The organism is Methanobrevibacter sp. UBA212 (assembly GCF_905233225.1).
Classification (GTDB): domain Archaea; phylum Methanobacteriota; class Methanobacteria; order Methanobacteriales; family Methanobacteriaceae; genus Methanocatella.
Genome location: NZ_CAJODJ010000006.1, coordinates 57,672 through 115,342, shown reverse-complemented (window position 1 = coordinate 115,342; position 57,671 = coordinate 57,672). Strand labels below are relative to the sequence as shown.

Annotated in this window: 59 protein-coding genes and 1 pseudogene (2 of these 60 cut by a window edge); 51 read left to right on the top strand and 9 right to left on the bottom strand. The window is 38.3% G+C overall.

Annotated elements, in window-relative coordinates:
* The 9 genes and pseudogenes from QZ138_RS02165 to QZ138_RS02125 form a co-directional block, all read left to right on the top strand.
* Positions 1-608, top strand: partial view of a (5-formylfuran-3-yl)methyl phosphate synthase gene (locus QZ138_RS02165; RefSeq protein ID WP_292885680.1) — the 3' portion only. The gene continues 106 nt to the left of window position 1, outside the view; the window shows 608 of its 714 coding nt (coding positions 107-714); its start codon lies off the left edge, out of view; its stop codon occupies positions 606-608.
* Positions 609-621: 13 nt separating this feature from the next.
* The gene (gene guaB, locus QZ138_RS02160; protein ID WP_292603108.1) at positions 622-2,106 is read left to right on the top strand and encodes an IMP dehydrogenase; all 1,485 of its coding nucleotides are present in this window, start codon (positions 622-624) and stop codon (positions 2,104-2,106) included.
* A gap of 212 nt (positions 2,107-2,318) precedes the next feature.
* A pseudogene (gene rpl37A / locus QZ138_RS02155) lies at positions 2,319-2,585 on the top strand (50S ribosomal protein L37Ae); the annotation flags it as partial.
* Positions 2,586-2,588: 3 nt separating this feature from the next.
* Positions 2,589-2,720, top strand: coding sequence for a DNA-directed RNA polymerase subunit P (locus tag QZ138_RS02150; protein WP_082706360.1), 132 nt, complete (start codon positions 2,589-2,591; stop codon positions 2,718-2,720).
* Between the two features lie 41 nt (positions 2,721-2,761).
* The gene (locus QZ138_RS02145; protein WP_292885677.1) at positions 2,762-3,247 is read left to right on the top strand and encodes a Brix domain-containing protein; all 486 of its coding nucleotides are present in this window, start codon (positions 2,762-2,764) and stop codon (positions 3,245-3,247) included.
* Entirely contained in the window at positions 3,240-3,506 is a 267-nt protein-coding gene (locus QZ138_RS02140; protein ID WP_292885675.1) for a KEOPS complex subunit Pcc1, read from the top strand. Before QZ138_RS02145 ends, QZ138_RS02140 begins: the two co-directional genes overlap by 8 nt.
* Before the next feature lie 28 nt (positions 3,507-3,534).
* On the top strand, positions 3,535-3,882 hold the full coding sequence (locus QZ138_RS02135) for a prefoldin subunit beta (RefSeq protein WP_292885673.1): 348 nt from the start codon (positions 3,535-3,537) through the stop codon (positions 3,880-3,882).
* Between the two features lie 36 nt (positions 3,883-3,918).
* Positions 3,919-4,203 (top strand): DUF3194 domain-containing protein, encoded by a 285-nt coding sequence (locus QZ138_RS02130; protein ID WP_292885670.1) that lies wholly within the window; start codon positions 3,919-3,921, stop codon positions 4,201-4,203.
* Between the two features lie 576 nt (positions 4,204-4,779).
* Positions 4,780-5,469 carry a HisA/HisF family protein gene (locus QZ138_RS02125; RefSeq protein WP_292885667.1) on the top strand — a complete coding sequence of 230 codons (690 nt, stop codon included), beginning with the start codon at positions 4,780-4,782 and terminating at the stop codon, positions 5,467-5,469.
* On the opposite strand, the gene QZ138_RS02120 is transcribed toward QZ138_RS02125, so the two are convergent.
* Positions 5,461-5,640 carry a hypothetical protein gene (locus QZ138_RS02120; protein ID WP_292885664.1) on the bottom strand — a complete coding sequence of 60 codons (180 nt, stop codon included), beginning with the start codon at positions 5,638-5,640 and terminating at the stop codon, positions 5,461-5,463. The genes QZ138_RS02125 and QZ138_RS02120 overlap by 9 nt on opposite strands.
* Before the next feature lie 110 nt (positions 5,641-5,750).
* On the opposite strand from QZ138_RS02120, the gene QZ138_RS02115 reads away from it, so the two are divergent.
* The 6 genes from QZ138_RS02115 to QZ138_RS02090 all read left to right on the top strand — a co-directional run bounded on the left by QZ138_RS02115 (position 5,751) and on the right by QZ138_RS02090 (position 17,188).
* Positions 5,751-6,599 carry a cation diffusion facilitator family transporter gene (locus QZ138_RS02115; RefSeq protein ID WP_292885661.1) on the top strand — a complete coding sequence of 283 codons (849 nt, stop codon included), beginning with the start codon at positions 5,751-5,753 and terminating at the stop codon, positions 6,597-6,599.
* 15 nt (positions 6,600-6,614) lie between these two features.
* A complete protein-coding gene (locus QZ138_RS02110) occupies positions 6,615-7,436 on the top strand; it encodes a PfkB family carbohydrate kinase (protein WP_292885658.1) in 822 nt (273 codons plus the stop codon).
* A gap of 161 nt (positions 7,437-7,597) precedes the next feature.
* Positions 7,598-13,027: a DUF4011 domain-containing protein gene (locus QZ138_RS02105; protein ID WP_292885655.1), complete on the top strand. Its 5,430-nt coding sequence runs from the start codon at positions 7,598-7,600 to the stop codon at positions 13,025-13,027.
* Positions 13,028-13,053: 26 nt separating this feature from the next.
* Positions 13,054-14,784, top strand: coding sequence for a DUF3320 domain-containing protein (locus QZ138_RS02100; protein ID WP_292885652.1), 1,731 nt, complete (start codon positions 13,054-13,056; stop codon positions 14,782-14,784).
* A gap of 8 nt (positions 14,785-14,792) precedes the next feature.
* Complete coding sequence (gene uvrC / locus QZ138_RS02095) at positions 14,793-16,544, top strand: excinuclease ABC subunit UvrC (protein WP_292885649.1); 1,752 nt, start codon at positions 14,793-14,795, stop codon at positions 16,542-16,544.
* A gap of 230 nt (positions 16,545-16,774) precedes the next feature.
* Complete coding sequence (locus tag QZ138_RS02090; RefSeq protein ID WP_292885646.1) at positions 16,775-17,188, top strand: hypothetical protein; 414 nt, start codon at positions 16,775-16,777, stop codon at positions 17,186-17,188.
* Here the strand turns inward: QZ138_RS02090 and QZ138_RS02085 are convergent.
* A complete protein-coding gene (locus QZ138_RS02085) occupies positions 17,182-17,481 on the bottom strand; it encodes a hypothetical protein (RefSeq protein WP_292885798.1) in 300 nt (99 codons plus the stop codon). The genes QZ138_RS02090 and QZ138_RS02085 overlap by 7 nt on opposite strands.
* An 84-nt stretch (positions 17,482-17,565) precedes the next feature.
* Here QZ138_RS02085 and QZ138_RS02080 point away from each other — a divergent pair, with 84 nt between their 5' ends.
* The 11 genes from QZ138_RS02080 to QZ138_RS02030 all read left to right on the top strand — a co-directional run bounded on the left by QZ138_RS02080 (position 17,566) and on the right by QZ138_RS02030 (position 27,588).
* Positions 17,566-19,269: an ATP-binding cassette domain-containing protein gene (locus tag QZ138_RS02080; protein WP_292885644.1), complete on the top strand. Its 1,704-nt coding sequence runs from the start codon at positions 17,566-17,568 to the stop codon at positions 19,267-19,269.
* A 3-nt stretch (positions 19,270-19,272) separates the two neighbouring features.
* Positions 19,273-19,698 carry a universal stress protein gene (locus QZ138_RS02075; RefSeq protein ID WP_292885641.1) on the top strand — a complete coding sequence of 142 codons (426 nt, stop codon included), beginning with the start codon at positions 19,273-19,275 and terminating at the stop codon, positions 19,696-19,698.
* Positions 19,699-19,820: 122 nt separating this feature from the next.
* A complete protein-coding gene (locus QZ138_RS02070; protein WP_292885638.1) occupies positions 19,821-19,988 on the top strand; it encodes a 4Fe-4S binding protein in 168 nt (55 codons plus the stop codon).
* Between the two features lie 4 nt (positions 19,989-19,992).
* Positions 19,993-21,171, top strand: coding sequence for an NAD(P)/FAD-dependent oxidoreductase (locus tag QZ138_RS02065; protein ID WP_292885635.1), 1,179 nt, complete (start codon positions 19,993-19,995; stop codon positions 21,169-21,171).
* A 10-nt stretch (positions 21,172-21,181) separates the two neighbouring features.
* Complete coding sequence (galE, locus tag QZ138_RS02060) at positions 21,182-22,153, top strand: UDP-glucose 4-epimerase GalE (RefSeq protein ID WP_292885632.1); 972 nt, start codon at positions 21,182-21,184, stop codon at positions 22,151-22,153.
* Between the two features lie 5 nt (positions 22,154-22,158).
* On the top strand, positions 22,159-23,052 hold the full coding sequence (locus QZ138_RS02055) for a hypothetical protein (RefSeq protein WP_292885629.1): 894 nt from the start codon (positions 22,159-22,161) through the stop codon (positions 23,050-23,052).
* Between the two features lie 65 nt (positions 23,053-23,117).
* Positions 23,118-24,539, top strand: a complete 1,422-nt coding sequence (gene purF / locus QZ138_RS02050; RefSeq protein WP_292885626.1) for an amidophosphoribosyltransferase — start codon at positions 23,118-23,120, stop codon at positions 24,537-24,539.
* A 6-nt stretch (positions 24,540-24,545) separates the two neighbouring features.
* The gene (locus QZ138_RS02045) at positions 24,546-25,793 is read left to right on the top strand and encodes a peptidase U32 family protein (RefSeq protein WP_292885623.1); all 1,248 of its coding nucleotides are present in this window, start codon (positions 24,546-24,548) and stop codon (positions 25,791-25,793) included.
* Positions 25,786-26,580: a Ni-sirohydrochlorin a,c-diamide reductive cyclase ATP-dependent reductase subunit gene (cfbC, locus tag QZ138_RS02040; protein ID WP_292885620.1), complete on the top strand. Its 795-nt coding sequence runs from the start codon at positions 25,786-25,788 to the stop codon at positions 26,578-26,580. Before QZ138_RS02045 ends, cfbC begins: the two co-directional genes overlap by 8 nt.
* Positions 26,581-26,582: 2 nt before the next feature.
* Positions 26,583-27,065, top strand: a complete 483-nt coding sequence (locus tag QZ138_RS02035; protein ID WP_292885617.1) for a methylated-DNA--[protein]-cysteine S-methyltransferase — start codon at positions 26,583-26,585, stop codon at positions 27,063-27,065.
* Between the two features lies 1 nt (position 27,066).
* Positions 27,067-27,588, top strand: coding sequence for a YgjV family protein (locus QZ138_RS02030; protein WP_292885614.1), 522 nt, complete (start codon positions 27,067-27,069; stop codon positions 27,586-27,588).
* On the opposite strand, the gene QZ138_RS02025 is transcribed toward QZ138_RS02030, so the two are convergent.
* Positions 27,580-28,284, bottom strand: a complete 705-nt coding sequence (locus tag QZ138_RS02025; RefSeq protein WP_292885611.1) for an alpha/beta hydrolase — start codon at positions 28,282-28,284, stop codon at positions 27,580-27,582. The genes QZ138_RS02030 and QZ138_RS02025 overlap by 9 nt on opposite strands.
* Positions 28,285-28,340: 56 nt before the next feature.
* Between QZ138_RS02025 and QZ138_RS02020 the strand changes: the two genes are divergently transcribed.
* Together QZ138_RS02020 and QZ138_RS02015 are read left to right on the top strand one after the other, a co-directional pair.
* Positions 28,341-28,985 carry an HAD family hydrolase gene (locus QZ138_RS02020; protein WP_292885608.1) on the top strand — a complete coding sequence of 215 codons (645 nt, stop codon included), beginning with the start codon at positions 28,341-28,343 and terminating at the stop codon, positions 28,983-28,985.
* 21 nt (positions 28,986-29,006) lie between these two features.
* Positions 29,007-29,357, top strand: a complete 351-nt coding sequence (locus QZ138_RS02015) for an arsenate reductase family protein (protein WP_292885605.1) — start codon at positions 29,007-29,009, stop codon at positions 29,355-29,357.
* A gap of 6 nt (positions 29,358-29,363) precedes the next feature.
* Here the strand turns inward: QZ138_RS02015 and QZ138_RS02010 are convergent, their stop codons facing one another.
* Positions 29,364-30,209 carry a pyridoxamine kinase gene (locus QZ138_RS02010; RefSeq protein WP_292885602.1) on the bottom strand — a complete coding sequence of 282 codons (846 nt, stop codon included), beginning with the start codon at positions 30,207-30,209 and terminating at the stop codon, positions 29,364-29,366.
* Between the two features lie 494 nt (positions 30,210-30,703).
* On the opposite strand from QZ138_RS02010, the gene QZ138_RS02005 reads away from it, so the two are divergent.
* From QZ138_RS02005 to QZ138_RS01965, 9 genes are all read left to right on the top strand, one after another.
* A complete protein-coding gene (locus QZ138_RS02005; RefSeq protein WP_292885599.1) occupies positions 30,704-31,075 on the top strand; it encodes a helix-turn-helix domain-containing protein in 372 nt (123 codons plus the stop codon).
* A gap of 119 nt (positions 31,076-31,194) precedes the next feature.
* The gene (gene serS, locus QZ138_RS02000; RefSeq protein ID WP_292885596.1) at positions 31,195-32,472 is read left to right on the top strand and encodes a serine--tRNA ligase; all 1,278 of its coding nucleotides are present in this window, start codon (positions 31,195-31,197) and stop codon (positions 32,470-32,472) included.
* A gap of 125 nt (positions 32,473-32,597) precedes the next feature.
* On the top strand, positions 32,598-33,401 hold the full coding sequence (locus tag QZ138_RS01995; RefSeq protein ID WP_292885593.1) for a DUF169 domain-containing protein: 804 nt from the start codon (positions 32,598-32,600) through the stop codon (positions 33,399-33,401).
* A 14-nt stretch (positions 33,402-33,415) separates the two neighbouring features.
* Complete coding sequence (locus QZ138_RS01990) at positions 33,416-34,048, top strand: flavodoxin family protein (protein WP_292885590.1); 633 nt, start codon at positions 33,416-33,418, stop codon at positions 34,046-34,048.
* A 161-nt stretch (positions 34,049-34,209) separates the two neighbouring features.
* Entirely contained in the window at positions 34,210-34,866 is a 657-nt protein-coding gene (locus tag QZ138_RS01985) for a hypothetical protein (RefSeq protein ID WP_292885588.1), read from the top strand.
* Entirely contained in the window at positions 34,856-35,059 is a 204-nt protein-coding gene (locus QZ138_RS01980) for a hypothetical protein (protein ID WP_292885585.1), read from the top strand. The genes QZ138_RS01985 and QZ138_RS01980 overlap by 11 nt, the downstream gene beginning before the upstream one ends.
* A gap of 11 nt (positions 35,060-35,070) precedes the next feature.
* The gene (locus QZ138_RS01975) at positions 35,071-35,703 is read left to right on the top strand and encodes a flavodoxin family protein (RefSeq protein ID WP_292885582.1); all 633 of its coding nucleotides are present in this window, start codon (positions 35,071-35,073) and stop codon (positions 35,701-35,703) included.
* A complete protein-coding gene (locus QZ138_RS01970) occupies positions 35,700-36,305 on the top strand; it encodes a flavodoxin family protein (RefSeq protein WP_292885579.1) in 606 nt (201 codons plus the stop codon). Before QZ138_RS01975 ends, QZ138_RS01970 begins: the two co-directional genes overlap by 4 nt.
* A 124-nt stretch (positions 36,306-36,429) precedes the next feature.
* The gene (locus tag QZ138_RS01965; protein WP_292885576.1) at positions 36,430-37,203 is read left to right on the top strand and encodes a hypothetical protein; all 774 of its coding nucleotides are present in this window, start codon (positions 36,430-36,432) and stop codon (positions 37,201-37,203) included.
* 128 nt (positions 37,204-37,331) lie between these two features.
* Here the strand turns inward: QZ138_RS01965 and QZ138_RS01960 are convergent, their stop codons facing one another.
* A complete protein-coding gene (locus QZ138_RS01960) occupies positions 37,332-37,823 on the bottom strand; it encodes a DUF308 domain-containing protein (protein ID WP_292885574.1) in 492 nt (163 codons plus the stop codon).
* A gap of 50 nt (positions 37,824-37,873) precedes the next feature.
* Here QZ138_RS01960 and QZ138_RS01955 point away from each other — a divergent pair, with 50 nt between their 5' ends.
* The 7 genes from QZ138_RS01955 (at position 37,874) to QZ138_RS01925 (ending at position 47,536) form a co-directional block, all read left to right on the top strand.
* Positions 37,874-38,392 carry a nitroreductase family protein gene (locus QZ138_RS01955; RefSeq protein ID WP_292885571.1) on the top strand — a complete coding sequence of 173 codons (519 nt, stop codon included), beginning with the start codon at positions 37,874-37,876 and terminating at the stop codon, positions 38,390-38,392.
* Entirely contained in the window at positions 38,379-39,554 is a 1,176-nt protein-coding gene (locus QZ138_RS01950; protein WP_292885568.1) for a MalY/PatB family protein, read from the top strand. The genes QZ138_RS01955 and QZ138_RS01950 overlap by 14 nt, the downstream gene beginning before the upstream one ends.
* Positions 39,555-39,573: 19 nt before the next feature.
* The gene (locus QZ138_RS01945; protein WP_292885565.1) at positions 39,574-39,711 is read left to right on the top strand and encodes a hypothetical protein; all 138 of its coding nucleotides are present in this window, start codon (positions 39,574-39,576) and stop codon (positions 39,709-39,711) included.
* A 177-nt stretch (positions 39,712-39,888) separates the two neighbouring features.
* Positions 39,889-40,494, top strand: coding sequence for a type IV pilin (locus tag QZ138_RS01940; protein ID WP_292885562.1), 606 nt, complete (start codon positions 39,889-39,891; stop codon positions 40,492-40,494).
* Between the two features lie 11 nt (positions 40,495-40,505).
* Complete coding sequence (locus QZ138_RS01935) at positions 40,506-41,045, top strand: hypothetical protein (RefSeq protein WP_292885559.1); 540 nt, start codon at positions 40,506-40,508, stop codon at positions 41,043-41,045.
* Positions 41,046-41,263: 218 nt separating this feature from the next.
* Positions 41,264-41,803: a hypothetical protein gene (locus QZ138_RS01930; RefSeq protein ID WP_292885556.1), complete on the top strand. Its 540-nt coding sequence runs from the start codon at positions 41,264-41,266 to the stop codon at positions 41,801-41,803.
* Positions 41,804-41,974: 171 nt separating this feature from the next.
* The gene (locus QZ138_RS01925) at positions 41,975-47,536 is read left to right on the top strand and encodes an Ig-like domain repeat protein (protein WP_292885553.1); all 5,562 of its coding nucleotides are present in this window, start codon (positions 41,975-41,977) and stop codon (positions 47,534-47,536) included.
* Between the two features lie 29 nt (positions 47,537-47,565).
* On the opposite strand, the gene nudC is transcribed toward QZ138_RS01925, so the two are convergent.
* Positions 47,566-48,360, bottom strand: coding sequence for an NAD(+) diphosphatase (gene nudC, locus QZ138_RS01920; protein ID WP_292885550.1), 795 nt, complete (start codon positions 48,358-48,360; stop codon positions 47,566-47,568).
* A 107-nt stretch (positions 48,361-48,467) separates the two neighbouring features.
* Between nudC and QZ138_RS01915 the strand changes: the two genes are divergently transcribed.
* The 5 genes from QZ138_RS01915 (at position 48,468) to QZ138_RS01895 (ending at position 52,511) form a co-directional block, all read left to right on the top strand.
* A complete protein-coding gene (locus tag QZ138_RS01915; RefSeq protein WP_292885547.1) occupies positions 48,468-48,968 on the top strand; it encodes a ferritin in 501 nt (166 codons plus the stop codon).
* A gap of 38 nt (positions 48,969-49,006) precedes the next feature.
* The gene (locus QZ138_RS01910; RefSeq protein WP_292885544.1) at positions 49,007-49,654 is read left to right on the top strand and encodes an adhesin; all 648 of its coding nucleotides are present in this window, start codon (positions 49,007-49,009) and stop codon (positions 49,652-49,654) included.
* A 37-nt stretch (positions 49,655-49,691) separates the two neighbouring features.
* Entirely contained in the window at positions 49,692-50,396 is a 705-nt protein-coding gene (locus QZ138_RS01905) for a potassium channel family protein (protein WP_292885541.1), read from the top strand.
* A gap of 70 nt (positions 50,397-50,466) precedes the next feature.
* Positions 50,467-51,450, top strand: coding sequence for a beta-ribofuranosylaminobenzene 5'-phosphate synthase (locus tag QZ138_RS01900; protein WP_292885538.1), 984 nt, complete (start codon positions 50,467-50,469; stop codon positions 51,448-51,450).
* Positions 51,451-51,479: 29 nt separating this feature from the next.
* A complete protein-coding gene (locus QZ138_RS01895) occupies positions 51,480-52,511 on the top strand; it encodes a LytS/YhcK type 5TM receptor domain-containing protein (protein ID WP_292885535.1) in 1,032 nt (343 codons plus the stop codon).
* Between the two features lie 54 nt (positions 52,512-52,565).
* Here QZ138_RS01895 and QZ138_RS01890 read toward each other — a convergent pair whose 3' ends face one another.
* From QZ138_RS01890 to QZ138_RS01880, 3 genes are all read right to left on the bottom strand, one after another.
* Complete coding sequence (locus QZ138_RS01890; RefSeq protein WP_292603209.1) at positions 52,566-53,309, bottom strand: SDR family NAD(P)-dependent oxidoreductase; 744 nt, start codon at positions 53,307-53,309, stop codon at positions 52,566-52,568.
* Positions 53,310-53,444: 135 nt separating this feature from the next.
* Complete coding sequence (locus QZ138_RS01885; protein WP_292885533.1) at positions 53,445-53,876, bottom strand: acetolactate synthase; 432 nt, start codon at positions 53,874-53,876, stop codon at positions 53,445-53,447.
* Positions 53,877-53,884: 8 nt separating this feature from the next.
* A complete protein-coding gene (locus QZ138_RS01880; RefSeq protein WP_292885530.1) occupies positions 53,885-55,186 on the bottom strand; it encodes a phenylacetate--CoA ligase family protein in 1,302 nt (433 codons plus the stop codon).
* 214 nt (positions 55,187-55,400) lie between these two features.
* Here QZ138_RS01880 and QZ138_RS01875 point away from each other — a divergent pair, with 214 nt between their 5' ends.
* Positions 55,401-56,957, top strand: coding sequence for a hypothetical protein (locus QZ138_RS01875; RefSeq protein ID WP_292885527.1), 1,557 nt, complete (start codon positions 55,401-55,403; stop codon positions 56,955-56,957).
* 185 nt (positions 56,958-57,142) lie between these two features.
* Positions 57,143-57,671 carry the 5' portion of a DUF2162 domain-containing protein gene (locus tag QZ138_RS01870; protein ID WP_292603215.1) on the top strand. It continues 182 nt past the right edge of the window, so only the first 529 of its 711 coding nucleotides appear in the window; the start codon lies at positions 57,143-57,145; its stop codon lies off the right edge, out of view.

The window sequence follows — 57,671 nt, the reverse complement described above, 5'->3', positions numbered from 1 at the left end:
CCAATTTCCCATGGGTTATTAAAGAGATTAGGGAATTGACTCCTGAAGACAAGCTTGTCAGTGCCACTTTAGGTGATGTGCCTTACAAACCGGGTACAGTTTCACTTGCGGCAATGGGCGCTCACGTGTCAGGGGCAGATTATATTAAAGTTGGATTATATGGAACAAAAGACCATGATGAAGCTGTTGAAGTCATGGAAAATGTTGTAAAAACTGTAAAAGATGTTAGTGAAGATACAATTATCGTGGCAGCAGGTTATGCTGATGCTCACCGTGTAGGTGCGGTTGATCCTATGGAAATACCAAAAGTTGCAAAGGATGCTGGATGCGACCTCGCAATGCTTGACACTGCTGTTAAAGACGGTCATACATTATTTGATTATTTAGATTTAGACAAGTTGAAAGAATTTGTCGAAGAAGCTCACGGCTATGGTTTACTGACTGCGCTTGCAGGATCCGTTAAAAAAGACCAGCTGAAACCGTTACACGATATCGGTTGCGATGTTGTTGGTATCAGGGGAGCTGCATGTGTTGGCGGTGACAGAAACACTGGAAAAATACATCATACCGCAGTTGCTGAGCTTAAAGAATTATTGGATTCATTTTAATTAGGTGTTAATCATGTCATTTTCAAAAAAAGTACAAGAAGCAAGGATGTCTTATACCTTTGACGATTTCCTTTTGACCCCTAACGCAAGTTATGTTGAACCAAAGGACATTGATACTAAAATTGAATTGGGCAAAGGAATCAAATTGAATATTCCGGTTTTGAGTGCGGCTATGGATACCGTTACAGAAGCGGATCTCGCAGTAGCCATGGCACAGGAAGGTGGAGTGGGCGTAATCCACAGAAACATCACACTGGAAAGGCAAGTCGAGGAAGTTAGAAAAGTTAAAAATGCTGAAGATTTAACCATACGTGATGTAATCACCATTTCTCCAGGGTCAACTGTCAGTGAAGCTGAAGAGACAATGCGCAATGAGCTCATCAGCGGTTTGCCTGTTGTTGACGGCGACAAGATTCTTGGAATTATTTCAAAAAGGGATATCAGACCATTCTTAAAATCTGAACCTTCCACTGAAATCAAGGATATCATGACTTCAGATGTCGTTACCGTAGAGGAAGGCGTTTCAGCTGAAGAGGCTTTAAACATTGCATACGACAATAAGGTTGAAAGGCTTCCTGTTGTTCGTGACGGCAAACTGGTTGGAATCATTACTATTAAAGATATTTTGAATCAATCACAATATCCTAATGCTGCAAGGGATAAGGACGGCAACTTTCTGGTTGCTGCTGCATGCGGTCCTTTTGATTTGGACAGGGCTATGGCACTTGACCAGGCCGGTGCAGACATCATCTCAATTGACTGCGCTCACGCTCACAACATGAATGTGGTCAAATTCACCGAAACCATTAAGGACAATATTGATGCTGAGCTCTGTGTCGGTAACATTGCAACTGCCGAAGCTGCAGAAGACCTGATTTCAATGGGTGTCGATGCGCTTAAAGTCGGTATCGGTCCAGGTTCAATGTGTACCACCCGTATCGTAGCCGGTGTCGGTGTGCCACAATTGACAGCAATCTCTGATGTTGCAGATGCAGCAGCCGATTCAGGAATTCCTGTTATTGCCGACGGTGGTATCAGATACTCCGGTGATGTTGCAAAGGCTATCGGTGCTGGTGCAGATGCAGTAATGCTCGGTAACTTGCTTGCAGCTTCTTTGGAAGCTCCTGGTGACATTGTCATCATGCACGGTAAGCAATACAAGAAATACCGTGGAATGGGATCCATGGGTGCAATGACCAGTGAATTTGACGGCGGAGCAGACAGATACTTCCAAGGTCAAAAAAGTAAGATGAACCACACTAAATATGTGCCTGAAGGAATTGAAGGTGCTGTACCATACAAGGGAACAGTTGCTGAAATATTGTTCCAGTTAGTCGGTGGTTTGAAATCATCTATGGGTTATTGCGGTGCTGAAAATATCAAAGCAATGCAGCAGAAAGCAAACTTCGTTAGGATTACAAGCAGCGGTATTAAGGAATCTCACCCTCATGACTTGTTGATTACTAATGAAAGTCCAAATTATCCAACTCTTGACTAGTTGGATATTATTTTAAATTTTTTTGATGGGAATTCAGAAATTGGCGGAATGATTTATAGGAATTATTTTTTCTCATCAAAAAGTAATTTTTTTCTTAAAATACTTATTTTAAGCAAACCTTTAAATATTAGTTAATATAATATTATCATATTAGATAATTTTATGGTTATTTTATATAATCAATTTATTTTAAATTTTAATTATTATGGAGGGCAAGAACTAAAAAAGTGGGTATTACAGGTAGGTTCGGTGCAAGATACGGAAGAAAAGCAAAAAGATCTGTTAAAATCATTGAAGAAAACATGAAAAAGAATCATGTTTGTCCTAAATGTGATAGACCATACGTTAAAAGACAAGCTGCTGGAATTTGGAAATGCAAAAAATGTGGTGCAGTATTTACCGGTGGGGCATACGTTCCACAAACTCCTATGGCAAGATCTGCAGCACGCAGTATCAGAGACATTGAAGTGGAGGAATAAGCCTTGTACAGGTGTCCACGTTGTGGAGCAGAAGTAGACCATAAAAGCTACATGGAAAATAAATGTCCTAAATGCAGATATAGGATTTTATTTAAGAATGTTCCAGAAACCACTAGAATTATAAAAGCAAGATAAAATCTTTGCTTTTACTAAATTTTTTACTATTTTTGATTTAAATGTTAATTTCAACTTCTAGAAAACCTTCTCAAAAAACTAGAAAGTTCTGTAAGAATTTAGCACGCGTTACTGATTCAACATCAGTCAACAGGGGCAAAATGAACTTTAGGGAGTTACTGTTAAAGGCACTTGAAGTTGATGAATACAATGTGGCTGTTGTTAATGAAATTAAGGGAAATCCCAGCAGGATTTCTTTTTTCTCTAACAAGGGCGAATTGTTGATTACAATTCTTATTGGAGTGACATTGGATAATGAAAAGACAAACTTCGCTCCGTCCCAATTGAAAATAGTATCTGAAGTTAAAGAGCTCGATGTCCTAAGCGACATTTTGGATTTGGATTTAGTGGATAATGCTGAAGAAAACTATATCCTGATTTCCAAAAGCGATGATTCAATAGCCAGAATTTATTTTGTAAATAAATTTGGAGATAAGTTAAAATTCCAAATCAATGTCAAAAAGATTTTAGAGGTCACAAATGATTGATGAAAGCCCTCTAGAAAGAGTTAAAAGCAATATTGCTGTTGAATTTGAAAGCGGTGACCAGGCTAAAATCATTTATGATGCGATAATTTTGGAGTTTGAAACCGCTCCCGATTTCAGATCATCCATGACCATCGAATTGGAGGGGTCAAATATCATGATTGATATCGATGCACAGGATTCCACTTCCTTTAGGGCTTCCGTTAACTCAGCAATCAAGTGGATTAAATTGGCATTAGAAATAAATAACTTAACAAATTAATACTTATATAATTAATTAAGGTGATAAAATGGAGATTCCTGAAAATATTCAAGAACAATTAAATCAGTTTCAACAATTACAACAACAAGCTCAAGCTGTAAGCATGCAAGTTCAGAATGTTGAAGTACAAATTCAAGAAACTGAAAAGGCATTAGAAGAACTTAAAAAATCTGATGAAAATACTGAAGTATTCAAACAAGCTGGTACTTTACTCATTAAGGTTGAATACAGTGACGCTTTAGCTGACATGGAAGACAAGTTAGAAACTCTTCAGTTAAGAAAACAGACCATGGCTCGTCAAGAAGAAAGGGTCATCAAAAAACTTGAAGAAATGCAATCCACTATCCAGGCAGCTATGAAAGGTATGGGCCAATAGGCTTAAACCTTTTATTTTTTCTTTTTTTAGATTTTCATGTCAAAACTTAAAGTATTATCCCAGGATGATTTGGCAACAATTTCAGATGATTTCGGCGAAATTTTAGAAAGTGAAATTTCAAAGGCTTTGCCTGCAAAGGAAATCGAGGATCTGGATTTAGATATAGTTTTAACCTACGAAAACAATCAGTTGGATGTTGATGTTGATGTTGGAGTTATCTTTGATGAGCTGTCCGAAATCAACCAGGAACAGATTGCCAAAGCGATTGATGAAGCTTATTTGAGATTCGATTCTTATATTGATGAGAATTTCAGAGCTTAATTATTTTTTTTGAATTTTTGTGTAATACTTTTTATATATTTTATATTAATTCAAGTAATACTTTTTTATCAAAAAGTATTTATATTATTAAGTATAATCTTTAAATAAGTTTGAAGTAATCTCAATAGCTTAGCAATATTAAGGACAAACACATATACTATCTTTCAAATTCCCTCTTAATTACTTCAAACTTCATTAACCATTAATTTTTTCAACTTGACTTTATCAACCAGATTTTATAACTTTTTTGTATTTTAGGTTACTCTAAAATTTCGAGTTTTACATTTTCTGAATGATTATATATTTGTGTAAAGATTTCTATTAAAATAATTATAATTTGTTTATTTTTTATAATATATTTTATAAATTATATATTCAATTTTACTTTAATTTTTCTAAATTATAGTAACATTTATATATGATGTAGATTAACTTATTTAATAGAGGTTCATAACATAACCGTTATTTGCCTTTATGAATTGATCATTATTTTTTATTCTCGAGAGGGGCTGAAAAACACTTCAGTTTCTCTCTCCTCCTTAAGTTTTTAATACTAGTTTTTTCTAATTTTATAATATGATTAAAAAAATTCCAGTAATAGATTTAAAACAGCACCAGGCCGTAAGCGGCAAATCAGGAATGAGGGATACCTATCAGCCATTGAACACGGTCTTTGCACACTCATCCAATCCTGTTGAAATTGCCCAGGGCTTGAAACTGAACGGGGCGGATGAAATGTATATCGCCGATTTGGATTTGATAGAATCTCGGGGCCACAACATCAACGACGTGAAAATGGTCAACACCATTATTCCGGTCATGTTCGACGGCGGAGTTAAGAATTGCGAGTCATTTGAGTTTTTCCTTGACTATGCATTTAAGGTGATTGTCCCAACCGAAACCCTTGAAAGCATTGATGAGATGGAAAAGATATTCGAAAAGTATCCGAAGGAAAGAATTGTGGTCAGCATCGATACGAAAAACGGCGAACTGCTTTCAAAGCACCTTGACATGACATTGTCTGAATTAAAAGAGATTTTGATAAAATTAAATCCAAATGAAATCATCCTTCTGGATATCACAGGTGTCGGCACTGAAAAGGGATACAATAAAAAGCTGTTGGATGAATTCGGTGAACTTAAGGACAAACTGATAATTGCCGGCGGATTGAATAAGGATTCTTTAGCTGAACTGGAATCATGGGGTATAAAAAAAGTATTGATAGGAACTAGTCTTCATTCAGGTGATGTGAAAATTCTAGACTAGAACGCTTAAAACCACATATGGGAATGCACAAGCCATAATGAATAATACGATTCCTAAAGCTAATTTAGTTTTGCTTTCTTCTAGGGATCCGGAGATAATCATCACTATCGCTAGAAATCCAAAAACTACTGGAAGAATATGAGAAAAAATTGTAGTTCCAACTATTGCCATTTTAAATCACTACTATAATTTTACCTTTTTAGTTATATAAATTTAACTTTAAAATTAATTGTTTTGAAATTAAATAAACTTTTTATATTAATTTTTTTAAATATTAGTCTATGAGAGTGGATAGGCATCACCATCACAAAAAAGCGGGTGAAAATTTAGCGGTTGTCTTTTTTCTAAACCTGGCGTTTAATGTCATTGTTGTTATAGGGGCACTTGCTACAAACAGTATGGCCATATTGAGTGATTTCATTCATGACATGTCAGACACCATTTCAATCGCTTTGGCATGGTTTTTGGAACATGTTGCTCAAAGGGATTCATCTGAAAACTATTCTTACGGCTATCAGCGTTTTTCAATTCTTGGGGCTGTCATAATATCCGTTTTTGTTATTGTGATGGCATTTGTGATTTTATCAGAAGCGATTCCTCGGCTGTTTGCTCCTGAAGGTGTTGATGCCGGAGGAATGCTTGTTATTGCAGTTATAGGTTTGATATTCAAATCCCTGTCAGTTTACAGGCTTCACAGAGGAGAGACATTTAATGAAAAGGCGATTCTGTTCCATCAGCTTGGAGACGTATTTGAATGGGTCGCAATATTGGTTTTAAGTCTGGTGCTTATGTTTTGGGAGGGTGCTGCATATCTTGATCCATTTGTTTCCATTGGTATTGCATTATGGCTGATATTCAATCTTGGCCGCAACCTGGTCAAATCGGTTCAGATTTTGCTTCAAAAGACTCCAAGCAATTTTGACGTTGATGAATTCAAGGCATCAATCACATCCATCGAAGGCGTAAATGCCATCGATGATTTTCATGTCTGGTCACTTGACGGCATCGATTCCGTTCTGACAGTTAAGGTTTCAATCGGCAACTGGGAAATGCAAGAGGATATCAAGAACGAGATTTATGATATTGCTTCAAGATATCATATTGTTGACATTACTATTGAATTCGATTAATTTTGAGGATAATTTATGACTTTGGTGGTTATTGGGCCTGTAACACATGATTTGGTTGTTATTGGCGATGAGGAATCTCATAAGATTGGTGGAGCGACCTATTTTCAAAGCTTTGTTTTCGAGGAGTTTCACAATGATTATCTGGCTATCGTCAACTGTAGTGATGAGAAGTTGATTGAGGAATTCCCTTCAAAGGATAAGGTTAAGGCAATAATGAAGGAAAACACCCATTTTTTTATAAATGAATATTCCTCCAGGGAGGATTTGAATACCAGAGTGCAGTTGAGCAATTTTGCCAACATTCCGATATTGCCGGAGGATTTGGAGGAAATATTGCCTTCTCAAATCGACGGTTTTGTTTTAAATCCCTTGAACCGTTATGATTTTCCAGCCGAAACCGTTGAATATCTGAAAGGTTTTGACGTTCCAATATTCCTGTCAATTCAAGGTTTTTTGAGACTTCCTGGTGTTCAAGTAAATGAAAATTTCACCATAAAATTATCTGACTTTGATGAGCTGGCATCTATTTTATCAGGTGTTGATGTTATATTTTTAGATGAGTCAGAAAAAAACATGATTGGAACAGGGTATGATGTAGGTGAGATGGTCATAACTAACGGTTCCCACGGTTCGAGAATAATTTCGGATTCGGAGATTAAAATCGATGCAGTTCCCTGTGTCAATCTTGTGGATACCACCGGCTGCGGAGATACTTACATGGCGGCATATGTCTCACAAAGATTATTGCTTAAATCTCCCGAAACCGCCGGAAAGTTTGCCTCAAGGATTGCCAGTGAAAAAATAGAAAATTTTGGGCCTTATAATTTTAACAAATAATTGACATTATTTAGATTTATAAAAATTATTTTTAACGGTCATCATTTCTTATTTTTAATACTTTTCATTTGAATTTTCATTGTTTAGAAAACTTTATTAATTAATAGGATTATAATTATATATGCATTTTTGAATTTTTTTTACACTTTTAAAGGGTCATCATGTTAAACAAATCAACAAATATAATCGAAAGGGAATTTAAGAATTTACGTAAGGAGCTATTGGACTTAACTTTAAGGAATCAACTTCTTAATTTTAAATCAAGGGCTAAGACTATCACTATAGTAAATCAATCTCCTATAAATCTTTATCAGACATTGGTCCTGCAGGAAAACAAGATGTATTTTGTGGCCAATAAGAAAGATAAGAAGGAAGATAAATCTTCAGTTTGGGACCACATTCCATTTGATTTTTCAAAGTTTTCAGAGGGAGATAAGAAATTAGCCACTGATTTGACTCCAAAGGAGCTTCAGAAAAGATTATATTACATCAATAACCAGGCTAAAACAATGCTCCAGGAGCAGGGTTATAACATTTTGTATTTGGCAATCGGCTTTTTGGAGTGGAAAGACAAGTCAAAGCCGAGACAAAAGAACAAGGCGCCGCTGGTGCTGATTCCTGTTTCAATGGAGAGGAAAAAGGTTGGTGAATCATTCAACCTCGAATGGACTGGTGAGGATATTCAAACCAACATATCACTTAAGGCCAAACTTCTAGAAGCGGGAATTGAGTTTCCCGATTTTGAATTTAAAAGGTATGGTGAAGTCGTAGACCATTATATCGCAAGCGTCAAGCGTGCCGTTTCACGTATGGACGGATGGGATGTCAACAATGAGGTGGCATTGGGATTCTTCAGTTTCACCAAATTTGTAATGTATAACGATTTGAACCCTGAAGCGTGGGAAGACAATGTTGATCTGACTAAAAATGAATTGATTCAGGCAATATTCAACCCCGCCAAAAACGATCAGGAATCATTCAGGGAAGAGGAAATCGATTCAAGGCTCGAATATCAAAACATGTATCAGGTTCTTGATGCCGATTCGTCCCAGATTGCAGCCATTCAGGATGTTAAGGCAGGCCGCAATCTTGTGGTGGAAGGACCTCCGGGAACCGGTAAGTCACAGACTATTGTGAACCTGATTGCAGAGCTTCTGGCCGAAGGCAAATCAGTTTTATTCGTATCGGAAAAGATGGCGGCACTGGATGTTGTAAAGGACAGGTTGACAGGTGTCGGTCTGGGCAAGTTTGTCCTGGAATTGCATTCCCACAAGACAAGACGCAAGAAATTCCTTAAGGACCTGCAGAAGGCCACAAACGTAAGGGCTCAGGAACCTTTAAACATCGACCAGACAATTCGCAAGCTCGAAACTCTTCGTCGCCAATTAGATGATTATTCTCAGATTATTCACATGCCTGCTTTTGCAGTCAATTTATCCCCGTTCCAATTATATGGAATGAAGGAATCTGCTGATGACCATTTTGCCCGCAAAGACGCATTGATGCCATTGGTAAGGTTCGAAAACCCTGAAACAGTTACTTTAAAAGACTTGGATGATATGAAAATCGCCCTTGAAAACCTGGCGGAGCTTTATCAAACCATTTCAAAGGAAAATCCGTGGAGTAAATGCGCACCGAAAAGCCTTCTGCCGGCGGATTTGAGGGAAATTGAAATGCTTATCAACGATACCTTGCATGCCCTGGATAATTTCCTTGTGGAGCGCGGTAGGGTTTATGACATTTACGGAATCAAACAGCCGGACACATTAAACGAATTCCAGAATTCATTGTCCGCATTTGAAATAATCAAATCTCAGAATGCCGAGCTTATTGACGCAAGCATACTTAAGTCAGGCGCATGGGACAGCAACAATGATGATGCGTTCCTGCTGATTAGGGAACTTGAAAAATATCAGAGGTATGCAGGGGCACTGACTAAGTTCAACCAGAGCATTTTCCAGGTTGATATTGACAGGCTGATTTATGAACTGCAGCATCTCTCAACCAAAAGGTTCAGGTTCTTCAGCAACAAGCAATATATAGAACTTGTCGAGAGGTATTATGCGGTGCCGGTTCCTGACAGCATTGATGAAATTATCAGGGATTTGCAACAGGCAAAAGCAGTTATCCACATTAGAAAAACCCTTGAGGCAAACAATGCATTAGGTCAGAAGTATTTCGGTGGATATTGGCATCTTAATGCAAATCCTAATGATTTGAAAGCAATTGCCCGCTGGATGAATGAATTCACCGCATTGGTTCGTGAAGGGACATTTTCACAAAATACTATTGATTTGATGAGCAAGGATCTGTTTGATATCAATCCGGAAAGGGATCTTGCCGATTATATCGATTCCGGTGAGGAATTCGTAAGGGTGCTTTCAAGACTTAAGGACAAACTGAATCCGAGAAGCAAGCTAATCTTTAAAAGGGAAACAGGCGATGTTCCATTTGAGGCATGGAAAGAACAGTTGTATAATTGGAGAGGACAGCTTTCAAGCCTTCATTTATGGTCACAATACCTGAATACCAAAAATGCGCTCAAGTCATCAAATGCAAAAATGTTTGTTGATTCAATCGAAAAAAGAAACATTAAGAAATATGATATCGAGGCGCTGGTTGAAGGAAACTTTGCGGATTCCCTATTGAATATTCTCTTTGTCGAAAACCAGGAATTGGCAACATTTGTTGGGGAATTGCATGAAAACCGTATTCGCGAATTCCAGGACCTGGATAAAAAGATCTTGACATTGAACCGTAAAAGAATCTACCATAAGCTGAACAGCAACATTCCGAAAATCTTCGGAGGCACAGAAAACCCTCAGGCAAAAATATTGGCCGGGGAATTCACAAGAAAAAGCGGACACATGCCTGTAAGAAAACTTCTGGAAAAGGCAGGCGGAATGATAAAGCAAATCAAGCCATGCTTTATGATGTCTCCATTGTCAATTGCACAGTATCTGGATCCTACAAATGAGGAATTGCAGTTTGATGTCGTTATTTTCGATGAGGCAAGTCAGGTAAAACCTGAAGATGCATTGGGAGCATTCATGAGAGGAAAAACTGCAGTCGTTATGGGAGATACCCAGCAGCTGCCTCCTACATCTTTCTTTGACCAGATGTCAGATGCCGACAGCGATGAAGAGGAAGCGACATCACTGGATATGGAAAGCATATTGCATTTATGTAAATTATCATTCCCTGTAAAAATGCTGAAATGGCATTACCGTTCACGCCATGAATCACTGATTACAGTATCAAACAGGGAATTTTACGACGATGACCTGCTGGTTTATCCTTCACCTTCACATTCAGACCCTGAACTTGGTTTGAAATTCCATTATAATCCGAACACTCAATATCTTAGAGGGGCTTCATCCAAAAATCCACTGGAAGCAAAGGATGTTGTCGATGAGATATTCAATCATTTCGAAAAGTACGGAGATACAAAAAGTTTGGGTGTCGGAACATTTTCCGTTGCACAGAAAAACGCAATCCTCGAGGAACTGGAGGTAAGGCGTAAGGAACATCCCGAATATGAACCGTTATTCTCAGATAACAAGGAAGAGCGCTTCTTTGTCAAGAACCTTGAAACCATTCAGGGAGACGAAAGGGATGTTATCCTAATCAGTGTAGGGTACGGTTTTGACCAGGACGGCAAGATGTCACTTAACTTCGGTCCGCTGAATCAGGATGGTGGTGAGCGAAGGTTAAACGTATTGATTACCCGTGCAAGAGAGAAATGTGTGGTATTTTCAAACTTTAAAGCTTATGACATGAATTTAACAGCCAATCCTCCGTATGGTGTAAAATCCCTGAAGGAATTCTTGGAATATGCCGAAAACCTGACACTTGGAACACATAGCGTTGATGAGCTGTCAAAAGAACCGTTTGAAGATGCAATTGCAAGCTTTCTGCAGGAAAACGGTTACATGGTTGACAAGCACATCGGATGTGCAGGTTTCAGAGTGGATTTGGCTATTGTTGATGATGAAAATCCAGGAAAATACATACTGGGTATTACAACTGACGGAAAAATGTATGCCTCAAGCAAAGTGGCACGTGACAGGGACAGACTCCGTGAACAGGTATTGACAGGACTTGGATGGAAATTATACCATTTATGGTCTACAGACTGGTACAGGAACCGTGATTTGGGACGTAAAAAACTCCTGGAATTTGTTGAAAAATCCATCCGTGAAACTCGCGAAGAGGAAAAGCGCAAATCCGAAGAAGAAAAAAGATTGGCTGAAAAGAGAAGATTGGAAGCTGAAAAGAAAGCTGAAGAATTGCGCATTGCCCGTGAAAAAGAGGAAGCTGAAAGAAAGGCTAAAGAAGAAGCTGAAAACGATGAAATTAATGCGGAAGATATCGGTCCTGCAGACTTTGTTGAAGTTGAAAAGGCTGATGATGGAGATTTCCTTGAAAAACCTATTGATGTGGGTGAACTTGACCCTGAAGAATTCTTTAAAGATGTTGATGCAGAAGAGGTCAAGTCCCCTAAAGCAATGAATGAGGATGCACCATCACAAGCCAAATCTGAATTTGTTGAGGTTGAGGATTCCGGTGATGTTAAGGATTATTCCGAGTATGCTGGTGAGTCCGAGTTTATTGGAGGAGCCGATGAAGCGGAAGAATCTGCTAAAACCGACTCTGTATCAAATAAAGATGATCAGGATGTCTCTTTGGAAACTCCTAAAAATGATGATGCTGAAATTTGGGAGTCAGAAGATGAAGAATCTTCAAACAAAAATGATGATGCTGAAGTCTGGGAAGATGATGAAGGTGTCTCTCCTAAAGACAATGCCGAAGTCTGGGAAGATGATAAGGATTATTCAGAAAAAGAAAAACCAAAATCAGTTAAAGATAAACTAAAATCAATATTCGGCCACAGTCATCTGCAGGAAGACAGTGAAAAAGACGGTGAAGAAGGCGGTGCCTCTTCAGTATTGGCGGGCCTTAAATTCACAAAAGATTTGGGTAAGGATTCAGAATTGGAACAAGACTTGCCTGATGATAATGATAAAGCCGAACCTGAGGATATAGTTGATTTGGGTTCTGATGATGATTACATTTATGTTGACCACAGCAATGATGATGTGAGCGAAGAAGAGGATTCTCACATTAAATTTGATAAAAAGATTGATGAACCTATTGAGGACATTGTTGAAGAGCCTGTTAAAGAATCTGAGGACATCCCTGTAAAGGAACCTGTTGATGAGCCTGTTCGTGAAGAGGTTATTGAGGAACCTGATGATATTCCTGTTGAGGAGCCTGTTCGTGAAGAGGTTATTGAGGGACCTGCTGATGTTCCTGTTAATGAGCCTGTTCGTGAAGAGGTTGTCAAAAAAGTAAGGGATGAACCTATTTATGAGGAACCTGAGGATATTCCTGTTGATGAGCCTGTTCGTGCGGAAGCTGTAGAGGATTCCATTGATGATAAAGTTGATTTGGGTTCTGATGATGATTACATTTATGTTGACCACAGCAATGATGAGCCTGTTCGTGAAGAGGTCGTTAAAGAAGTAAATGATGAGCCTGTTGATGAGCCGATTTATGAGGAACCTGAGGATATTCCTGTTAAGCTGTAGAGGATTCCATTGATGATAAAGTTGATTTGGGTTCTGATGATGATTACATTTATGTTGACCACAGCAATGACGACAATGATAATGAGCCTCAAGTCAGTGATGAGAGGAATAGTGACAATGAAATATCAAACGAGCCAGTCGAGACCCATCATGGGCTAAATAGAAACACTTTCGTAAAATCAAGAATCTCTGATGTGGTTATGGGCGAGTCAAAATTGAAACCTCAGGAAGTTAAACGCGTCAAAGGAGAGTTCATCGAAGATGATGAGTTGCCGTTGCATAAACCTGCTCCAAAGGATGAATTTGTAGTTGATGCGGAAATTGTTAATGATGATGACTTGAATGCATTGAATGATGACTTGCATGATTGGAATCAGGATGATGAGGAATTGAACATTTTCAATGATAATTTGCCTGATTGGAATAATAATGATGATTCCAATGATGTTTCAGACATCGTAAACGATGCCAAAAACGGTTATATTGATGAAACATTTGATGATATTGAAATTGATGGCGATGAGAAAGTCTTTGATTTGGAAGACGATGAGGATTACACACAAACCTCCGCTTATGATTCAAACGTTGAAAGAGAAACTCCTGTTGCGGATAATCGGGATAGCGTTGAGGACAGTGAAAGTTTCGATGCCATCGAAGATGATGACAATCAGGAATCTGATGATGGAGTTACCTACTATCAGGGTTCCAATGATGTTACAAGCAAACTGAGAAAAAACAATTTGTATTATGATGATGAAAAGCCTAGGTCCGTTAAAGATTCCATCATAGGATTTAAAAATGACATGAAATACATTAACAAATCATTGAAGGAAATTGAAAATCCAACCAAAATCGATTATGTTTCTGTGGTTGACAGGACAGAGGAATATGACCCTGCAGATTACCTGAATATGCCAAGTGATGATGATTCCGATAAAATCATTCAAAGGGAAGAGGAATTGACTTTTGCAGAAAAAGAAGAGATGAGAATTGAGAGGGAAATGAAAATGGAATCTCTTCAAAAAGAAATTGAAAGCGATGAAAATGTCATTGTTCCAGTTCATCAGCAGCACAGAAGGGAAGAGCTGAAAGATCAGGCATTGGAGGACATCATCCAATCCGCTGATGAGGACTATAAGGAAATCGAAAAGGAAAGGCGCAAGCAGGATAATCAGCTTAAGGCATTCGACAATCACAAGCTGCCCGGCAAAAAGAAACTTGAGGACAATATCGTAGATTATGTTGAATCAGCAGACATAGGCCTTAGCTCATCTGATGATTTGTATAAAAAGCCGATATCTGATGTTGCAGATTCAGTTAAACTTATTGTGGATATTGAAGGCCCTATTCATGTAAATGAAGTCACAAAAAGAATCAAGAACAGCTGTCATATCAAACGTGCAGGAGCCAATTTGAAAAAGACAGTCAATGCCGCCATTGAAACTTCAGAAAACTCAGGCGATATCATTAGGATTGGGGACTTTTTATATGATGCGTCAAATAATAATGTGCTTATCAGAAGAAGAAACAAGCCTAATATAGAATTGATTTCAGATGAAGAGATATCCAAAAGCATTGAGCTTGTATTAACTTATAATCCTCATATCTCAACAAAGCAAGTTGCCAAGGAAACCTCACGTAATTTCGGATTCAAGTCCACATCCAAAAAGACTGCAACAAGAATAAACGGAGTACTTGATTTGATGATTGCAAACAATAGAGTTAAAATCGACAATGATTATGTTGAGCTTAAATAGTGTTTTTTATGTCAACCAAACTTAAATCTCCCGATAATCTGCCGAATAAGCCCGGTGTCTATATAATGCGCGATTCTTCCGACACAATTATATACGTCGGCAAGGCGAAAAACCTCATCAAAAGGGTCAAATCCTATTTCAGGGAAAAGCTGGACAGACCCAAAACCCAAATACTGATGAGCCATTTCGACAGTCTAGAATATATCGTCACCAATTCTGAAAAGGAAGCGCTGATTTTAGAGGCCACATTGATCAAGAAGCATCGTCCAAGGTATAATGTCCAGCTGAAGGATGATAAGCGATATCCATATGTCAAGATAACAGAGGAGGATTTTCCGAGACTTGTCATCACGCGCAATGTCACAAAAAATGGGATTTATTACGGTCCTTTCACAGATGTGGGCTCTGTTAAGCAGACCGTTAAGTTTTTAAAGTCATTATTTAAAATCAGGACTTGCCGAAACATGAACGGGCCATGCCTCAATGCCCAAATTGATTTGTGCAACGCCCCATGTGACGGCAGGATTTCGAAAGATGAATATTCCGAAATTATCAATAAAATAGACCTGTTTTTCCAGGGGAAATATTCCACTATCGTCAGGAATCTTAAAAAGGAAATGATGGAGGCCGCAGACAATGAGGAATTTGAAAAGGCGGCAGTCATAAGGGACCAGATTGCATCAATTGAGGAAATCATGGAAAAGCAGTTTGTTGATTTGGTGGATGATGACCTGGACCAGGACGTTATTGCAATTGCTCCCGGTGAAAATGAGGTTGTGGTAATCATCATGCCGATTAGAAACGGTAAGATTGTAGGCCGTGATGACTTTTTGATGAGCGCATCGCAATATGATTCGTCATCTGAAATCATGTTTTCTTTTATTCAGCAGTATTACGGTTACAATAGGCATGTTCCAAAGCAAATCCTTTTGGATGAGGATATTGATGAGAAGGAGCTGCTTGAAGATTGGCTAAGTGATTTGAGGGGAAACAAGGTAAAAATCAAGGTTCCTCAAAAAGGGGTGAAATTAAGGCTCGTTAAGATGGCGAAGAAAAACGCCGAAATCATCAAGCATCAAAAGAAAAAGATGGAATCTGCTCTGATAGAGCTTAAAAAATACCTAAAACTTGAAAAGATGCCTCATGTAATCGAGGGGTATGATATCAGTAACATTTCAGGCAAATTTGCAGTCGGCTCAAAAGTGTCATTCAAGGACGGCAAACCCGACAAAAAAAGGTACAAGCATTTCAAAATGGAAACTCCCGGTCCGAACGATTTTGCGATGATGGAGGAATTGCTGACTCGCAGATTGAAAATGGTCGACCGAGACCCTGAACCCGACCTGATAGTCATTGATGGAGGTAAAGGGCAGCTTGGTATGGCTTGTGGGGTTTTGGAGAAATTGAATTTAACTCATATTCCTATCATTGGCCTTGCAAAAGAATTTGAAGAGGTGTTCACTCCTAATTCAAGTCGTCCAATAATAATTCCTAAAAACAACAAGGCATTGTATTTGCTTCAGCAGGTAAGGGATGAATCTCACAGGTTTGCAATAACTTATCATAGGAAACTGCGCAGCAAGAATATTTCGGCCTCTTCACTGGACGATATTGCTGGTGTGGGTAAAAAAAGAAAGGTTGCTCTTTTGAAGGAATTTGGAAGCATTGATAATATTAAAACCGCTTCAGTAGACCAATTAGCTAAAATAGACGGCATGAATCAAAAAACCGCTGAAAATGTCTATAATTATTATCACTAACGTCTAATTATTTTTTAGTAAAAAATACTGATTTTCCATTAACTTTAAATATAAGTATTTTTAAAATGTTTTTACAACAGAATTTAAAAAGGTTAATTTATATGGTAAAATGTCCACGGTGCGGGTATGATAATTTGCCCTCTGCCGTATATTGTGATAACTGTGCCTATCTGCTTTCCGACTCACAAGGCAAAAAAATAAAAATGGTGAAGCGTGAAAAAAGTTGGAACATGGGCATAGCTAAAAAAATTGCTATAGTGTTGGGAATTATTATTGTTGGATATCTATTGTTTTCAGTTGTTTATAATAATACTCAACCGACCGAACAGGAATCATTAAACGTCATTACTGATGACGGAAGTCATCTTCAATCTTCTTCTTATCCCTACAAAGCAAAAATTTCCTACGAAGGTAGCTGGTTTGCTGAAATGGGCGATCCGAACTATCTTGTAAAAGAGGAAGGGGACGGTACAAAAACTATTACACTTGACTGTGCTCCTTGGGAACGCATTTGCATTAATGCACAAAAAGAGGATTATGGTGAAGGTGAACTTAAGGTTCAACTTTTAAGAGATGATCAGGTTGTAGCAGAGAATACGTCTTCCAACGCTACAGGAAACGTAGTAATAAACTATAATTATTGAATTTGACTCATTCTTTGCTCTAAAAGTTCCACTAGCTCATCGGTTTTGTAGAGTCTGATTTCCTGGGAATCTTTATCCTTGAATATCTTGATAAAGTTAATCAGGTCATTGCATAGTTGGTCGTATTGGATACTTAGTGTGTTGTAGTTATTCAGTAGTGCAAATGCCTTTTGTTGGTCTAATTTGGGTTCATCCCTTAGAATCCTTTCCATATTGGCAAAATGTGTTTCAATCATTATTTTTTCTTGTTCTAAGGTATCCATATATTCTTGAATTTTATTGTCGCTAGCCATTTTTATCACTTGTTTTAATATTAAATTGTCAACATATAAATAGTTTCAAAAATATATTTGTATAAGTATAAAGGGGCATTAATAATGATTAAAGTTGAAAATGTAAGTAAAGATTATGAATTGGCTGACGGAACTAAAGTCAAGGCTTTAAAGGATGTTAGCTTCGAAGTCGAAGAAGGCGAAATACTTGGAATCATGGGAAAAAGCGGTTCCGGCAAAACAACACTTTTAAGGGCTCTTAGAGGTGTTGAACATATTGACGACGGAAGCATTGAAGTGGGAAATGTAAAGGTAACTTCCGAATCTTCCCAATTTTATTACAATGAGCTCAAAAAGGAAACTGCAATTCACCTTCAGAGGTCTTTCGGAATATGGCCGGACACTGTGCGTGAAAATGTATTGCGTAAACTCTATGCCAGAAGATACTTTGATGAGGGTGACACCAATTTTGAAGTCGCTGAAAGTGAATTCGGTGAGGAAGCAGATGAACTGTTGGAGCTTGTTTCATTAACTCATAAAAAGGACCACTATGCATCAGTATTAAGTGGTGGAGAAAAACAAAGACTTATAATGGCAAGGCAGCTTGCAAAACAGCCAAAAGCTTTACTTCTTGATGAACCTGCAACCATGGCATGCCCTAAAACAAAACAAGAAATATTGGATGCGGTTAAAAAGATTAACAATGAACTGAACATTACAGTAATTATCGTATCCCATTTGCCTGATATCCAAAAGTACCTGGCTGACAGGGTAATCCTGCTTGAAGACGGTGAAATTGCCGATGAGGGGTCTGCGAAGGAAATCTGTGACAAGTTTATGGAGGGTATGGATGATATTGTGGACATTCAGAATGTATCAACCGATGAGGACCTCATTGATGTAAAGGATGTCTATAAAAGGTTCTACCTCCTGACCGGTGGTGAAGTTCTTCAGATGGAGGATATCAACTTCAAGGTTCAGGATAAAAACATTTTAAGCATCATCGGACCAAGCGGAGCCGGTAAAACCGTACTTTTAAGAATGCTTGGCGGATTGGATGACCCTGATAAGGGGGAAGTGCTCTATAAGGTAGAGGACAGATGGGCAGATATCGATATTCCAGGATATGACCGTATGATGATACGCTCAAAATTGGGTTTCATGCACCAGGAATTTGCCCTAACCCATTATGCAACTGTATTGAGCCAGTTGTCCACAAGATTAGGATATAAAAAGCAGGACATAGTTAACGAGGCAAAGGCAAGGGCTGAAAAATTGGGATTAAGTGAGGAACTCCTGGATTCATTCTATCTGTTGACTGATTTGCCTGAAACTGAAGCCAAAGAGCGCTTGAGGCAAGTGGGTTTGGACGGCGAAATCCTGAATGACCTGTTCCCGAGATTTCCTGAAACAGCTACAAAAGAGGCAGTGGCCGATATTTTCGAAAGCCTTGATTTGGACATGGATATCCTGCACAGAAAATCCTATGAACTTTCAGGCGGTCAAAAGGTACGTGTAATGCTGGCAATGATACTGGTTTCAAGACCTAAATTCCTGCTTTTGGATGAGCCGTTCGGTGATTTGGACCCTGTCACCTTAAGGGATGTGACCAATGCCCTTAAAACAATATCCAAGGATTACGGAATTACTATCGTAATGGTTTCCCACAACACAGACTTCATTAAGGAACTGTCCAACAGGGCATTATTCATGGATGACGGAAAAATCATTGATGATAGTGAAAACATCGATGAGATAGTGGACAATTTCATTGATTTCTGTCATGCTGATTATCTGAAAGGGGATTAGGCAATGTTTGACGTTATTGCAGTTCCTGTTGACGGATCAGACTATGGATACAAGGCAGCCGATGTAGCCATTGAGATAGCCCAAAAATTCAATTCCAAAATTGCAGCGGTGCATGTTCTTGAGGAATTCTCCTTAAACAGCTATGATTTTGAGGAAGATTCCGGAGATGAGATTCTGGCAAAGGTAACCGAAAAGGCATCTGAGGCTGATGTTGAAGTGGTTGAGCATTTGCTTACTGCCGACCCGTTAAGGGACATGAGATTCATTGTTGACCAGACACGTGCAGATTTGGTTGTCATCCATGCGCATGGAGCCAACAACAACAGATTCGTATCCTTTGAGGATAACAGCGTAAGCGACACTCAAATAGGTTCAGTTTCAGAAAGGCTCTTGAGAACCTCAAATGTTCCGGTGTTATTAGTCAAATAATAATTTAAAACTTTTTTTCTTTTTAATTATCTATTTATTCGCTATTTTTTACTATACTTTTAAATATTATGAAAATCTAATTATTTATAACATAAATTGTTTATATTAAAGGAGATATTTTTATGATTGTAAAAGATTGGTGCTCATTCTGCGGCGAATGTGCCGGAGTATGTCCAAGAAACTTGATTCAAGTAAGAGAATACAGTTTGGTATTTAATGAAGATGAATGTAAGGAATGTTCAATATGTATTGATGCATGCCCTGTTGATGCATTAGAAAGAGAGGAATGATAACATGATCGAAACTGATGTAATTGTAGTAGGTTCCGGACCTGCAGGTTCAAGCGCAGCAAAACACGCTGCATTAGGTGGAGCAAAAGTAATTTTAATGGATAAGAAATCTGAAATTGGATCTCCAAAAAGATGTGCTGAAGGGGTTTCAATCCAAGGGCTTGAAAAATTAGGTATTGAACCTTCCCCAAGATGGGTAACCCAGGAAATCCAGGGTGTAAGAATCCAGACTCCTGATGCAACTGACGTATGGTTGACAAAGGATGAGGTTAAGTTACCTGAAGCAGGCTACATTCTTGAAAGAAAAGTGTTCGATAAGCACATGGCAATGGATGCAGCAAGAGCAGGTGCTGAAATCAAAATCAAAACATTGGTGACCGGAATTGAAAAAATCGACAACGGTTACATTGTCAAAACAGAATGCATGGGCGAAAAGATTGATTACAAATGTAAAATATTGATTGCCGCTGACGGTCCTGAAGGTCACGTTGCAAGATGGGCGGGACTCAGACCTGCTGCAAAACCTAAGGAAATGGAATCCGGTGTACAATACGAAATGTGTAACGTTGAATTTGAAAGGCCTGGCGTCATTGAATTTTACTTAGGTTCCTGCGCTCCTGGAGGATATGTATGGATTTTCCCTAAAGGTGACGACATCGCAAATGTCGGTTTGGCAATCCTTCCTCACAAGGCGGAAAAGACAGCAAAAGAATACTTGGATGATTTCGTTGCAAAATCACCTTACCTTAAAAACGCTCAGGCTGTTGAGCTGAATGTGGGAGGAGACCCTGTTGGCGGAATGACCAAAAAACTTTATGATGACAACATTATGGTCGTGGGAGACGCTGCAGGACAGGTTAACCCATTGACCGGTGGAGGAATCATTTCCGGTATGACAGGTGGAATGTGTGCAGGCCAAGTTGCGGCACAGGCAATCAAGGAAGACTGCTCTAAAAAATTCCTAAAGCAATATGATAAAATGGCACATGAGGAACTCGACCACGAAATCAAAAGATACAAAAAGGTACAAGAGTACTTGCTCACCTTGTCCGATGAAGAGTTGGACAGTATCGCTCACGCTTTCCAGGGCGAAAGCTTCGAAAAGATTTCCACCACTGAAATCGTTAAAAAATTAATTAAAGTATCTCCAAAAGCTTTACTCAAATTAGGTAAATTCATATAAGGTGTTTAAATTGATTCTGGTTACTGGAGGAGCGGGCTATATTGGTTCCCATACCAATAAGGCCTTACATAATGCAGGCTATGATACTGTAGTTTTGGACAACCTGTCAAAAGGTTATGAGAATTTTGTAAAATGGGGAACCCTTGAAAACTATGACATCGGAAGTAGTGACTTGAATGAGGTTTTTGAAAAATATGACATCGATGGCGTCATTCACTTTGCAGGATTCATTTCAGTAGCGGAATCTGTCGAAATGCCTCAAAAATACTTGAAAAACAATTATAAAAATACAATAAATCTCCTTAAGGTAATGAGAGACTATAATGTAGACAAATTTATCTTCTCTTCAACCGCCGCTGTTTATGGAAATCCGAAAAAGGTTCCAATAACTGAAGATTCAGAGTTAAAGCCAATCAATCCTTACGGACACTCAAAATGGCTGGTTGAAAGGGCGCTTGAAAGGGAAGCTGCAAAAGGCGACTTCAACTATGTTGCGTTAAGATATTTCAATGCATCAGGATGTGATTTTGACGGTCAGATTGGAGAATTCCACGACCCTGAAACCCACCTGATACCGCTGATTTTGGATGCTGCTATCGGAAAGCGTGACTGCATTTATATCTATGGTGACGATTACGACACTCCTGACGGAACCTGCATACGTGATTACATTCATGTAAACGACCTTGCTGATGCCCATATCAAGGCATATGAATATTTGTGCAGTGAAAAAGAATCAAATGTGTTCAATTTAGGAAACGGGCAGGGATTTTCTGTTCGTGAGGTTATCGAAATGTGCAAGAAGGTCACAGGACGTGACTTTGAAGTTAAGGTTGATGAGCGCCGTGAGGGCGATCCCGCTCGTTTGATAGCGGATTCCTCTAAAATTCAAAACAAACTTGGCTGGACTCCACAGTATGATTTGGAAAAGATTGTCGAGTCAGCCTGGATGTGGCATCAGAAAATCAATGAGATTAGGTAATGTTCATGGAAACCCAGAATCATGACTCTAAAATTGATGTTCGTATAATTGTGGGCGGTTTGGATATTGCACAGCTTGTATCGAAAGCGGTAAACAATATCCAGCTTGAAAATGACTACAATATAATAGTTTCATCCATCATTCCGACTGTTGAACTTAGCATTGTCAAAAAGGTGGCCAGTGGTGCCGATATCTTGCTCATTGGCGGATATGGTCATGATGAAACTTACAATATTCTTTACAATGAATTAAAAACTGATTTTAACCATATAGGATTGTTTGACTATAACAACATTATTATCGAAGACGAATCTATTGATTTCAAGCTTGCCGAAAAGGAAATCCTCAATTCAATAATAAAGTCAACTCTTTCCTATTCTCTGAATTTAATAAACATTCATACTTTGGAAAATAAGCTGATGAAGGTAACTCATAACTATAATAACTTGTTGGATGATTATAATCAGCTCATCAAAGAGCAGGAAGTGCTGACACGTGAGAACAATGAATTGCGTGAAGATATGAATGACCTCAAATCAGATTATGCTGCGTTCAAATCACGATATGACGATATATATTCCAAGGATATCCTGGAGGTATTCAGTCTGAATGATTTGTGGCAGGATACATTCAGACAGGAATTGTCTGATGAGGAAAGGATTGTAATTGCTACAAACAGGTTCAGGCCAGACAATGTTATTGTTGGCCAGGGTTATATTGCCGCAGAGTCCAGAAACAAGGCTGTTGAATGGCTTAACATTGTCAGAACTGCATTGATATTTGTAGATGATAATGAGGATGATTTAAAAAAAGAATTGGGCTCCAATGATGAAAGCAAAGCTCCTGAAGTAAATGACGATTATGAGATTCCAAACAATTTCGAAAACTTCTGGGACTAAAACATTAATTATTTTATACTAGTTTTATCAAAAATATAATTATACTATTTAATGGGAGTTTGCATATGCAAGGAGAAATGGAAGACAAATGCGGTATCGTTGGAATTCATTGTAAGGACTATTCCAAGGATGTTGCACCACTAGTTTATTATTGTTTGTATGCTTTACAGCATAGAGGTCAGGAATCAGCAGGAATTGCTAGTTTTAATCAGGATAAAGGTTTTAAACACTACTACGGAATGGGTTTGATTACCAGCGTATTCAGTGATGAGGAAATCCAAAATCTTGAAGGAAACATGGCTATAGGTCATGTGAGATATTCTACCACCGGTCAGTCAAAAGTTGAAAATTCACAGCCTTTCGTAATTGATTTCGGTGATAGTTTTATTGCAATGGCTCATAACGGGGACATTGTCAATTCCGATGAGCTGAAAAAGGAACTTATGGATGAAGGATTCTATTTCAGGTCTGATTCCGATTCTGAAGTGATCTGTTACATGCTTAAAAAAGAGCATTATGATAAAAAGAAAGATGTTTTGGATGCTATTGATGCAGTATGCAAAAAGCTTGTAGGTTCTTATGCATTAACTATTCTGATTGACGGTGAATTGTATGGTGTAAGGGATCCTATGGGAATAAAACCTCTTGCAGTTGCAAAAAGACAGGATAAATTTATTTTGGCTTCCGAAACAGTTGCATTTGATGTGATAAATGCCGAATTCGTTAGAGACATTAAGCCTGGGGAAGTTATTCACTTCAAAAACAATGAAATTAACTCCCATATGCTGGAAAGTGCTGGAAAATGCAAACTTTCTCATTGTATGTTTGAATACGTTTACTTTGCAAGACCTGACAGTACAATAGACGGCATTAATGTTTACAAGACAAGAATGAACATAGGTGCTCAATTGCATAAGCTATATCCTATTGATGCTGATGTTGTAATTCCGGTGCCTGATTCATCAATCCCGGCAGCTATCGGTTATTCAAGAGCTTCCGGAATCCCTTATGGTGAAGGACTAATTAAAAATAGGTATGTCGGAAGGACATTTATCATGCCGACCCAGGAAGAAAGGGAGTTGGCTGTTAGGCTTAAATTAAATCCTATAAAAGAAGCCATTAAAGGCAAAAAGATTATTTTAATAGACGACAGTATTGTCAGAGGAACCACTTCAAAACAATTGCTGGACCTTGTAAAAGAGGCTGAACCTGCAGAAATTCACTTCCTTGTAGGATGTCCTCCTGTAATCTCTCCATGTTATTATGGGGTGGCAATGGCAACCAAGAAAGAGTTGATTGCAGCCAATTACAATACTGAAGAAATCAGAGAGCAGCTTGGCATAGATTCATTAGGTTATATTACCATTCCTGCTTTGGTTGAAGCCATTGGAATGCCTGAAGAGAAATTATGTTTAGGCTGCATAAATGAAGATTATCCTACTGAAATTCCTGAAGGGTTAGAGGCTGAAACTTACTACAAACCTTAGATTTTCATGGTTGAACTATTGGCTCCAGCTGGAAATTTCATATCGTTACGTGCCGTTTTGGAAAATGGCGCTGATGCCGTTTACTTCGGTCTTGACGATTTTAATATGAGAGCCAATGCCAAAAATTTTTCTCTGGAAGAATTGGGTGAGGTTTCAGGAATTGCCCAGGAGTATGGTGCCAAAACATATCTTGGCACAAACATCATTTTAAACGAGCGATTGGCATCCGAATTGGAGTCCAACATGGAGACAATCGCATCATCGGAAATCGATGGACTTATTTTATCTGACATCGGCCTTATTGAGGATACCATATCCCATGGCCTTGAAGCACATATCAGCGTTCAGGAAAACGTTACAAACTCATATACTCTTAAAACCCTTAAGAAGCTCGGTGCCAAAAGGGCAATCCTTTCACGTGAGCTGTCACTTGGGGAAGTTACAGAAATCACCCGAAAATCACCTATCGAGACTGAAATCTTTGTTCATGGCGCAATATGCATGGCAATTTCAGGCAGATGCTTTTTGAGTTACGGTTTGTATGGCCGAAGCGCCAACTGCGGGGACTGCCTGCAGCCCTGCCGCAAGAACTGGACACTGACATATGAGGAAGGTGAGGACAATGTCATCAACTTCTCGGACGTTGAGGATGAGAGATTCATCATTACCGGAAGTGATGACGGAAGCTACAGGACCAATTTCTTTTCACCGAAAGACATGTGCATGATTGAATACATTCCTGAGCTGATGGAAAGCGGCGTTGCATCATTCAAGATTGAAGGAAGGGCGAGAAGTCCTGATTATGGTGCAATGGTAACCGGAATCTACAGGCAGGCCATTGACGATTACGAAAAAGACCCGTCAGACTATAATGTTAAGGACGAATGGATGGATGAGCTGACAAGTGTGTTCAACCGTGGCTTTGACACAAACTTTTACTTCAACACTCCTTTTGAGAAAAGCGAGGATAACCAGTCAAAATACATTAAAAAAGACATCGGGCAGGTTGTCAACTATTACAATAAGGTAAAGGCGGCTGAATTAAGGATATGGGATGATTTGTCTGTCGGCGACAGGATCATCATACAGGGCAAGACAACAGGATCAATCACTCACACGATTGATTCCATGCAGATTGGAGGCAAATCAGTTGATTCAGTTGAAAAAGGCTGCAATGTTGCAATAGCGATGCCTGAAAAAGTTAGGGAAAATGATTTTGTTTATAAACTAGTTGAGAGAGATATTGATGACTAAAAAGATTGCAATTTATGGAAAAGGTGGAATAGGAAAAAGTACTACAGTGGCCAATCTGTCTGCTGTATGGGCTAGTGAAGGTTTAAACTGTCTTGTAATAGGTTGCGATCCAAAGGCAGACACCACACGTACTTTATACGGTTCCAGAATTCCGACTGTCGTTCACACTTTGAAGGATAACCGGAAACCTGAAAAGGATGATTTGGTTTTCACAGGTTTCAAGGGCATTCAATGCGTTGAAAGCGGAGGTCCAGAACCTGGGGTTGGCTGTGCCGGAAGGGGCGTTATTGTGGCAATGAAAAGGCTCGAGCAGCTTGACATTTTCAATGACGAGTTGGACGTTGTAGTGTATGACGTATTGGGGGATGTTGTTTGCGGAGGATTTTCAGTGCCTTTGCGTGAAAAGTATGCTGATGAGGTTGTTATTGTAACTTCCGGTGAGTATATGTCACTTTATGCGGCAAACAATATTGTCCGTGGAGTCAAAAAGCTTAAGGGTAACTTGAGCGGAATAGTCTGCAACTGCAGGAATGTTGACAATGAGGAGCAGATTGTCAATGACTTTGCAAAAAAGATAGGAACACATGTAGTTGGCACAATTCATAGAAGTAATTTGATTCAGGATGCTGAATTAGATGCAAAAACCGTTGTAGAAAAATACCCTGAAAGTGCCGAAGCACAAGAATACATGACTCTTGCTTCAAGCATAATGAAGAATAAAAATGTCTCCACATTGGAGCCTATGGATGATGAGGAATTTGAGGAGTTCTTCAAGTCATACTTGTAAAGATGTACTCGACCAATTATTCATCACCCCTCGGTGAGATGCTGATTGCAAGCGACGGCGAAGCTGTCTGTGGGCTTTGGTTTTCAGGCCAGAAGCATTTTCCGTCATCGGATGATTTTATAAAAAAAGATGATTTGGCTATTTTTAAAAAGGTCAGGCGATGGCTTGATGATTATTTCAATGGCATGAATCCTGAAATTGATTTTAAGCTAAAACCTGAAGGCAGCGATTTCAGACTTAAGGTTTGGAGGATATTATGTGAAATTCCATATGGCGAAACCTTGACATACGGTGAAATCGCTTCAAGAATTTCAGATACTATGTCAGCACAGGCAGTCGGAGGTGCTGTAGGGCACAATCCGATTTCAATTCTCATTCCCTGCCACAGGGTATTGGGTGCAGGCGGAAAACTGACAGGCTATGCCGGTGGAATCGAGAGAAAAATAGAATTGTTGAAACTGGAAAAAATAATTTCGGAAAGATAATATGGATTTGCCTTTAAACATAGTTATCGGTAATGTCATTTCGTTGATTGCAGGCGTTTTCATCATTTTAAGCATGTGGGTCAATGATGAAAAGCAGGCATATAAATATCAGTTCTTTAATGCTTTTATCCTAATTATATCTTCAGTTTTCTTCTTTTCATGGACTGGTGTTGTTACTATGGCCATTGCGGCTTCAAGAAATGCAATGGTCTACTTTGACAGGCTGACATTCAGCTGGACAATGTTTTTCATTGTGGTTTCAGTGGTTTTGGGCCTTCTGGTAAATACTATGGGTCTTGTTGGAATATTGCCAATCATTGCGATAATACAGCTTTCTCTGTGCAACTACTATCTAAAGACAATAAAGCCGATTAAGATCAGCTTCATTGTAAACAGTGCCATTTATGTGGTATATTTCATTGCGATTTGGGACATTTCCTCAGCTTCCATTGAAAGCTTTACCGCTCTTGTAGGACTGGTGTCTCTTGCCCGATTAATTTCATCCGAATCCAGGTCAGCCTAATCTGCTGATGAATTCTAGGATTTTTGTCACAGTCTGGTTTTGCTGATTTTCAGGTGTGATGCTTGCCGAATTGTCTCCGGGCTGCTTTCCGTAGTATCCGAATTGGGCATGATTTCCGCCGTCAATGACATATTCGGTCATATTGCTCATATGGGGCTTTGCTTCATCATATGATTTTCTGTTCAGATTCCCGTCGTTTGATCCGTATATTGACAGTGTAGGCTTTGTAATGTTTTCGGTTGAATATCCCGCCAGCATTATAAGTCCGTCACCTTTTCCTGAATGTGCCATATAGGATGATGCCACCACTCCTCCAAGGGAATGTCCGCACAGGATGTATCTTGAGTAGTTTGTTGTATCGATGATTTTGCCGGCTTCATTTTCACCCAAAAATGCAATATTGAAGGGCATCTCAACGAGATAACAGTCAACGCCCTTTGATGATAGGCTGCAAAACATGGGAAGATATGAAGTGTATTCTACTTTGGCTCCAGGATAGAATATCACCGCTGTGTCGTTTCCAGGTCCGTTAATGAATAATCCGTTATCGACTTTGGTGACATTAATGCCATCAGTTCCGTTCAGATAGCTTGTTGCGGTTGGTTCGGCATGCATGTAGTCTGTTAAATAGTATGCTGAATATGCGACAGCCAATACAGCAATCACGACAACTGCGATTTTGACTTTTTTGTTCATGTAATATATTTTTTCTAAAATAATATTTAAATCAAACTTCCGACAGAATTAATCTCATGAAAAGACTTGCGATTTTTGATTTTGACGGTACCCTCTTCGATTCGATTCATGATGTTCTCATCTGCTTTAATAAGGCACTGGCGATTCATGACTTTCCGCCGTTGACCCGTGAGGAGTTCATTCCCTGTCTGGGAGGAAACATTGGTGAGATTGTTGCGCTTGTTTTAAAGGACAACAACACTCCTCAAAATGTTGAAGAGGTTAAAAGGACATATCTTGATTTATACTATTCATCTGATAAGGAATTGACTGTTCCCTTTCCGAAAGCCCACGGCCTTTTGAGGAAACTGCAGGATGACGGTGTGATATTGGCCATCAATTCAAATAGGCTGTCCGATTCCCTGGAGCATTTTGTCAGCAGATTCTTCAGCGACATTGATTTTGTCATGGTTGAAGGGCATAATCTCGTTGACCCATCAAAGCCTCATCCGTGCGGCGTTCAAAAAATCATAAAAAAGGCGAAAGTTCTGCCTGAAGATGCAGTCTACATTGGCGATTCAACAACTGACATTGCAACTGCAGAAAATGCAGGAATCGATTGTATAATCGTCAAGTGGGGTTACGGCAATGAAAAGGACTGGCAGAACGAGTATATTCTTGAATCTGTTGATGACATGTGCGAGATACCAAAGTATTTTTAATTCAAAATCAAACTATTAATCATGTTATTTGTAAACTATCCCAAATGTTCAACTTGCAGAAAAGCAAAAAAATGGCTGGACGAACAAAATATTGAATATGAATCAAGGCATATCGTAGAGGACAATCCCACTGCCGATGAATTGCGCAAATGGTGGGAAATATCCGATTTGCCTCTCAAAAGATTCTTCAACACAAGCGGCATGAAATACCGTGAGCTTAAACTGAAAGACAAATTACCTGACATGTCTGAAGATGAGCAGCTGGATCTTCTGGCAACTGATGGCATGCTTGTAAAAAGGCCTGTTCTGGTCGGTGATGATGTCGCTCTGGTCGGCTTTAAGGTAAAGGAATGGGAAGAGAAATTATTGTAATTTCTCTTAATATGTATTCAATAATTCCTGGATGTCCTTGATTACCCTTTCAAATCTGACTCCATAGGTGTGGGTTGGATCATCAATTGTTTCTTCTATTGCCTTTTTGGTGAGTTCCCCCGCAATCTTAGCTGCTGATGTAGGGCTTTTGCCGACCATGGTTGAGCCTACAAATGATGATGCAAAGACGTCCCCTGTTCCGTGGGATACGTAGTCGACTCTGTCGTTGTATACCATTTCAAGTGAGGATTCGCTTTTGTCCAGGACAATCATTCCCATCTTATTTTCCTTGTGGGTATCTCCTTTCAGGATAACGTATTTTTTTGTAAACTCGGCAAGCTCGTTTGCCATTTCCACCATTTCATCATTTGTGAATTCTTCCTTCCATGGTCTATGCAGGATATAACATGCTTCCGTTGTGTTTGGAAGGATAAAATCACCCAGTTTACAGAGTTCCCCCATTCTGTCTGCAAATTCCTGGTCGAATCCGTTGTAGAATTCTCCCTGGTCTGCCATTGCAGGGTCAACAAATACGAGTCCATCGGGTTTCAGTCTAGAGTCAATAATGTCTTTGATGTAGTCTAGTTGTTCTATTGAAGCTATGAATCCGGTATATATCGCATCGAAATATATCCCTTCCTTTTCCCAGTGCTTTTGGATGGCCGGAAGATCTTCTGTCAAATCCCTTACGGTAAAGTCTGTAAATCCTGATGTGTGTGTGGATAAAACAGCGGAAGGCAATATTGCAGTCTCTATTCCAAATGCAGATATTACAGGCAGTGCAACGGTTATTGAGCACTGTCCGTAACAGGATATATCCTGGATTGTTAATATTTTTGTTGTGTCGTTCATTCTTTCAACTCTAAAATATAATAAGTTAATTTGTATATTGCTTGGAAAAATATTTATATCTTGTTGCCTTAATACTCATTTTTCAATGCAATTGAGAATTCAAATTAACTATATAACAATTGTTATTATAAGTATATAAATTTTTTCATAAAATTAAAAAAGGAATAGAGATGGGTTAGAATTTTTTGATTCAACTTTTTTAAAGGGAATTAACTGTTTCGGCTGATATCGCAATGACTTGTCAAAAAACTCTTTCAAAATCCCATGGTCATTGAATATGTATGCGTGTTATATTTAGAGGAAAATGGGCGACCATGTTCATTTGCAATCTTTTGGATTCACCATCTCTTCGAAAGTGCATTACTGCACTTTCACTCAATTATAGGTCAATGGTACTTAAATGCTTTTGGTAACCGATTGGTCACCATAACCGAAAACTTTATATACTTCAAAAACAAGTCAATATAGCCGACTGATTTTTTGGAGGTACTATCATGAACATCACTAAACATGTAAAATCTTGTCCTATAGAATTGGTTGTAAAATTGATTAACAAAAAATGGGTAATTCAGATAATGAGAGATTTATTTTTCGGTAAATCTCGTTTTAATGAATTCAAGGAAGACAAGCCTGATCTTTCAAACAAGGTCCTGAGCCGCTGCTTGAAAGACATGGAAAACAACGGTCTCATCCAGAAGATTGTCGACAAGTGCGACAAGAAGAACGTCAAATACATTTTGACAGAAAAGGGCAGATCACTCAACAAGGTGATATATGAAATTGCCATGGTGACCGTTGACAGCGAAAACTACTCTGACAGAATCAGGAATGACCTTAAAACAAGTTTTCAGGAAAACCTGTTGTAGGTTGAAAAATTAATATTGGGGTTTCGGTGTGGACCCTAAAAAATCACTTTTTTTCATTAACTTTAATATACAAAAGAATCTTAATTAGTATTGAATAAAATATTTTAGGGGACAAAATATTGTTAGATATAAAATTATTCAGAGAAAATCCGGAAATGATTATCGACTCTGAAAAGAAGAGATTCAGAGACACTGAAAATGTGGAAAAGGTAATAGAATATGACACCTTATGGAGAGAAGGTGAGAAAAAGCTCAATTCTTTAAGGGCTGAAAAAAACAAATTATCCAAATCATTCAAAAAGGCTAAAGAGGAAGGCAATCTGGAAGATGTAATTGCCAGATCAAAGGAAGTGGCAGCTGAAATAAAAGAGCTGACAGCCAAAAATGCGGATTACCTCAAGCTCAGAGACGATTACAGATACAAAGTGGGAAACATCATCGATGAGGATGTTCCGATTTCAGACACCGAGGACGACAATGTGGTTGTTAGAACCTACGGTGAGATTCCTGAATATGACTTTGAGCTATTGAATCACGTTGATTTGATCAATAAAATTGATGGGGCAGACCTTGAAACTGCAGCAAGCATTGCAGGAGCCCGCTTTTACTACCTGAAAAGGGATATTCTGCACTTGAACCTGGCGCTGATTCAGTTTGCACTGTCCGAACTTGAAGCTGAAGGATACATTCCGATGCAGACACCGTTCTTTGTAAAAGGAGAGGTTGCAGCGGAAACCTCTGAACTTGGCGAATTTGAGGAAACCCTCTATAAGGTCGAAAACGAGGACATGTATCTCATTGCAACCGCAGAGCAGACCCTTGCGGCGCTTCACAGAAATGAGATCATCAATCCCGATGACCTGCCTTTAAGGTACTGTGCGCTTTCAACCTGTTTTAGAAAGGAAGCAGGTTCACACGGAAAGGACACCCTGGGAATATTTAGGGTTCACCAGTTCGAAAAAATCGAGCAGTTCATCTATTCAGCCCCTGACGATTCAAGAAATCAGCACGACCACCTTATGGAAGTGACCGAAAGAATCTATCAGAAACTTGGCCTTCCATATCAGATAATAGCTATCGTGTCATCAGCACTCAATGACAATGCGGCCATCAAGTATGACCTTGAGGCATGGTTCCCGGGTTCCGGTGCGTTTCGTGAATTGGTGTCCTGTACCAACTGTAAGGATTACCAGGCACGTAAGACCAAAACACGTATTGGAAGAGCAGGTTCCGGTGATGCACAAACATTGCACACCCTCAACAGTACAGCCATTGCAACTGAAAGGACCATGTGCTGTATCCTGGAAAACTATCAGCAGGCTGACGGCAGCGTTAAAGTTCCTGAAGTGTTAGTCCCTTACATGAATGGAAAAACAGTCATTGAAGCTAAAAAATAACTTATTTTAATTTAAGTGTGTTTTCACACACTTCAACTATTATTTTTAAATCAAATGTAAATAATACCTTACTTCCAATTTTCTTTTCAAAATACTTTTAAACCACGCCAAATAAACTATTCACTATGAAAAGTAAAATCGCCAATTATCTAAATGGGAAATTCGACCCTATCGTTTTAATCAAAACCAATGAAAAGCCCGATGACATCAAAGGTCCGAAGGCAGGCCGTGGCGGATGTGTAATGTCTTTTGTTGCACAGTGCATTGCTAAAAGGAAAGCTTTTGTTTTTGGCCGTGAAAACGGAACCTGCGGAGGAATATGGCCAGGCTTTGGATGGGGAGACGGTTTTGCAACAGAAGATGCCAAGGAGTTTCAGGCAACATTCCTTTCAAAAGGAGCAGATTCAGCTAAAGACAGGGATGAATACTTGAAAAAACTTGAATCAAGGCCTAAGCATGTAAGGGAAATGTTTGCTGAGGGTGAAAGAATCTATGAGGATTTTGAAACCGCATACGGGTATATCTCATCAAGGCCAATCTATGACAGCGAGGATTATGTTGTCTTCAAGCCTTTGGAAGAGTTGGAGGAAGGTGAAATCCCGGATTCAGTGATATTTACTGTCAATGCATTTGAACTGATGCTTTTGCTGCAGCTTGACGGATCCCACAGGGTTGAAAGCAATTACGTTTGCGTGCCCCAATCTTCAGCCTGCCAGTTGATAGGATGTTTTACTTTCGAACAGGCAGAAAGCGAAAATCCTCATATGCTTTTGGGTCCGGTAGACCTTGCGGCCCGTGGACACATGAAGCATTTCATTCCTAATGATTACGTGACACTTGCAATGCCATGGAAGCTGTTCATGAAACTTGAGGAGTTAAGTGAAGATTGCCTTTTCCAATCACATTTATTTAATGATTTTGACAAATAGTTATATTGATTATTATGAAAACAGTAGTTATTAATGCAAGTCCGAGAAGAAAATGGAATACTGCACAGGTCATGAAGGAGGCTGCCAAAGGTGCCGAATCAGCCGGTGCGGAAGTGGAATATGTTGATTTATACAAGCTTGATTTACATGGATGCATGAGCTGTCTTGTCTGCAAAAAGGCTGACAAGGACAGATGCAAATGCTATTGGAAGGATGAGCTGTCCCCATTGATTGAAAGGATTCTGGATGCAGACACATTGCTGATCGGTTCTCCGATTTACTTCAACGAACCTACCAGCCACTATCGTGCCCTGATGGAAAGGCTGATATTCTGCATATTGTCCTATGACGGATTCGGTTCATATTTTGAAGGCAAAATCAATGTTGGACTCTTCTTTACAATGAACGCTCCTGAAGACTATTATGAAACAATGATGGAGGAATATCTGGAAAGCTCATCACAGGTGTTCGGCATGCTCAACGGTGAAGTCAAGATATACCCTGTATTCAATACACTGCAGGTCAATGACTATTCCAAATATGCAATGGGAGCGTTTGATGAGGAAGACAAGAAACTGAATCATGAAAAACAGTTCCCGGTTGATTTGAAAAAGGCATTTGAGATTGGGGCAGAATTAAGTAGATAATTAAAAAACATTCTTTCTTTTGACATAATATATTAAACTTGTATCATAAGGGAAATATTGCTTTGAATGTGTAATATTTCCTTTAAATATTCTTTAATTAAATTATTTCCTTTTTATTTCTAATATAAATCTTTATTAACTTTTTAAACTAATTTTACTCTATGTATTTTAGAAATTTTTTGTTAATAATAATTGTATTTTTTGATATTTTAATCAATGGTAATTGTCTTAAGGAATATGAAAAACTTGAAATTAAAGATAATCCGTCTATAAAACTAAAAGATTTGCCTGATGAATTTTCTTTGAATGCATTTAAAATTATTGATGAGTTTATAAAAAAAACAGGGCATCTGGAATATGAATGTGCAATATATTTTGATTACCTCACCGGTCAAATTCTTAAATGTTCTATGGGCAATATTAATGAGGTAAGCATTGTTTTTAGAGACGGAGAGTTTGAAAATAATCATGTTGCATCAATTCATAATCATCCGAAAAGTGTTTTTGGACCCCCTTCTGGAAAAAATTTCGGTATTTTTCTTAGGGATTTTGAAGATTATGAACTAATTGTGGCAAGTGATGAGTTATGGATTCTCAAGGCCAAGTGTGTTAGTGAAAAATTAATGATGGAATTTAATGTTGCATCAATTGAATTATTTAAATCTGCATTAGACCAAGCAAATATGTTGTATTCGGATAAAAAAAGGGTTAATGAAGTTTGTGACATGATTTACGGAGCTTTTTTGTTAAAATATATAAATGATAAAAACATAAATCATATACAATTAGTTAAAAGGAGTTACGACCATGACTGTTGAGTCAAGGCATTTTGCAGAATTTGAATCATTTAGAAAAATCACTAGTTCACAAGAACTTAATCTGATTAAAGAACAAATTGAAAATCCTAATTATTTAACAGGTATGGATAGGTTAAGGGCATTTTATCAAATGATGGGTTTGGATTTTGATGAAAATGAATTTAAAAATATTATTGATGACTGCTCTTTATAGGGGATTTTTTCATGAAAACGATTGTGATAAATGCAAGTCCAAGAAAAACCTGGAACACTGCAGAAATCATGCAGGCCGCCCAAAAGGGTGCCGAATCTGCCGGCGCTGAAACAGAATATTTCAATCTGTATGATTTGGTCTTCAAGGGATGCAGAAGCTGTCTTGCCTGCAAGCTCAAGACCAATACCAAGGGCAAGTGCTACTGGAAAGACGACCTGACTGATGTCATAAATAAGATTTTCGATGCAAACTGCCTTTTGATTGGCTCTCCGATTTACTTCGGTCAGCCTACAAGCGAGTTTAGGGCATTGGTTGAGAGACTAATCTTCTGCATCATGTCATATGATGACGGGTCAAGCTATTTTACAGGCAAGGTCAATGTCGGAATATTTTATACGATGAATGCTCCCAGGGAGTTCTATGAGCAGTCCATGAAGGAAAGTCTTGCCACTACAGAATATCTCTTCTCATTTTTGAACGGGGAGATTGTAACCTATCCTGTCTGCGATACGATTCAAATCAGCGATTACTCCAAGTTCAACATGGCAGGATTTTCACAGGAAGCCAAGGAAAAGCAGTGGATTCTGCAGTTTCCCAATGATTTGGAAAAGGCATTTGAAATAGGTAAGGAGTTGAGTGAATGAAAACTATGGTGATAAATGCAGGTCCCAAAAGAAGGGATACCAATGCACAGCTGGCCAAATCTGCAGCTGAAGGTGCAAGATCAGTCGGCTCCGAAGTTGAATATGTCGATTTATATAAGATTGATTTATGTGGCTGTCGCGCCTGTCTTATATGTAAAAACGATGAGGAAGTCTGTAAATGCTTCTGGAGGGATGAGCTGTCCCCATTGATTGAAAGGATTTTTGATGCCGATTCACTGTTGATTGCAGCTCCTATATTTTTCTCGCATCCTGCAAGCCATTACATGGCCCTGCTTGAAAGGTTGATTTTTTCTCTGGTTTCCTACAAGACAGGAAACAAGTTCAAGGGTAAGGTAAATGTCGGGCTTTTCTATACAATCAACTCTCCGAGGGATTATTTCGAAAAGTATATAAGGCCTCAGCTTAAGCAGTCTGAGGATTTCCTTGGCATGCTCAATGGGGAAGTTGTCATTGAGTCATTTTCAAATATACCCAAGAGTCTAAAGTCAGATTTGTCTGAGGATGAGCTTAATTCAAAAGAGGATCAGTTGTCTCAGGATTTGAAAAGGGTTTTTGAAATTGCTGCGGATTTAAGCGGCTAATTTTTTTTCAAATTTTTGCGTATACATTTTTAAAAAATGAATACAAACCTTTATATACTACTTCGTCACAATATTTAATTGTATACAAAAATCAAATTTGTAATACAATAAATAGAGTGATAAAATGTCAAACCAAAAAAGAACTAGAAAATTTGTATTCGGAAATGAAAGATTCGGAGGTTCATATACTCCCGGAGAGTTCGAATTCACTTTTCCTGAAGATATGACCCGCGAAGACTTTGAAAAAATTTTCACTCAAAAAATGGAATCTCTGCACAAAAGAGGAAACGAATTTGCTGAGGAGATATTCGATCACAAATCCAAAAGAGAAAATCTGAAACCTTTAAGCATACGCGTAAAACCTCATACCAAGGAGTTCTTCAAGAAACATTCCATCCTCTCTCCAAGAGATGTGCTGGAAATGTATGAGGAATTCAACAACGGTTCCGAGGCATTCATCAACTCATTGATTGAGGATGAAAAGGAACTGGAAAAGGAATTGGCTGAGGTTCAGGAAAAACTTCACAACGCAAAGCTCTTCAGAGAAAAGCTGGTTGAAATCGAGCCTGACAGCGATATTTTAACCGATGAGGGAAAATTGGCCAAACTGCAGAATCAGTATGAAAATACTGAAGTCAAGACAATCGGAAATGAGACTCCAGTTGGAAAGGCCAAAAACGATATAGTGAAGGATATTCAAATCTACAATACATTGGATGTGCGTGTTTACGGCAAGGATTATTTGATAATCACTGTCTATACCAATGCCCAGCCAATTGCATACTACTTTAAAAACGAGTATCCGGATGATGACATCTCAGAAATCATCTCTCATGTTGAAGAGTACTGCAGCAAAAACGAGATTTCATTCAGTGAAAATGAAGATTCAAATATCTAATTTTTTAAAGTCAAAGTGTGATTTTCACACTTCAACTCTTTTTTTTTGTTTTAACTTTATTGTGCAAGAATTCTCCGGCTTCTACAAGCCGGAGAGGTTCAAATGATGATGGTATGTTAATTTGTCAGTCACTGATCTAAAAAGAGCAATGCCACGCCCTCAATAATCAGGATGAGGCCGATTATTATTGCAATATACATCGGTTGGGCCCATGCAAATGCCCCGAGGGCTATTGATATGATTCCCATCACAAAAATCAATATTGATGTAAATAGGTAGAATGCATTTATTCTTGATAGGAGTCCGATTATACCAAATATGATCAGTATAAATCCTATAAGGTAGAATTGGATGGCTACAAGGAATGATAATGCATCAATATAGAATATGAACAGGAATCCTAGAATAATTACAATAATTCCAATAACAATTAATGGGACTGCATACATGCTGTCTGCATATTTTTTCATATCCAATCCGGTGTATGCTGCTGAAATGCCGAAAAACAGCAAGCTCATCCCTATAATTATTGAAACCAGTGATTCGGAAAACATAGGGAAGATTATAAAAATCAAACCGAGAATTATGGACAATAGTCCCATGCCTTTGTTGCTCTCCATTGGTGTCACCTCCATTTAATTTAAATATGTTGAAATTATTATTTATCATTATGGTTGAATTTGAAGAAATTATAAAAACTAGAAGAAGCATCCGTCAGTATGAAGACAGGGATGTAAGTGATGATGATATTTTGAAAATCATTAAGGCGGGAATGCAGGCACCGGGATCAAGGCTTGGAGCCGAACCATGGGAGTTCGTTGTTGTAAAAAATAAGGAAACTCTTGCAAAGCTCGGTGAAATAAAGCCTAGGGTTACAAACGCTCCTGTTGCAATCGTGCTTGTTGCCAATATTGAAAGGGCATTCTACAAGACAGTTTGGCAGCAGGATATGGGTGCTGCCTGTGAAAATATGCTGCTTGGAGCGGTTAACCTTGGATTGGGAGGGCTCTGGAATGGAGTTGCTCCTGAAGAGGAACGCATGGAGGCAATAGGCAAAATCATCGGTATCGATGACATCACCGATTTGAAGCCTTACTCAATCGTCACAATAGGATATCCTGCAGAGGGCTGGGAAAACAAATTCATGGACAAGTTTGACGAGGAAAGAATACACTATGAGAAATACTAGATACGATTTTGAAAGCGTGATTGACAGGGCAGGCACCAATTCCCTTAAATGGGAACTCTTTGATGACGACCTGCCGATGTGGGTTGCGGATATGGACTTCAGGGTGGCCCCCGCCATCGAAAAGGCAATCATGAAAAGGGCTGCACATCCCGTATACGGCTATACGATTGTTCCCGATGAGCTTTTTGAGGAATATATAGGATGGTGGAAGAGAAGATATGGCCTTGAAATGTCAAGAAATGATATGGCATACTCAATTGGAGTAATGCCGTCAATATCATCAATGATCAGGTGCATGACAGATGTCGGCGATGAGATACTGATTCAATCACCTGTCTATCATGTATTCTATTATGTTATTGAGGACAATGAAAGAAAAGTCCTTGAAAACGAATTGGTTTATGAAAACGGCGAGTATAGAATTGATTTTGATGATTTGGATGAGAAACTCTCAAGGGTCGGGATGATGATACTCTGCAATCCCCACAATCCTATTGGAAAAATCTGGTCTGAGGAGGAACTGGACAGGATTGCCGATTTGTGCATAAAGCATGATGTCATTCTGATTTCTGATGAGATTCACTGTGATTTGACAGATCCTGGAGTCAAATACAATCCATTCAAGTCATTTGACAATGTCGTCAGATGCATTTCCCCTTCAAAGTCATTCAACATTGCAGGCTTTCAAAGCTCAGTGATTCATGCCAAAAACGCCGAACTCTTGGAAATGATTAAAAGGCAGATGCACATTGACAATTCAGATTCATGCAACGTATTTGCAACAGCTGCAGTGATTGCCGCTTACAATGAGTCTGAAGAGTGGCTTGAAGAGTTGAAGAAGGTTCTATATCAAAACAAGCAAAGGGTAAGGGAATTTTTGGCCAATGAATTGCCTGTTGTCAAGCTTGTCGAATGTGATGCAACTTACCTCCTGTGGCTTGACTGTTCCGCATTGAATACTCCATCAAAGGTATTGTCTGAGTTCTTAAGGCAGAATCAGGGGTTATTCTTGTCTGCCGGAAGCGATTTTGGACAAAACGGGGACAGCTTTTTAAGGATGAACATAGCCTGCCCTCCGAAGCTATTGAATGAGGGACTGCTGAAACTCAAATCAGGGGTTATTGCCCTGAATAACATCAACAGATTATCCAAAAATATTTAATGATTATATGGAGGTTCAAATGACCAAGCAATGTTTCTACTGCAGCTATCCGAACAAGGATGATGCAACACGATGCATCAACTGCGGTTTGGTGCTGGATACATACTGGGACAAATCCGGAGACCGGCCGGAACTGGTTAAAAAGCCAAAAAGATGATTAATCAAATGTATTCATTAACTGATGAATGCATAATCTTTTTTTATTTCATTTACGGCTCCCTGAAGTTTAATCAAAAAATTTCTCAGACATCATTATTTTCTTAATGTTTTTTTCACAAATTATATATAATTTCCATTTGTTTATATAATATTATATAGTTAAATTGTGATTGAAATGGAAGATAATAAGATAATTATAATATTGCTTTGTGTAATCATTGCAATACTTGTTGTTGGTGTTGTAGTGTTTTCACAGGTGACAAAAGAGGATTCAAATCTGTCAATTGCAAATAAAAAACTCAATGTGGGAGATTCACTGGTTGTTAAGTTAACGGACAGCCATGGCGAGACCATCGCCAATCAAACAGTGAATGTCAAGTTGACGGATGAGGATGGAACTGTGATTGATGAGGAAATTACAACCAATGCTGAAGGAAGTGCGAAATTCAAGATGGAGGAAAAGGGCAAATATTCCGTTGAGTGCAAGTTTGACGGAAACGGACAGTATGCATCAAGTTCAACTGCAGGAAACATCAGCGTTAAAAAAGCGACAACAAAAGAGATTAATGATGAAAAAACCAGTAATTATGATTCAGTGTCAGGTTTAAGCAGTGATGGATATTCATATTATCCTCAAAGTGGGCCTAAGGTAGATTCGATGGGACAGTCTCGTGAATATGCAATAGCCAATAATATGCATTATATTCCTCAAACTATTGATGGAATGGATGCTGGAGTGTATGTGCCTTATGACTCAAAAGCAGGATGTTATCATACTTAGATGGTGAGAAAATGGAAAACAAGCATATAATCATAATACTTTTGGTAATAATTGTGGTTCTTGCTGCGGCGATTGGATTTGTATTGTTGAATCCGGCCCATGCTAAGGAGCCAACTAAAGTTAAGGTTACAAGTGATAAGGAGCAATATGAAGGTGGAAAACTGTCAATTGAATTGACTGATTTGAACAGGACTCCACTGTCAAAGGAAGTTGTAAATATTACTATTACTGACAAAAAGGGTAAGGTTGTTGTTGATGATGTCGTTAAAACCGATTCCAAGGGTAAGGCTAAGCTTGATTTGGATTTGAAAAAGGGTAAATACAAAGTCAATGTAACCTATGGTGGAAATGAGAATTACACAGGAAACAGCACAACACAGAAATTAAATATCAAAGAAAAAGTTGTTCAAGCGGAAAAAAGTACTCCTTCTAATGATCCGGGTGCATATTACAGCAGACAATCAATGAGAACAATTTACACCGGGGAAGTTTTAAATACTCCGGGCGGTCCAATGAGACATTTGGGAAATAATAAATGGGAGCCAGCATAATAACTTCTTGATATTAATGGGAATTATCTCCATTTTTTACATGGAGGATTATATGGAAAACAGAAATAATCATGGGCAGATAAATTTATTTAAAATTAATCTGTCTACTTATTTTTTATTTATTTTAATCTTATTTTATATTAAATTCAGCAAAAATTTAATTTTGGCATAAACCATTTAACAAAAAGTTTAAAAAACAGGTTAATTAAATTATATTTATGGAAATTGAAATGAATAAAATTGAATCAGATGCCTATTATAATGAGGTTTTGGCGATAGTTTCCAATTATAAGAATCTGGTTGAGAATCCCAGACAAAAAATTAAAGGACTGAATAGGCAGGCAATTACATTGACTGTCATTTCAGTGGCTTTTCTTGTGGTATTTTCAGTTTTGTATCTCCAGAACCGAAGCAATACATTGTATTTGATTGTGGTTGCAATATTTGCAGTAGCATTCGTTTTGGGCATAATCTATAATGTTTTGATTAGAAGAAGGATTTCAAAGTTTAGGAACAAGGGTTCTGACAGGAAACTGGTAATTGAGGATGATTATGTTGAATTGACTGTGGGAAATGAAAAGTCAAGACTTGAAATGTCTGAAATTCAATATGTTTTGATAAATAAATATTCAATATCTTTCATTCCAAACAAGACTAATTCCACATTAATAGCTATTGGAATAAGTTATAAGAGTGATGTTTTAAACAATTTTGCTCGTAAGGAACTTATTGTTGACAATTCCAGTCTGTATCAATGAAATTTTGAATAAGCCAAATCGGGTATGTTCAGATTCATATCTGATTTTTTCATCTTTTTTTAAACCGTTTTGCCTTACGCACTTTTCAAATAAGTTTTTTTTTGGATAATGTTAATATGTAATAGTTACATATTTTATATCATTAAAATATATTTTATAGGGGCAAAGATTATGCTGAAAAAGACAATATGGATTCTGTCGATATTTCTTGTTGGTTTATTGTCAGTTTCCATGATAAGCGCTATAGACAACACGACAATCGACACGAACTGCATAGCTGATGCAGAAACTGAAAATCAAGTAATTTTAACGCAAACTAATGATACTGTTGGGGATTTTAATGAATTGTCCGAACTGGTTGAAAATACCGGCGAAGGCAATACCTTGAAATTAGACAAGGACTATAAAAACACAGACCGATCAAAAGCCATTCAAATCGATAAGCCGATGACTGTCGACGGGCAGGGCCATTTCATTGATGCAAATCACTATTCTGAAATATTTTTCATAAACGCCACTGATGTAACGCTGAAAAACATCAAATTTATCAATTCTGATTCCAAGTATAATGGAGGTGCAATTGAGTTTGTGCCAAACTCTGATTTTGTTTTGGAAAACTCCAGTTTTGCCAACTGTTCCGCTGAACTTGGCGGAGCTATTTATGTAGGTGCAAATTCCACCCTGGTCATATCAGATTCCAATTTCACCAACTGTTCTGCAGATTCAGGTGGTGCGATTTATTTTGAAACCGGTTCTTCCTCATCCATAACAAATTCCAACTTCAACAGCAATGCTGCTCGAATAATGGGAGGAAGCCTGCTTGCTAAAGGCGGAAATTCTTTAACTTTATTTAAAACATCATTCATCAACAGCTCGGCCACATATGAGTCAGGAGGCGCATTTGCGCTTATCCGGTCTGATTTGAAGGCACAGTATATTAAGGTAATCGAATGTAATTCTGTGTTTGGAGGAGCAATTACCCTTTTAAGTTCAAATTCAACAATAAACGGCAGTGTTTTTAAAAGAAATACTGCAGTTTATGATGGTGGGGCAATCTTTGCAATGTATGATTCGTTTAATTTATACGGCAATGAATTCATGGACAATTTCGCAAAAAGGGGCGGAGCGTTATATGTCAGTCAAACCGACAACACTTTCGTGGAAAATCAATTTGAAGGCAATTCTGCATCTCTTGGCGATGCAGTCTATGCAATGGCATGCAATGATACTCTGATTGAAAATAATACTGGTTTGACACAGTACCGCACTGTCAATGACAATCTGATAATTACCAGCACAGACTTTAATTCATTTGTCCTCAAGGATGTTAACTGCACAGTGCCTGCGGCATACAGCCTGCTTGATGATTATACATTGACTCCAGTTAAAGATCAGGGAACCGAAGGGAACTGCTGGGCTTTCACCACAATGGCTGTTTTGGAATCATGCATAGTGAAGGCGGCTAATGTTACATTGGATTTGTCTGAAGCAAATCTCAAAAATATTATGGCATTGTTTTCAGATTATGGATATAAAATTTTAACTAATGATGGAGGATTTCCGGATTTGGCTTTTGGTTATCTTGCAAGCTGGTTGGGTCCTATATATGAGAAAGATGATTTTTATTCAATAAATGATTATCTTTCACCACTTTTAAACACTACAGCCCACATTCAAAACATTGTTTTGCTTAATAGGGAAAGCTATACGGATAACGATGCCATCAAAAATGCAATTCTAAGATATGGAGCTGTTGGAACCAGCATGTATTTTGATTATGATTATCTCAAATCCGCTTCATATTACTATAATGGGCCTGAAAATTCCTCCCATTCAGTCACCATTGTGGGATGGGACGATAACTATTCCAGGCATAATTTCCGCACCCCTCCTAATGGGGATGGTGCATGGATTGTAAGGAACAGCTGGGGACCATCCTGGGGAGATAACGGTTATTTTTATGTCTCATACTATGATTCCAAATTTGCTGAAGTAAATGAGGCCACATCATATACATTCATACTCAACGATACAGTCCCGTTAAACCGCAATTACCAGTATGAAATTACATTTACCTCCAAATTGACTCCAGATAATGAGAGCAATGAAGCATGCTACAAAAACATCTTCATTTCTCAAGGTGGGGAGAATTTGGCGGCCGTTTCCACATATTTTATAGATGGCTGTGACTATAATGTTTCCATTTACATCAACAATACTTTTGTAACTTCAAAAGCGGGAAATTCGGATAGGGGTTATTATACCATTTATCTGGATAACATGGTAGGCTTGACTAATGGTGATGTTGTAACCGTCGAATTTAACTGCACCAATTTCAAAGATGGTGTTGGTGTGATTCCTTGCAGTGTCAAATCCAATAATACTAAGTTATATTTAATGCAGGGTGTTTCATATTACTGGAATGGGTTTAAATGGATTGATTTCTATTCAATCGATGCCGTCGGATGCATTAAGATGTTTACAAGCTTTTCAACTCAAGGTAAATTAACTCCTTATTTCCAGGCCAGCAGTCAAAAGGATGTTTCTCAAAACTGCTATGTTGTTACTTTTGTTCTTCCGCCGGATGCAACAGGATTTGTTTCAATCAACATCTCCGGAAAAGAGGAAATAATCAATGTTTCCCAAACAAGATCAATTAGGCTGTACAATTTGGACAAATCCAACAACACTTTAGGTTTAAAGTATTCAGGTGATGAGAGATACCTTGAAAAGGAAATGCTTTATGTTGTTGATTTGAATTCGGATAAAGGCAATTTTGATGAATTGAAATCAAAAATTAACATTCTTGGTGATGGAGACACATTGAATCTTACAAAAGATTATTGTTATGTTTCTGGTTCAACTGAGGGAATATACATTTCAAATTCAGTAATCATTGACGGTAACGGCCATATTATTGATGCGAATAACCAGTCAGCCATATTCAATATAATGGCAAACAACACTGTTTTGAAAAACATCCGGTTCGTTGGAGCTAATAAGGGTGATTGGAGAGGGGCCATATATTTGGAAGGCTCCAACTGTAGCATTATAAACTGTTCTTTTGCTGATAATTTCGCTTCACTTTATGGTGGTGCCATTTATTTGTCCGGTTCTGATTGCAAGATTATAAATTGTTCTTTTGCTGATAATTTCGCTTCCGAGGTGAGTGGTGCCATTATCTGGTTTGGTGTTGGAGGGATTCTTGAAAACTGTTCTTTTGTCAATAACTCTGCTGTTAATGGTGGAGCAATTTGGATGCAAGGGTTTGCAAGTGTGCTAAATTGTTCTTTTGTTAATAATTTTGCTTCTGAATATGGAGGCGCCATTTATTGGGTAGTAGATGATGGTACTTTAGCTAATTGTTGTTTTGTTAATAATTCAGCTTCTATAAATGGTGGTGCCATTTATTGGGCAGGAGATGGCGGTACTTTAGCTAATTGTGGTTTTTTCGACAATTCTGCTATTAATGGTGGTGCCATTCGTTGGAGTGGTAATAACGCTAACTTGATTGCCTGTGAATTCATTGGTAATGTTGCCTCAAACGATGGCGGTGCAGTCTATTCGTCAGGTAATGAAAGCAGTTTTGCCGATAGCTATTTTGCCGACAATTTCGCTTCCAATAATGGTGGTGCGGTTTATTTGTTTGGTAAAAACTGCAATCTTTCAAATTCCTCATTTGAAAATAATTCAGGATATTGCCAAATCATCTGGAATACTGATTCGGGTAATATAGTTGCCTGTTATTTCATTGACAGTCCTAATAACAATATCTATAATGTTGGAGCTAATATTGTCAAGAATTACATTGACATCATTTGCAATAACCCTGAATTTGAATATAAAAATCCACAAACAGTGTCATTTAATGTAAACAATACTTATGTTCCGGCATTGACCTTCAAATTAATCCAAGGAAATGTGGTGGTTAAGACATTCGCTACAAACAATATTTCACATGTCTATGAGAAGTTGGCTGCTTTGGATAGTGGAATATGGAAGCTGAATGTATTCTTTAGAGAGGATGACACCTATTATTCATATGAAAATACGTTCACATTAGAAATCACTCCTGTATTTTCATCTTTAAATGTTTCTCTCAATAACGTAACTTTAGGTCATGAAACCACAATAAGCGCAAGTGTTGTGGACTTTAACGGTTCCACAATCAATGAGGGAGTCGTCACATTCAAAGATGGGGATGAGGTAATCGGCACAGTCAATGTTAAAGACGGTCTTGCCGAACTAAAATTCACTCCGCAAAAGGCTGGAAAACATTTAATCACTGCAACCTTTACATCTGGCAATTATAAGGTTTCCAATGCTTTCGGGGATTTATTTGTGGATGGGGTCGTTGTCAGGATTTCTCTGGAGCGTGGAACCGTTGGCTTTAATTCAACATTTGCTGTTGAGGTAGCCTCATTGTATTCCGACCTCAGTGACGGCAGCATAAGCTTCTATGTCGATGACAAGTTCATAGGTAAAAAATCTGTTGTCAAAGGAAGAGCAAATATTACCTATCTTCCTTTAATTGCATCTGACCATATGCTTAAGGTGATTTACGGTGAAAGTCAGGTATTTTCAGATACGGAATCCTCTGCAGTATATGTTGTTAAACCTGCAGACAGCCGAATCACAGTAAGAGGGTCTGATGGTGTTGTTGGAGGTGCATTGACACTGACAGCCAATGTTTCAAGCTCCAATAATCAGGTAATAAATGATGGAAGTGTCATCTTCTATGATGGGGATTCCCAGATTGGATCTGCAAGTGTCATGCAGGGCATTGCGACATTATCATACGTTCCTGCTTTTTCAGGCAATCGTTTGATATCTGCCCAGTTTGTTTCAGATAACTACTATTCCTCAAAAAATAATGTGACAGTATACATTGAAAAAGCCAAAGTCCAAATTGCAATTGGTGATGCGGATGTTTACTATGACACTTTAGCTGCTGTCGGCATTGATATTTCATCCAACGGCAAACCGATAAATGAGGGAACTGTTAAGGTTTATGTCAATAATCAGCAGATAGGTAATCTAAACGTAGTTGATGGTCATGTTGAGTTTAAATACCTGCCGTCTAGTCTGGAGGCATTGAATGTTGATGCAGTGTTTGATGAAACCTTGAATTATCGCTCATCAAATGCTTCAAAAATGATGACTGTCAATAAATTGGCAACAAAACTTGAAGCATCAGCAATCACTGAATTTTACAATGACGGTCAATATCTGGTTATCATCCTAAAAGATAGTAACGGCAAGGCTATTGGTGGTGAAAGGGTATCAATAGACCTTGATGGAGTAAAATATTTGACCACAGATGCAAACGGTCAGGTTAAATTGCCTACTGCCGGTTTAAAACCTAAAACATACAATGTGGCAATAACATTTGATGGATCAGACCGTTATCTTAAATCAACAAAGAATGTCAATGTCATCGTCAAAAAGGCAACTCCAAAACTGACAGCATCTAAAAAGACTTTCAAGCGTAAGGTAAAAGTCAAAAAATATACCATAACCCTGAAAAACAATGTGAATAAGGCTATGGCTAAAGTTAAGGTTACCATTAAGGTTAAAGGCAAGACTTTCACTGCCAAAACAAACAGTGCAGGTAAAGCAACCTTCAAGCTTAAAAAGTTAACTAAAAAAGGAAAATATTCCGCTACAGTCACATTCAAGGGTGACTCATACTATAACAAGGTAACCAAGAAAGTGCGAATTGTGATAAAGTAAGTGCTCCGGCATTTACTTAATCTTTTTTTTTAATGGGAATCTATGAAGTCCTGAATCAGCCAGTCGGATATGCTGATGTCTGATTCGTATCTTATGATTTCATCTTTTTTAAACCATTTTGCCCTGACGATTTCATCGCCGTCAACTTTAATGTCACCTGATTCATACTCTGCTGTAAAAGCGAGCATAAGTGAATTCGGAAATGGCCAGGATTGGCTTTTCATGTATTTCAGGTTCTTGATTCTGATTCCAACCTCTTCTGAAACCTCACGATGAACGGCTTCCTCTATTGCTTCACCGGGTTCCACAAAACCTGCAATCAATGCATATCTGATGGTGTCATGGTAGCTGTGCTGTGCCATTAGCAATTTGTCGTCTTTTCTTATGGCCACAATAATTGCAGGAGCGATACGAGGATAATGCACTTGGCCGCAAGAAGGGCATTTTAACATCATGTCCTTTTCATCTAATTGAGTCTTTGTTCCGCATCTTCCGCAAAACCTGTGTGATATATACCAATCGTTTACCAAAACCGCTTTTCCCGCAATATGGTAGAGGTCATGATTAAATTCATAGACTTCCCTCAAGTCATAAAATGTCCCGTCACCTTCTGCATTGACGACAAAAGCCTTCATTCCCCTGTAGATTCCAATAAACAAACAGAAATTAACTTTTAATCCATCCAAGTTTTCAGGCAATCTCTTATCGTCATCCAGATACAGTTGTCTGTTTTCATTAAATACAAACAGGTAATCATCATCATCCGGAAGGATTTCATCACTGAATTCGATTTGGTATTTTTCATAGAGGGACTTTTCAATCATGTTAAATGATATGGTTTTAATTGTTATTAAAATTGTAGTGAAACATAATGTAAATTTAACTTAACTATATAAGAAATCAAATACAAAGATAATAATGGTGATATTTAATGGTATCAGAAAATATGGAAAAAGCATTAAACGGACAATTAAACGCTGAAGTTTACTCAGGATACTTATACTTATCCATGGCAGCTTACTTTGAAGACGAAGACTTAGCAGGATTTGCTAACTGGATGAGAGTACAAGCAGAAGAAGAATTAGAGCATGGAATGAAATTCTATGACTACATTATCAGAAGAGGAGCTTCCGTAACCTTGGCTGAAATCGAAGGACCTCAAACCGAATGGGATTCTCCAGCTGCTGCATTCGAACATGTTTTAGAACATGAGAAAAAAGTATCCGGACTAATTGATGATCTTGTTGACTTGGCAATTGAAGAAAAAGACCATGCAACCAACAACTTCCTCCAATGGTTTGTCGAAGAGCAAGTCGAAGAGGAAGAAAACGCTATGGAACTTGTTGCCAAAATCAAATTCGCTGAAGGCGACAACAGATTAATGTATGAATTAAACAAAGAATTAGGTGAACGTTCACCATCCGAAGACTAGATTATTCTAGTCTTAAATTATTTTTTTTAGGTGTTTAGATGAATTATCCCAAAGAACCGACTAGTCAGGCCCAGGTTGACTCAACAGAATATGAATGCGAACTTTTAGGCGGGAATGATTTAGGCAGCGTCCATCTGCACGGTCCCTTTGGAGATAAAGACTCAAAGGTTAAGATAGCTTATGTGATTGGAATGCATCCTCTGGAAAGCAAGTCCCACAGAGCTTTATTTGAAAAGTTAACCTCTAAAACCGATTTAAGAAATTGCTATTACCTATACAACATCAATGTAAATGACGATTCATCAGAAACTGAGGGCCGTCTTGAAGGGCAGCTGCTCGCACAGGAATTCATCAGGGATGATATAATACGCAAGGAATATAATCTGTTCTTGGATATTCACTCAAACCGTGGACCGGATGGTCCGGGCGACTATCAGATAACCAATTTCGTCTTTGCGCCTGGCTTTGACGACAAGTCCTCTGAATATATGAACAGGATTATTGACAATATGGATGAAATCGTATATTATGCTCCGGAATTTCGCTCAAGCCCACCATACATAACAGAACCGACAGCAGAGGCAGGAATACCTACATTGGTCTATGAATGCTATTCTTCAGAGGATTTTGAGCTTACCTGCAGGCTGGCCGAAAGGCTCATTGATGTCGTCGATGACTTGTTTTAATGTAGTAAATATATAATATCGATTATAAAATATTATTATGAATAAGCAAGTGATATACTTCGGCGGAATAGTGTTAACTATTTTTGACATACTCTTTTTGATATACATTACATTCTGTTCTGTTGACGCTTCGTTCAAATTTAATGTGATTGCCTTTGACCTGTTTTTATGTGCCTGTTTCTGGGTTGAATTTTTGTATAGGCTTAAAAAGTCTGACGACCGTAAAGAATATCTGAAAAATAACTCTTTTAGCATTCTGGGAATGCTTCCGTTCAATTCGGTGTTTATGAGGGCATTGAGATTCGTCAAACTTGCACATCTGATAAAGATTTTCATTCTGATTCGTGATGACCAGAAGGTGGCTGCGAACTTTTTGAAAAAGACATATCTGGACAAGATTATTGTAATAGCCATCCTGTTCATCGTTGCGGTAACTGTTCTCGTTTGGATGGTCGATTCAAACATTGCCGACTTTAGAACTGCCATATGGTATACATTTGCATCCATGACAAGTACCGGATATGGGGATGTCGTTCCCACATCAAGTCTGGGCAGGCTGATAGGAATTATAGCCATGGTGGGCGGAATTGTGATATTTTCACTGATTACTGCTATTATTTCATCCGCATATGTCTCAAAGCTGAATAGGGATAAACGCAAAGACTTTGAATCCAAGATTGATAATTTGACATCAGAAGTTGAAAAATTGAACAAAAAAATTGATGAAATGAATAAAAGGTAGATTTTTTTTCAAAATTATTATATACATTTAAAAACAAATATCTTATCGAAATATTTAAGGATGTGAAAAAATGATTATTAGGGCACCTTCAAGAATACATATGTCCCTCATTGACTTGAACGGGTCATATAGAAGAGTTGATGGTGGTATTGGTCTAGCATTAGCTGATCCACAATTTGTATTGGAAGTCGAGCAAATCGAAAGCGGTATAGAACTTGAATTTGCCGACACTGTAACAGACGAGGAAGCAATATTGGAATGTCAGGAAAAAATCCCTGATGCGGCTCAAAAGACCATTGAGCACTTTGATATTGATTCAGGTTTCAGATTTATTGTACATAATACTTATCCTCCGCATTCAGGATTTGGAAGCGGAACCCAAATTGCCGTTTCAACAGCCCATTTGATTACTGAGACAATGGGTATTGAAGTGGAAAGCCGTGAATTGAGTGCAGTTGTTGGAAGGGGAGGAACTTCAGGTATCGGAACATACACCCATGATTTGGGTGGATTCATTTTGGATGGCGGACACAGCAAAGAGGAAAAGCCATTGTTCCTTCCTTCAGGCGCTTCACAGGCAAAGCCTGCAACATTGATTGCAAGATATGATTTTCCCGAAGAGTGGAATATACTGATTGCAATTCCATATATCGAAAAGCATATGGAGGGTGATGATGAGGTTGATGTGTTCCAGACCTATTGTCCTATTCCAAAAGAGGAAGTGGAACAGGTATCTCACCTGATTTTGATGAATCTTGTTCCGTTCATGCTTGAAAAGGACATCAAAAACTTCGGATGGGCCGTAAGCAAACTTCAGGATGTTGGATTCAACAAGTTGGAACATTCCCTTGATGACAGCTACCTGCCTACAATGAAGGCGATTGAAGAGGCCGGCGCATACGGTGTCGGAATTTCCTCATTCGGACCTGTTCTCTACACCATGTTTGATGAATCCAATGCAGATATCGTGGAAAAAACCAAAGAAATCATTGGAGATAAGGGCACTGTCTTTGTCACCAAGGCCCAAAACCACGGTTTTGTCATTGAAAAGTAAATGTTATAGTCTAATTTAGAGGGTTTGGTATGAATAGAAAAGCTAGAAGGAGAAAAGTCAATATAAAATACTTGGGTTATCTTCTGATATTTTTAGTGCTGTTTATATCAAACATTATTCTTTATGTCTCATTTTTCAAATATGCTGTTACTCATGATGTATTCCATATTTCCTTTGAGGTAATCAATAATCTGTTGACTATGGTTTCGGCCATCATAATTTTCGGATTCATTTCAACAAGGCTGCCCCAGTTCAGGAATTTGGGAGACAGCTCGATTTATGAAATAGGATATCTGATCATTATAGGTATTTTCAGCATTCTCATTTCCTATTTTAATCAAAGTACCAACAGCGCTACCTTTTTCATGCCATTTTTAAACATGTTTAAGGTATTGTCAGTCATGCTGATATTGATGCTCATTGCAACCAAAACAAGATTCTTTAAGAATATCATGCATAAGAAGTTTACCAAAGTCGATTTGTTTTTCACTTTTGTAATTTTCGCCATTTTGGGTTGTATTGCATCAATGTATACCATTCCGGTTAAAAATTCCTTTGCCAATGTCAGAAATCTGATTATCCTGATTGGCGGATTGTTTGGAGGGCCTTTTGTCGGAATTCCTGCAGGTATAGTTTCCGGAGGGTTCAGGTTTGTTGAAGGCGGCGTAACTGCATTGCCGTGTTCCCTGGCCACTGTAATTGCAGGATTTGTAGGAAGTGCGATTTATATTTTGAATAACAAGAAGTTTCTTAATGGAAAATTTTCAGTTCTTCTGATGTTTTTATATGTCGGATTTGAGATGGCTCTCATAGTTTGGTTGACTCCTCCGAACATTTCAATCACATACATCTCTGACATTTATCCTCTGATGCTGTTTGGCAGTGTTCTTGGTATGATTCTTTTTGTCATGATTTTTAGAGAGGTCAAATCAGATACTGGGCTCAGTTATGAGGAGTTTAGAATAAGGGAGCTTGAAAACACGCTTGATGAGTTTGATGATGAAATCGAAAAATTAAAAGAAGATGTCGAGCTCTTGAAAGAGAAAAATGATTTAGAATAAGTTCTTTTTTTTAAAAAGGGAAGTTAGAGAATCTAACTTCCATTTTTTTGATATTTAAATTTCGAATCCGCCGTCCACTTTAATAATTTGGCCGTCAATGAATGATGAGTCGTCGCTTGCAAGGAACAGTGCAATGTTTGCGATGTCTTCAGGTTGGCCGCATCTTTTTACTGGACATTGGTCAATCATTTGCTGCAATGCAGCAGGGCCTCCGATACTGTCCACCATTGCGGTGTGGATTAGTCCAGGTGCAATACCGTTGCATCTGATTTCAGGACCTAATTCCCATGCCATGGATCTGGTAAGTCCCATCATTGCGTGTTTGCTGTCTACGTATGCTGCGAATCCGTGGTGTGCTCCAAAGGATGCTACGGAACAGGTGTTTACAATTGTTCCTTTTCCTTTTTCTTTCATTACAGGTGCAACAAGTTGTGTCAGAAGCAATGCGGAAGTCACGTTAACGTTGAACACTTTTGTCCATTCTTCAAGGGTCACTTCCATCAATGGGGACATGGATAATACTCCTGCATTGTTGAACAGGACATCAATGGTTCCGTATTCGTCCATGGTTGCATCGAATATTTTTTGAACGTCATCCAGGTTTGCCATGTCTGCAATTACAAAAATTGCTTCTCCGCCGGCAGCCTTGATGTCATCCACTACGGCTTTTGCCCTTTCTTCATTTCTTCCGGTCACTACAACTTTTGCTCCTTCAGCCGCAAATAATTTGGCTGAGTCTCTGCCCATACCGGAGGTTGCTCCGGTTACGATTGCTACTTTGCCTTCTAGTTTACCCATTTTAATCACCTTTCATGCAACACCATGAAAAATCATGATGTTCATGATTAAAGATATAATGTAAAATATATTTAATATTATCTAAAAAAAGTTAAAAAATGTGTTTAAAATTTAAAAATAAAAAAGGTAAGAAATCTATAAGTTATAGACTTCTTCAGCGGAAACGAGGGGAATGTTGTTTTTGCTTAAAACATCAATCAGCTTGTCGATGTCGTCGGCATGAAGCAATAGTATTGCCTTGTCTTCTTTTTTATGGGAGAATGCATAAAGGTATTCTAAATCAATCAGATTGTCTCTGATTACATCCAATACGCTTGTCAGACCCCCTGGAGTGTCGTTCATTTCAATTCCTATGATGTCTGTGATTTTGACAAGGAAATTGTTTTCTTCAAGTGCTTCCTTTCCTTTTATTGGGTCATCAACGACAAGTCTCAGGATTCCGAATTCGGAAGTGTCTGCCATACACATTGCCCTGATGTTGACATCGGCAACGGTAAGCACTTCAAGGGGTTTTGCAAGACTTCCCATCTTGTTCTGTAAAAATATTGATAGTTGTTTGATTTTCATGTTAGCACCTAATGTAAGTTTCTTTTATCAATCACTCTTTTTGCTTTTCCTTCAAATCTTGGCAGGGTTTTCGGTTCCACAAGTGTTACCTTTACTCTGATTCCTGTTTCATTTTCAATGGATTTTGCGATTTTTGTCTGAACATGCATCATGTCCTTTACGCCGTCAAAGAAGATTTCCTGTGACACCTCTACCTTTATCTCGATTTCGTCCAGGGTTCCAGGTCTTGTAACTATAATCATATAATGAGGCTCTGCATCACCAACCTTAAGCAATGCTTTTTCTATTTGTGATGGGAAAACAGCTACTCCTTTCACCTTGATCATGTCATCGGATCTTCCGGTTATTCTGCTCATCCTTGCATGTGTCCTTCCGCATTCGCATTTTTCATAGGTAAGCTTTGTCAGATCCTTTGTTCTGAATCTGATGACAGGCATTCCTTCCCTTTCAAGGTTTGTCAATACCAGCTCTCCCGGTGTATCTCCTCCTATGACTTTCTGGGTATCGGGATTGATGATTTCGGGATAGTATATGTCTTCTGCAATGTGGAGGCCCTTCTGGGCACAGCATTCGACTCCGACTCCAGGTCCCATAAGTTCGGTCAATCCGTAGATGTTATATGCTTTGCATCCAAAGAGTTCCTCCACTCTTTGCCTTATCTCTTCGGTCCATCCTTCTGCTCCAAATCCGATTGCCTTGATTCCCAGTTCCTTTGGATCAATTCCATCTTCAAGAGCGACTTCCGCAAGATGTATTCCATATGATGGGGTAAAAATAAGTCCTGTTGCTCCGAAGTCCTTCATTATTTCGATTTGCCTTCTTGTTTGGCCGGTTGAAATTGGAATGATTGCAGCTCCAACCTTGTGGGATCCGTAGTGGACTCCAAAACCTCCGGTAAACATTCCGTAACCGTGTGTGTTCTGCAGGATGTCATTTTCGCCGATGCCCATCATTGTAAGCCCACGGGCTATGGTTTCGGCCCATGTGTCCAGGTCCTTTTCGGTATATCCTGACACTACAGGTTTTCCGGTTGTTCCTGATGATGAATGCAGCTCCTTGATTTCCTTGATGTCAACTGCAAACAGTCCGAAAGGATAGCTTTCCCTTAAATCATCTTTTGTAATGAAAGGAAGCTTTTCAATATCCTTCAAGGTTTCGATGTCCTCTGGATAAACTCCAATTTCACTGTATTTTTTATTGTAATACGGTATTTTTTCAAATGCCCTTTTGACGGTCGCCTGAAGCTTTTTCAACTGTAACTCTTCAAGGTCTTGCCTCGGCATGGTTTCTATTTCCTCGTTCCAAAACATATTTTGCCTCATTAAATTTTTATATTAATATTATATATTCTTCGTAACATAAACTTTTCACTTTATAGAAAATTTTTTATTAATGGAGTTTTCATATATACAAATGTAATGCTATTTTGCATTACCGTAAATCTAAAAGTGGGTATAATTAAGCAATTGATTATATATTTTAGGTTAGGAGTTTATGAAAAAACATGCTTTAAGTATGGTTTTTTTGTTAATTATAGCTCTAAGTTTAATCGGTGCTGTATCTGCAAACGATAACATAACGCTTTGCGATGATACGCCATTATTGGACAGTCAATATGACGGCGAGGTTGAGTCGACCTGTGAATGTGAATCGGTTGGCGAAATTTCAATCGATTGCGATGATTCGCAGATGATTTGTGAAAGTGACGATTCATCTCATGGCAGTCTTTCTGCCTTTGAGAGTGAAGAAGTCTCTCCTCGGGAATATGACTCCAATTATGAACTTGGATATGAGATAACTGCAGACTTTTCTGATATTGTCGAAATTGAAAATTGGGACGATGTCCTGATAGTTTCAAATGCAGGAGTCCTGATTAATAATCAAACCACAGAGAATGTTTTAAATGGAATACTAGATGCTTCTAACGGATGTATAACCTATGAAGATGGTAATCTTATTACAATATCTTCAACTGCTGATTCAGTAAATGTAGCCTTTGTTTACAAAAATCAAGAATCACTAACAATTGCATTATATAAGGATAGTAAAAATCATATATATTACAACGAAATCGGTCCAGACATATCCGCTAGTCATTTGGAAAAATTGGAGTTAAGTGACGAAGAGTTGGCTTCGTATCTGACGATAATTCAATCTTGGACTAACGGGCATTTAAGTGATTTAAATCTTTTAGCATTTAAAAGGAATGTTCCTTATGGACTTTTAGGGGTTAGTGATAAGCTTCAAACTGTTAAATATTATCCACATGAATTTGATTTGCCCCTTGCTGATGCTTTAGGTGTCTCAAGGGATTTCGATGATGATGCGTTCATTTTGGAGAAGTCAAATTCTTCAGGTGAAAGGGCGTCCGTCGATGTTGGTATGGTAGGTAGATCTATGGAGGAATCTTCAAGCTTAGACCTTTATGATATAGGTATTGATGCAAGTAAAAAAGCTTTAGATTACTTAAAATCAAAAGGTGTTGATATTCCCAAAGATTATCCATATTTATACGTTTTAACATCTGCAGGCCATGTCAGGGTCAATGGTTTAAAGACCGATGAGGTTCTTGATGGACTTCTGGAAGGTTTGGGACCAAAATTTGATCCGGACCATTTGATATCTGTAGATGATCCATCCTGGAAGGATTTAGTATTTTATTTCATATTGGTAAAAAATGCTAAAACCATTTCATATGCTTTAAAATATGATTCAGCTACTGGAAAGTTAATAAAATCCAATAAGGTCAAAGAACAGGGGGATAATATGGCAGAAAAGATGGGATTATTTTCAAGCCATTCATCACATGATGATGGTGGCTCACATAACTTCAATCGTGAAGTTTGTCATGAAATCTGTTCCAATGGCTCTTCAAAGGTTTTAAATCAAACAAAACATGCAAATGTTACTGGTAGCAAGAATTCAACCAATAATGTCAGCAACGCTTCAAAAGATGCGAACAAGTCTGACATTGGCGAAGTGCCGAAAAATTATAATGGAAGTCCGTTTAATATATTGTACACTTTGTCATCAATTTTAATAGTATGTGGAATTTTTGGTGCTGGATACCGAAAACGTTAGTTTATAATATTTCACATTTGTGAAATATTTTTTTATTTTTTTTGCCAAAGTTTTTTAACCCTATTAATTAAATATATTATTGATATTGTAGGAACTACATATCGAATATTGATAACTTTTATATATTTTATTAGAGTAATAATAAAATGTAATTAATTAAAATTAATTTTATTTGGAGAATTACTATGGATATGATGAGTGTATTATGGCAGGTTGGAATCTTCGCTTCTGTTTTGGTATTCGGTATCAAAATAGGACTGGCTTCAGGATTGGCCAATTTGTCCAAAAAGTTATTTGCGGTGATTTGTATTGCCTATGGTGGAGGTGTTGTGCTTATTTCTGCTATTGCTTCACTGTATTCAGAACAGTTGGTTCAGGCAATCTATAGTTACAATACGATATTCTACATCCTTATGGCTTCAATCATGATTATTGCAGGTCTGTTTACAATAAGGGAGTGGAAAATACATGATAAGAATACGTCTACTGCAACTTCTCTAGCTATTATTGCTCCTTGTCCATGCTGTTTCGGTTCAATTATTGCAAGTGTCCTCATCGTTGCACCAACAATTGGAGTCACTTCACTTGACCTCAGTTGGTATGCGGCTGCAGCACTTGTTGGCGTTATGATTGTAACATATTTTGCATCAAATACAATAGTGAGAGTGATCAACAGACCTTATCCAATAGTATTGGGTAATTTCATGCTTTTGC

What these genes read in the sequence shown, in the direction of transcription:
- QZ138_RS02110 (WP_292885658.1), top strand. Translation starts at nt 6,615, where the DNA reads ATGACTTTGGTGGTTATTGGGCCTGTAACACATGATTTGGTTGTTATT.
- QZ138_RS01900 (WP_292885538.1), top strand. Translation starts at nt 50,467, where the DNA reads ATGATTATTAGGGCACCTTCAAGAATACATATGTCCCTCATTGACTTG.
- QZ138_RS01935 (WP_292885559.1), top strand. Translation starts at nt 40,506, where the DNA reads ATGGAAAACAAGCATATAATCATAATACTTTTGGTAATAATTGTGGTT.
- guaB (WP_292603108.1), top strand. Translation starts at nt 622, where the DNA reads ATGTCATTTTCAAAAAAAGTACAAGAAGCAAGGATGTCTTATACCTTT.
- QZ138_RS02065 (WP_292885635.1), top strand. Translation starts at nt 19,993, where the DNA reads ATGATCGAAACTGATGTAATTGTAGTAGGTTCCGGACCTGCAGGTTCA.
- QZ138_RS02030 (WP_292885614.1), top strand. Translation starts at nt 27,067, where the DNA reads ATGGATTTGCCTTTAAACATAGTTATCGGTAATGTCATTTCGTTGATT.
- QZ138_RS01980 (WP_292885585.1), top strand. Translation starts at nt 34,856, where the DNA reads ATGACTGTTGAGTCAAGGCATTTTGCAGAATTTGAATCATTTAGAAAA.
- QZ138_RS02125 (WP_292885667.1), top strand. Translation starts at nt 4,780, where the DNA reads ATGATTAAAAAAATTCCAGTAATAGATTTAAAACAGCACCAGGCCGTA.
- QZ138_RS02080 (WP_292885644.1), top strand. Translation starts at nt 17,566, where the DNA reads ATGATTAAAGTTGAAAATGTAAGTAAAGATTATGAATTGGCTGACGGA.
- QZ138_RS01975 (WP_292885582.1), top strand. Translation starts at nt 35,071, where the DNA reads ATGAAAACGATTGTGATAAATGCAAGTCCAAGAAAAACCTGGAACACT.
- QZ138_RS01905 (WP_292885541.1), top strand. Translation starts at nt 49,692, where the DNA reads ATGAATAAGCAAGTGATATACTTCGGCGGAATAGTGTTAACTATTTTT.
- QZ138_RS01890 (WP_292603209.1), bottom strand. Translation starts at nt 53,309, where the DNA reads ATGGGTAAACTAGAAGGCAAAGTAGCAATCGTAACCGGAGCAACCTCC.
- nudC (WP_292885550.1), bottom strand. Translation starts at nt 48,360, where the DNA reads ATGATTGAAAAGTCCCTCTATGAAAAATACCAAATCGAATTCAGTGAT.
- QZ138_RS02020 (WP_292885608.1), top strand. Translation starts at nt 28,341, where the DNA reads ATGAAAAGACTTGCGATTTTTGATTTTGACGGTACCCTCTTCGATTCG.
- QZ138_RS01945 (WP_292885565.1), top strand. Translation starts at nt 39,574, where the DNA reads ATGACCAAGCAATGTTTCTACTGCAGCTATCCGAACAAGGATGATGCA.
- QZ138_RS01950 (WP_292885568.1), top strand. Translation starts at nt 38,379, where the DNA reads ATGAGAAATACTAGATACGATTTTGAAAGCGTGATTGACAGGGCAGGC.
- QZ138_RS01990 (WP_292885590.1), top strand. Translation starts at nt 33,416, where the DNA reads ATGAAAACAGTAGTTATTAATGCAAGTCCGAGAAGAAAATGGAATACT.
- QZ138_RS01995 (WP_292885593.1), top strand. Translation starts at nt 32,598, where the DNA reads ATGAAAAGTAAAATCGCCAATTATCTAAATGGGAAATTCGACCCTATC.
- QZ138_RS02075 (WP_292885641.1), top strand. Translation starts at nt 19,273, where the DNA reads ATGTTTGACGTTATTGCAGTTCCTGTTGACGGATCAGACTATGGATAC.
- QZ138_RS01895 (WP_292885535.1), top strand. Translation starts at nt 51,480, where the DNA reads ATGAATAGAAAAGCTAGAAGGAGAAAAGTCAATATAAAATACTTGGGT.
- QZ138_RS02090 (WP_292885646.1), top strand. Translation starts at nt 16,775, where the DNA reads ATGGGCATAGCTAAAAAAATTGCTATAGTGTTGGGAATTATTATTGTT.
- QZ138_RS01940 (WP_292885562.1), top strand. Translation starts at nt 39,889, where the DNA reads ATGGAAGATAATAAGATAATTATAATATTGCTTTGTGTAATCATTGCA.
- QZ138_RS01960 (WP_292885574.1), bottom strand. Translation starts at nt 37,823, where the DNA reads ATGGAGAGCAACAAAGGCATGGGACTATTGTCCATAATTCTCGGTTTG.
- QZ138_RS01965 (WP_292885576.1), top strand. Translation starts at nt 36,430, where the DNA reads ATGTCAAACCAAAAAAGAACTAGAAAATTTGTATTCGGAAATGAAAGA.
- uvrC (WP_292885649.1), top strand. Translation starts at nt 14,793, where the DNA reads ATGTCAACCAAACTTAAATCTCCCGATAATCTGCCGAATAAGCCCGGT.
- QZ138_RS02015 (WP_292885605.1), top strand. Translation starts at nt 29,007, where the DNA reads ATGTTATTTGTAAACTATCCCAAATGTTCAACTTGCAGAAAAGCAAAA.
- QZ138_RS02045 (WP_292885623.1), top strand. Translation starts at nt 24,546, where the DNA reads ATGGTTGAACTATTGGCTCCAGCTGGAAATTTCATATCGTTACGTGCC.
- QZ138_RS02025 (WP_292885611.1), bottom strand. Translation starts at nt 28,284, where the DNA reads ATGAACAAAAAAGTCAAAATCGCAGTTGTCGTGATTGCTGTATTGGCT.
- QZ138_RS01970 (WP_292885579.1), top strand. Translation starts at nt 35,700, where the DNA reads ATGAAAACTATGGTGATAAATGCAGGTCCCAAAAGAAGGGATACCAAT.
- QZ138_RS02085 (WP_292885798.1), bottom strand. Translation starts at nt 17,481, where the DNA reads ATGGCTAGCGACAATAAAATTCAAGAATATATGGATACCTTAGAACAA.
- QZ138_RS02120 (WP_292885664.1), bottom strand. Translation starts at nt 5,640, where the DNA reads ATGGCAATAGTTGGAACTACAATTTTTTCTCATATTCTTCCAGTAGTT.
- QZ138_RS01910 (WP_292885544.1), top strand. Translation starts at nt 49,007, where the DNA reads ATGAATTATCCCAAAGAACCGACTAGTCAGGCCCAGGTTGACTCAACA.
- QZ138_RS02115 (WP_292885661.1), top strand. Translation starts at nt 5,751, where the DNA reads ATGAGAGTGGATAGGCATCACCATCACAAAAAAGCGGGTGAAAATTTA.
- QZ138_RS02005 (WP_292885599.1), top strand. Translation starts at nt 30,704, where the DNA reads ATGAACATCACTAAACATGTAAAATCTTGTCCTATAGAATTGGTTGTA.
- QZ138_RS02105 (WP_292885655.1), top strand. Translation starts at nt 7,598, where the DNA reads ATGTTAAACAAATCAACAAATATAATCGAAAGGGAATTTAAGAATTTA.
- QZ138_RS01915 (WP_292885547.1), top strand. Translation starts at nt 48,468, where the DNA reads ATGGTATCAGAAAATATGGAAAAAGCATTAAACGGACAATTAAACGCT.
- QZ138_RS02035 (WP_292885617.1), top strand. Translation starts at nt 26,583, where the DNA reads ATGTACTCGACCAATTATTCATCACCCCTCGGTGAGATGCTGATTGCA.
- QZ138_RS02070 (WP_292885638.1), top strand. Translation starts at nt 19,821, where the DNA reads ATGATTGTAAAAGATTGGTGCTCATTCTGCGGCGAATGTGCCGGAGTA.
- QZ138_RS02130 (WP_292885670.1), top strand. Translation starts at nt 3,919, where the DNA reads ATGTCAAAACTTAAAGTATTATCCCAGGATGATTTGGCAACAATTTCA.
- QZ138_RS01885 (WP_292885533.1), bottom strand. Translation starts at nt 53,876, where the DNA reads ATGAAAATCAAACAACTATCAATATTTTTACAGAACAAGATGGGAAGT.
- QZ138_RS01925 (WP_292885553.1), top strand. Translation starts at nt 41,975, where the DNA reads ATGCTGAAAAAGACAATATGGATTCTGTCGATATTTCTTGTTGGTTTA.
- QZ138_RS01930 (WP_292885556.1), top strand. Translation starts at nt 41,264, where the DNA reads ATGGAAATTGAAATGAATAAAATTGAATCAGATGCCTATTATAATGAG.
- QZ138_RS02010 (WP_292885602.1), bottom strand. Translation starts at nt 30,209, where the DNA reads ATGAACGACACAACAAAAATATTAACAATCCAGGATATATCCTGTTAC.
- cfbC (WP_292885620.1), top strand. Translation starts at nt 25,786, where the DNA reads ATGACTAAAAAGATTGCAATTTATGGAAAAGGTGGAATAGGAAAAAGT.
- QZ138_RS02055 (WP_292885629.1), top strand. Translation starts at nt 22,159, where the DNA reads ATGGAAACCCAGAATCATGACTCTAAAATTGATGTTCGTATAATTGTG.
- QZ138_RS01955 (WP_292885571.1), top strand. Translation starts at nt 37,874, where the DNA reads ATGGTTGAATTTGAAGAAATTATAAAAACTAGAAGAAGCATCCGTCAG.
- QZ138_RS02140 (WP_292885675.1), top strand. Translation starts at nt 3,240, where the DNA reads ATGATTGATGAAAGCCCTCTAGAAAGAGTTAAAAGCAATATTGCTGTT.
- QZ138_RS01985 (WP_292885588.1), top strand. Translation starts at nt 34,210, where the DNA reads ATGTATTTTAGAAATTTTTTGTTAATAATAATTGTATTTTTTGATATT.
- purF (WP_292885626.1), top strand. Translation starts at nt 23,118, where the DNA reads ATGCAAGGAGAAATGGAAGACAAATGCGGTATCGTTGGAATTCATTGT.
- QZ138_RS02135 (WP_292885673.1), top strand. Translation starts at nt 3,535, where the DNA reads ATGGAGATTCCTGAAAATATTCAAGAACAATTAAATCAGTTTCAACAA.
- QZ138_RS02145 (WP_292885677.1), top strand. Translation starts at nt 2,762, where the DNA reads ATGTTAATTTCAACTTCTAGAAAACCTTCTCAAAAAACTAGAAAGTTC.
- QZ138_RS01880 (WP_292885530.1), bottom strand. Translation starts at nt 55,186, where the DNA reads ATGTTTTGGAACGAGGAAATAGAAACCATGCCGAGGCAAGACCTTGAA.